Here is a 56388-nt window from a genome sequence, read left to right as displayed (position 1 = left end):
CCGGTCAACCCATCCTGAAACTGTAAAAAAGGGTTCGGCCAAGCCGAACCCTTTATGCTTACTGCCCGCAGTTTTACTGCCGGCTGTCGTTAGCCTGCCGCAACAGCGTGCGGCTCTCCACCAGGAAGCGCTGGGCGTAATCGCCGAACCAATGCTCTACCTTGCGGAAGCTCTCGATAAACGCCTGTTTGTCGCCATGCTCCAAGAGCTTTATCGCCTCGCCGAAGCGCTGGTAGTAACGCTTAATCAGCGCCACATTTTCTTCCGACGACATAATGATATCGGCGTACAGCTGCGGATCCTGTGCGAACAGGCGGCCAACCATCGCCAGCTCCAACCGGTAGATTGGCGAAGAGAGTGCCAGCAGCTGCTCCAGTTGCACGTTCTCTTCCGCCAGGTGCAGCCCGTAGGCGAAGGTAGCGAAGTGCCGCAGCGCCTGAATAAACGCCATATTCTGATCGTGCTCGGCCGCGCTGATGCGATGCAGCCGCGCCCCCCACACCTGCAACTGTTCAAGCAGCCACTGATACGCCTCCGGCTGGCGGCCGTCGCAGTAGACCACCACCTGCTTGGCCACGCTGCCCACGTCCGGGCCGAACATCGGATGCAGACCGACCACCGGGCCGCTGTGCGCCGCCAACATCGCGTGCAAAGGCCGGTTCTTCACCGACGCCAGATCCACCAGAATACAATCGGCAGGCAGCGTCGGCAGGCGGCTTATCACCTGCTCGGTCACGTGGATCGGCACGCTGACGATCACCATGCCGGCATCCGCCAACAGCTGCTCCGCCTGCGGCCAATCTTCCTGATCCAACACCCTGACCTGATAACCCGACAACGTCAGCAAGCGATTGAACAGCCTGCCCATTTGACCGTTTCCGCCGATAATGACGATCGGCCGCAGCTGCGGGCACAGGGTTTTAAAGCCCTTATCGTTCTCGCTGACGTAAGACTCGCGCATCACGCGGCGCAACACATCTTCGATCAGATCCGGCGGCACGCCGAGATTTTCCGCCTCCCGGCGGCGCGAGGCCAGCATCGCGGCTTCGCGCTCCGGCACATAAACCGGCAAACCGTGGCGGCTTTTGACTTCGCCCACTTCCGCTACCAGATGCAGGCGTTTCGCCAGCAGATCCAGCAGCGCTTTATCCACCTCATCGATTTGATCGCGCAGCGCGGTCAGTTCTGCCACCATAACTTACTTTTCTCCCGTGCGGGCCGTCAGCGCAGCGCCGAGTTCCTGATGCATATGGCGCAACAGGGTTTCCGTACTCTCCCAGTTGATGCAGGCGTCGGTGACGGACACACCGTAACGCATGTCTGCACGCGGCTGTTCGGAAGACTGATTGCCCTCATGCAGATGGCTCTCCAGCATAATGCCGGTGATTGAGCGGTTACCCGCCTTGATCTGCTCCACCACGGACTCGGCAACCGCCGGCTGACGGCGATAGTCTTTATTCGAGTTGCCATGGCTGCAATCTATCATCAAGGACGGGTGGAGTCCCGCCTCAAGCATCTGTTTTTCACAGGCCGCAACGTGCTCAGCGCTGTAGTTCGGAGTTTTGCCGCCGCGCAGGATCACGTGCCCATCCGGGTTGCCCTGAGTCTGCAGCAGGCAAACCTGGCCTGCCTGGTTAATGCCGACGAAGCGATGCGGCATGGCAGCGGCGCGCATGGCGTTGATGGCGGTGCCCAGGCTGCCGTCGGTGCCGTTTTTGAACCCGACCGGCATCGACAGGCCGGATGCCATTTCTCGGTGGGTCTGAGATTCGGTGGTACGCGCGCCGATCGCCGACCAGCTGAACAAATCACCCAGGTACTGCGGGCTGTTCGGATCCAACGCTTCGGTAGCCAACGGCAAGCCCATGCCCACCAGATCCAGCAACAGGCGACGCGCGATATGCAAGCCTGCTTCAACGTCAAACGAACCGTCCATGTACGGATCGTTGATCAAACCTTTCCAGCCGACAGTGGTTCTGGGTTTTTCAAAGTAGACGCGCATAACGATATACAGCTGATCGCTCAAGTCAGCCGCCAGGGTTTTCAAACGACGGGCGTAGTCCAGCGCCGCATCCGGATCGTGGATCGAACAAGGCCCACACACCACCAACAGGCGATGATCGCGCCCCTGCAAAATGTTGGCGATGGTGTTACGCGCAGTGGCGATTTCATTTTCGTCGTCGGCACTGAGCGGGAACTGGTTCTTCAGCTCCTCCGGCGTGATGAGAACCTGTTCTGCACTGATGTGTACGTTATTGAGCGCGTCTTTTTGCATGATGCTATTCCTGTCGTTTGGCGTTATGCGTTGAAATGGAACATTGAGCGTTTCAGGGGTCTACCCTAACACGATATGTAAAGTTTTCAATCCATTTTCTGTAAATAAAAGATTACCGTCATTATCTTGCTTAAAACACCTTTGAATCAGGGTTGCAAAAATAGATTTAAACTAAACAAATACAATATATTAAACAATTAAACAATTAAACAGCCCATCATCACGCTGTAACCCCTCCTGCCTAACAAAGTCATTTATCGTAAACATATTTGTACATTATATTTTACAGCGAGGATGCACGCCCCATCTCGGCACCGGCGGCCGGGCGAAGCAGGATCAGCACGAAATGCCGTCGAAAGCGATGAATTTAAGTAGAAGAAAAGCGAATAAATGAGGGATAAAAATTAAAAACTTAAGCTAATGGCGGCTATTTTTGTCGCCGAAATGAACCGATATAATGTGACCGTCATCAACAATAATCACCCTTAACAACTGGATCCAAGATGCTCTCTTCCCGCGCTCGTCGCGCTTTTCCGCTGTATATTTGCTGCTTAACGACTTTCACCAGTGTTTCAGCCCTTGCCGACAATACGCTTTTCACCGCGATGGACGATCCGGCCACCGCCAAGAAACCGTTCGAAGGCAACGTGCAGGCGGGCTACAACGCCCAGTCCGGCAACTCGCAGAGTTCCACTCTGTTGGCCAACACCAACATGACCTGGTTCAACACCGACGCGGCGTACAGCCTGTGGGGGGCGGCCAACAACACCACCTCCTCCAACGTGCGCTCGTCCGAAAAGTATCAGGCCGGCGGCCGTACGCGCTATAACCTGACCGATCGCAACTACCTGTTCGGCCAGGCCAGCTGGCTGAGCGACCGTTTCAACGGTTACGACTCACGCTCCACGCTGACCAGCGGCTATGGCCGTCAAATCCTCAACGGGCCGCTCAGCGACCTGCGGGTGGAATTCGGTCCCGGCGTGCGCCATGACGAATACCATGGCGGCGGCCGCTCGACCAAAGGGCTGGCCTATGGCGCGGCCAACTATTCCTATCAGCTCACCGACAACACCAAGTTCATTCAGGGCGTCTCCGCACTGGCGAACGAAGAAACCACGCTGAACTCGGAAAGCGCGTTGAACGTGGCGATCAACGATCGCTTTTCACTGCGCGTAGCTTACACCGTGACCTACAACAGCAAGCCACCGGCCTCCGCGCCGAAGAATACCGACACGACAACCTCGGTCACGCTGGTCTACGGCCTGTAACCTGCCCGCCCATGATTTCTCGAAGCCCATCATCGATGGGCTTTTTTTTATGCCTGCGGCGTCAACGTTAACCAGACCATGCCAAGCGCTTTCAATGCATCCGGAGAACATTGAAAGTCGACGTTGCCGCCGCTGACCCGCACCTGGTTACCCGGTAAACGCGCTATATCGTAAACGTCCAGGTTACCGTCGATGTCCACCAGCCAGCGGCCATTGGCGATATGCGTAACGGCCAGATCCACCAGCCAGGATACGCGCCCGCCATCAACATAAGCCGGCTGAGCCACGCCGTCAGGAATCAAAGAACAGTCTGCTGACCACTGCCCCCCCTCTTTCAACTGCCCGGCGAGCAGGCGATATTTCGGTATCGTGCGAGCTTCGGATACCGGAACCGCCGATGCGGCATCACCCCACATCTCCCCCTGGCCCGTCGCCAGCCACAGCAGCGAGACGCCTGTATCCAGAGCACAGGTCACCACGATATCGCCGGGGAAGTAGTTGCGGCGGACCCAGGTGCTCATCGTGCCTGAAGAGATACCCAGCAGGTCGCCCAATTCTTTTTGCAGATTGAAACCGTAAGCATCCAAAATGCGGCGCAATACCCCTTTCCCGCCGGAAGCCAAAACGCGATCGTAAAGCGCTTTACCTTGCGCAGATGACGCAGGCTTGCGATTTACTTTTGAATTTGCAAGTTCACCAGTCATCAGCCAGGCCAGGTCTGCTCCCGTAGTTAACGCGCAGTTGATAATGACATATCCGGGAACACTACCCCGCTGTTGCCAACTACTGATGTTATTCGGCGCTATCCCAAGGATTTCACTCAATTCCTTCTGCGTGCCAACGCCATAAGATGAAAGAACTCTCTCAATTACCGCTCCCACGGAGGTGTTGTTGTTTGTTGCATCTTCACGCATATCATCACCGATTAAAAATGAAATTCGCATTTACAAGTCGCATTTTGCGATTTAAAGTACCGTCAATTCGCCGTCACTCGGCATGTCGATCGCTTTAGTTAAGATGATGCGACATGGGTGATGAAAATGCAAATACCACAAGGCGACAACAATCTTGCGTAATCACCTTGTTTACAGCGTGTTTACTCAAATTTTCGACCCTAAACGACGGATAACCAAACCTTGCTTTTGCGAGTATTCATCCATCATCAAATTCAGATAAGGAGGCTGTCATGCTGCTGGCCAGCGAGGAGCAACGGGCTATCGGCCTGCGGCGTATTGCTGAAATCCGCCGCACACTGTTTGCCCGGCAACCCAACCATGCCGAAGAGATTTACGACACGGCGCCGCTGCACCTGCGCCATACGTTTTGCTTCCTCGCCGGGCTGACTGAACGCTATGTGTGGTTAAAGTTTCACGAAATGGGTTATGCCGAACGGCGGAAAATCGTCGCGGCACTCAATGAACTCATCTCGCTCAGTCAATCGTTGCCGCGCTATATCAGCGAAACAGACTGTCTGTTAACCCCAAAAAAATAACCTTTCGAATCAAGCTGGCGTGCAACCCGCCGGGCACCGCTCGGCCCAAATTCACCCTATTAAATACTGGAAAATATTATGGCTGATACTATTGATATGGCGCAGGAGCGCCAGGCATTGATGCTCGAGAAACAAATTGCGTATGCCAGGCCGGTTGCCACAGCGCCCTCGGCGTTCTGCTGTGCCGATTGTGACGCGGCGATTCCTGTGGCGAGACGCATTGCGATTCCCGGCGTCAGCCGCTGCGTGACCTGCCAGCAGCTATCAGAAGCCAAGCAACGTCATGTCGCTCGCCGTTAAAAATAGGCCGGCGGAGCATCTGCCGGTCAACGCCTCTGCCATACAACACGCAGCGTACGGTGATTACGCCTATCCATGGAATGCCCCACGACGTGCGATAGGGCGCGAAGCGGCGCTGAATCGCGACCAACTGCGCCAATGGCAAGCGATACTGCAGTGCATTCATGACCTGCCTTATTATTTGCGCACGCCGTTCCTTGAGCGCCACCGCCAACTGCTCAGCCAGAAGGGAGCCCACGCCGCCTGGCATTATCTGGTGCGAGTTTTCCATCGGCGGATATGGCCACGCATTCAGCAGGTAAATAATAATTTCGGTTTGGATCAACGCAAATCACTGCACTTTGGCAGCGAAGCGGACAGCTATAGCGCACTGCCCGCGCTGGGCGATAAAGCGCTGGAGCAGTTGGCGCGGCGTATCGGGGGCCAACTTTCTGCGCTCTACCAGAGTGAATGTGACGCCTTGCTGGCGAAGCACGGCAATAATGCAGAGATCCTGCTACACGCGGATATACAGCGCCGCCTCTATCGCCAAATCGCCACGATGGCCCGCGCCTTCAATATCCAGCCCATGCACTGGCGCTGTTATCGTAAAGGCAAGTTGGACAGCGAGCGGGCAATTGCGGCGCTGTCGCGCCTGACCGACGATCGCTGGTGGCTGCGGCGTCTCAAAATGCAACGCATGCAGTGGCGCGAGGCGCTGCAAATCGCGATAGGCAACGTCCGCAACAACACGTCACCTTATGCCAGCAGACAGGCCCTTCACGATGTCAAGGCTCGGCGTCAATCGAACCTCGATTATCTTCACCGTTGCGAGCTGGAAAACGTCGCCACGGGCGAGCGCGCCGATCTTATGGATAAAGTGCTCGGCAGCATCGCCAATCCCGCCATTCGTCGTATGGAGTTGATGAATACCCTCGCCGGTATAGAAACCTACGCCACTCGCAACGGCCACTGCGGGTTGTTTATCACGTTGACGACGCCGGCACGCTTTCACCCTATCCAGCATGTCGGCACACGAGGCAAAATGCGCTTCAATACACGCTGGCAAGGACAAGCCCTAACACCGAAGGATGGCCAACGTTATCTGGTTGCCCAGTGGGGGAAAATGCGAACCGCCTTCAAGGATCGCCGTCTGCAGGTCTACGGTATGCGAGTGGTTGAGCCTCATCATGACGGCACGCCGCACTGGCATCTGATGATGTTCACTCCACAAATGCAACGTCAGGCAGTGCTTGACATCATGCAGCGTTATGCGCTGCAACAGGATGCAGCAGAACCTGGCGCCCAACAACATCGTTTCCAGAGCAAACACCTCAACCGGGGTGGCGCAACCGCCTATCTGGCCAAATATGTCGCAAAAAACCTCGATGGATATGCATTGGAGGAAGAGCTCGATCGCGAAACCGGCGCCCCGCTGAGCGATACCGCCCGCGCGGTCAGCGCCTGGGCCGCCACCTGGCGCATCCCCCAGTTTCATCCCTTCGGCCTGCCCGGTCTCGGGGTCTACCGCGAATGTCGACGTATTCGCGGCCAAAACCTGACGCCGCAGTTTGACGCCGGCACCGAAGCCGTGCGCGCCGCTGCCGACGCCGGCGACTTTGCCGGTTACATACAGGCGCAAGGCGGCGCCAATGTGCCACGCAGCCGCCAGTGGGTGCGTGTCGCGCGCGAAGCCTCAGAAACCCGGAACGCTTATGACGAGCCCGTCACAAAAGTTGTCGGCATTTATGCACCGCATTTGGGAATTGAGCGGGTATACCGAACGCGCACCGTGCAATGGCGGATCGTCGCTAAAACACTCGCCGCCGCGACGCCTTGGAGTTCTGGCAATAACTGTGGAACGCGCGCTCTTTACTTGCCGCCGGCACCCGCGCCGTCGGCTCGTTTGACGCCGCCACAGCGGCAGCATTGTCTGAATATTGCCCGCAAACTTCGAGGTATTGGCATAGAACCGCAACGCTGGCAGTTGGAGGTTCTCGCACGCGGCGGCAAAATTCATTTTGACGGCCTCCTTGTACAATTTCCGCTAATCAATGATTGGCCGTATTTTTACTGCACAAATGATAAGTCCAACCATTGACGCCTTTAGCGTTTTGCTTAATACTGTATAAATACACAGTATAATCAAGAGAGGGCAAAAACAGTGGAAATTATGGATAAACAACAAGTAACACTGTCCCGCATCCAATTCATCGCCGATGTTTCACAGGCTGCGCAATGCAGTGCCTCCGAGTTTCTGATCGCCATGTCGCTGATCTCCGATTTGGCCAGTCAGGTGCTGCCGAACAATGATTATCAAGAAATATTTTATCCCGCTGACGAACACCCCCCCTGCTAATCCCTCCAGCCAAACGTTTTTCATCCCCCCGCCGCCGGCGGGGTTTTTATTTCTGCCGGCGGCACTTTTGCGCCTCAGTTGTGCCATCTCATCCACAACCCCCTCGCGTTGCCCCTCCCTCCCACGCGCGCGAAACTGAAGATATCCGGGGCCACAGCCCTCTCTCCCAACGCTATCGCAGGATGGTAATGATGAAAATTTATGCACAACAAGGTGACACCATTGATGCGATTTGCTGGCGCTACTACGGCAGCACGCAACGCCAGGTGGAACAAGTCTATCTGGCTAACCGTGGCCTCGCCGATCTGGGGCCCCTGCTGCCGCACGGTCAACCGGTGGAATTGCCGGACCTGCCTGCGGCGGCCCAACGAGAAACCGTCAAATTGTGGGATTAAGCGATGGAGAAACTCACTTCAACCCTTGCCTATTTCGTCGCGGCTTGCCTGGCCTGGTTAGGGAGCCACTCTGCACAGGACATTGCCATCCTGGTCGGCGCCGCAGTCGGCGTCGGTACCTTTGCAGTGAATTGGTACTACCGGCGTAAAAGCTACCAGTTGCTGAAATCGCTAAAAAAAAACGGCCTGAAACGCGGAGTCTACGATGAGCTCACTCGCTAAACGCTGCAGCGTGGCGGCTATTTTAACCCTCGCTGCCCTGCTGCCTCAGTTCAATACGCTGAAAACCTCTGAGGAAGGTTTGCGCCTGATCGCCGATTTCGAAGGCTGCCGGCTTTCACCCTACCAATGCAGTGCCGGCGTCTGGACCAACGGCATCGGCCACACCGCCGGCGTGAAGCCGGGCGCCGTCATCAACGAACGCCAGGCGGCCGCCCATTTGATCGACGATGTACGCGCCGTAGAGCGCGGTCTCGCGCGCTGTATGGATGTCAAGATGCCGCAGCCGGTTTACGACGCCGTCAGCGCTTTCGCTTTCAACGTCGGCGTCAACGCCGCCTGCAATTCAACGCTGGCCACCTTTGTCAAACGTCGTCAGTGGCAGGCGGCTTGCGATCAACTGCCTCGTTGGATTTATGTCAACGGCGTCAAAAACAAAGGACTGGAGCGCCGCCGCACGGCCGAACGTGCGCTATGTCTGAGCGGCATCTCACGCTGATCGTTTTTCAACAAACGCCCACTCAAACCGCTCCCTTTTTCAGGAGATACATCATGTTAAAACCCGAACAGCTCCGTGCCGCACTGTTCAATGCCATTCCCGTGTTGCAGCAAAACCCCGAACGATTGCGCCTTGGCATTGCTAACGGCCGCGTGATCTCAACGCTCGCCCCCTCGCTGTCCTTCGAATATCGCTATCAGCTCAATCTGGCGCTGGATGGGCCGTCAGCTGACGACGACCGGGTCATGGTCGCCGTACTGGCCTGGCTGCGCAGCCACCAACCAGACCTTCTTGCCAATCCGGACAAGCGTAAAAATGATTTTTCGTTTCAGAGGGATATAGACACGCCGAACCAGTTGATATTGCAGCTGCAACTCACCGAACGCATCCGGGTGGAACTGCGCGATGGCGCATTGCATATCACCCCGCTGGCTGAACCTCCCGAACCGGAGAACGTCGTTCGCTTCACCCAGGTTTATTTGCACGGAGAGTTACTCAGCGAATTTGGTCAGCCGTAGCGCCCTACAGGCAGCTTCGGTTGTGCCGGCGGCAGCCAAACGCCGTCGCGTTGTCCCCCTTTTCATCCAGCGGCATTCTTGAGACATGAACACAGACAACTTCGATATTCAGCGCCTGGTGCGCAACCTGATACGGATCGGGACCGTCAGCGAGCTCGACCTGGAACGCGGGCGCTGCCGGGTCGCCACCGGCGGCAATCTTACCGACTGGCTCAACTGGCTGACCGGACGGGCCGGCGACGCACGCAGCTGGTGGGCGCCCAGCATTGGTGAACAGGTCTTGGTGCTGTCACTTGGCGGGGAACTTGAAACCGCTTTCGTGTTGCCCGGCGTATTTTCCGATGCTCACCCCGCACCGTCGGCCTCAGCACAGGCGGCGCATATCGCTTTTCCTGACGGTGCAGTGCTCGAATACGAGCCGGCTACCGGGGCGCTTAAGGCCGTCGGCATAAAAAGCGCCACCATTGAAGCCGCCGAGCGGATCACTCTGACGGCGCCAAACATCACCTGTATCGCCAGCGGAAAAATTACGCTGGACGCTCCCGAAGTGGAGTGTACCCAGCAACTCACTACCGGCACCATCGCCATCCATCAGGGCGGCTCGATGACCGGCGATCTCAATCACACCGGTGGCAGCATCAGCTCTAACGGCATTGTGGTGCATACCCACACCCACGGTGGAGTGCAAAACGGCGGAGGCCAAACGGACAAACCAGCATGAACAACGCGAAATTTCTTGGCATGAATCGCGGCAACGGCCGCGCAATCGCCGATCTCGAGCACATTCGTCAGTCGGTGAGCGACATCCTGATTACGCCTATCGGCTCACGCGTCATGCGCCGCAGCTACGGTTCGTTGCTGTCCGAGTTGCTGGATCAGCCGCAAAACGACGTTCTGCGATTGCAAATGATGGCGGCCTGCTACAGCGCACTGCTGCAGTGGGAACCACGCATTCGGTTGACGGGCATCAGTTGCAACACCACCTTTGACGGAAAAATGGTGGTCGACATTACCGGCAACCGCACAGATACGCCGGATGCCTTTTCTCTTTCTATTTCAGTGAGCTGACACCATGGCAACCATTGACCTGAGTTTATTACCCGCCCCGACGGTGGTGGATCCTCTCGATTACGAATCGCTGCTGGCCGATCGCAAGGCCACGCTGATTTCCCTTTACCCGGAAGAGCAGCGCGAAGCCATCGCCCGCACATTGGCGCTGGAATCGGAGCCGATCGTCAAACTGTTGCAAGAAAATGCTTACCGCGAACTGCTGTTACGCCAGCGCGTGAATGAAGCCGCAAAGGCCGTGATGCTGGGTTATGCCAGCGGCAGCGACCTCGACCAACTGGGCGCAAACTTCCAGGTGCGACGCCTGGTGGTGCAACAGCCGGATGACAGCGTCATCCCGCCCTTGCCGGCGGTCATGGAATCGGATAGCGATTTCCGCGTGCGCATCCAGCAGGCATTCGAAGGCTTAAGCGTGGCTGGATCCAGTGGCTCTTACGAGTATCACGGTCGTTCCGCCGATGGCCGGGTCGCCGACGTTTCCGCAATAAGTCCGAGTCCGGCCAACGTGCTGATTTCCGTACTGTCACGCGAAGGAGACGGTACCGCCAGCGCCGAACTGGTGGCGATCGTCGATAAAGCGTTGAACGATGAAGATGTGCGCCCGGTGGCCGATCGCGTCACCGTCCGCTCTGCCAACATCATCAGCTACAACATCGATGCCGTACTGTACCTCTACCCTGGCCCTGAAGCAGAACCGGTACGTCGCGCTGCCGAAGCCAAACTGAAAAATTACATCAGCGCCCAGCACCGTTTAGGCCGTGACATTCGCTTGTCGGCAATCTACGCCGCACTGCATGCCGAAGGGGTGCAACGCGTTGAATTGAAGACCCCGCAGGCCGACATCGTATTGGACAAAACCCAGGCGTCACATTGCGCTTCTTATCGTCTGACGGTGGGAGGCTCCGATGAGTAACCGTCTGCTGCCGGTCGGCTCTTCCCCGCTGGAGGTCGCGGCTGCGGCCGCCTGTGCCGAACTGGCCGCCATGCCGGTGCCGCTGCGCGATCTGTGGGATCCAGCCACCTGTCCGGTCAATCTGCTGCCGTACCTGGCCTGGGCCTTCTCGGTCGATCATTGGGATGAAACCTGGACGGAAGATGCCAAACGCAGCGTCGTAGCCGCCGCTTTCTTCATCCACCGTCACAAGGGCACCATCGGCGCTATTCGCCGCGTGGTGGAACCGTTGGGTTACCTGATCAAACTGCGCGAGTGGTGGGAAACCAACGGTGAGCCCGGCACCTTTACGCTGGATATCGGCGTGTTGGAGAACGGTATCACCGAAGAGATGTATCTGGAAATGGAGCGGATGATCGCCGATGCCAAGCCGGTCAGCCGCCATCTGACAGGCCTGGCGCTGAACCTCGAAGCCGCTGGCGCAATCGACGTCGCCGGCGGTCAATATGATGGAGAGCTTACTACCGTGTACCCCGACTATGCCAGTCTCGCCCTGCAAATGCTGGAGGGACATTACCAATTCTTGCAACGCAATACCGGCACCACGCTGGACTCGACTCAGCAACACTTCGTGTTCAACGACGAACATGTTTTGGCCGATTCCCGTCATGAACGCGAGCTGTCGCGCATGGCGGGGCTGCCGAACGACGCCACCACCGAAGGACAGGCTCTGCAGATCCTTGGCTATGCCCATGCGTATCTGGCGACCGGAGAACAAAAATATTTGGATCAGGCCATCGCCTGTTTTGACGCCTATGTGACCTACTTTTACGACGGTGCGCCGATCCCTGACAGCCCTCAACGCTGGATCGCCAACTGGATCGTCAACGCCAAAGAGCCAGTGCCCGCCAATTGGCCGGTCGATACGAGGGATCCGACGCATAGCGGTTTCAAAGGTATTCCGCTAACGTTCAACAAGGGCCGTACGCAGATCCCTCACGGCGCGCCCTACTGGGGTGAATATCTCGATATCGCTACTTTCGCCTTCGACGGCGCGCTGGCCTGGGATGCCGTCAACGCCCAGGTGCGCGCGCTCAATGCCGCCGGTGAAATCGACTGGAATAACGACGGTACACGCTATGACGTGGACTGGATCATCAATTGGCAGGGTTACCAGATCGGCGCCGACGGCGAGATCCTGGCCAAAGGGCTGCCCGCTGAACAAATCGGTACGGTGCAATTAAAAGACGCCACGCTCGGCGGCAATCACAAGCTGAATTTCGCCAATCGCCAACCGGTCGAACACGGCGGCGTGTTAATCGAACGCAATCAGGTACAGCATAACCGTCCGCTGCATGTGCCGGTCCCGCACAACGCCATGGGCAACGCGGCCGATGCCGAGCTGTGGTTTGCCGACGCCTGCTATCTGCTACACAGCATCACCGGCGAGCAGCGCTATTTCAACGCCTGGAAAAGCGTTGAATTCACCGCGATGGAATATACCGATATTGATGCGCAGGATAAGTTCTTTCGCCAGAGCCGCAGCGCCAATACGCCGTTTACCGACGGCATCTCCTACGATTGGTCATACCCTTCCGGTGCGCCGGTAAGCTACGGCCGCAGCGCCGAAGGCATGATCACCATTCGCAAAGAGATAGCATCGCAACAATCGCTGGAACAACAGGCAATCTGGTTCCGCATTAATCGCCAGTCAAAAATCCGCACCTGCTTTGGCGGCGTCGACGATCAGAATCAGCCGATCTCCTGCAAAATACAGCTATCTATAGCACCGGAAAAAAACGCGGCGAGCACCACGGAATGGGGCATCGGTCTGCCGCAGTCGCTCCAACCTCAGGTAAAAACTTACGACATCGCGCTCAGCAGCCTGGCGGCGCTGACGAAAGAAGACGGCAGCGACTATCTGCTGGCCGATCTGCGCGCAGTGACCGACTACGGCGGTTGCGCGATCGCCAGCCAATTTGAGGAACAGGTTTACGACAGCCGCAGCGCGACAGTGATCCAAGCCCGTTTCCCCAATGACGACGCAGGTATGGTGATCGGCGCCTGGTTGACCGCAGAGGAAAGTTTCCCCGTTACGCAGTTGGTCTATCGCGCGGACGCCGACTTCAACCTGCGGCTCGAAGATGATGACAAATGGCGCTGGTATTGGATGCTGCCCGCCACCGGCGGCAAATGGCAAATCGCAAATTTCGCCCCGCAAGCGGCTACGCTGAGCGGCTATCAGCCGGACCATCAGGATGTCGAGCCCAAACCGGCTGCACCTCGCTTCAGCCGCGTCAAGCAAGTAACCATTCTGCAAGACGGAAATGTACCGGACGCCACGTTCAGCTACTACGTACTGAACGACATTCCACCAACGCTCAACGCCGATGACGGCTACACGATCCGCTATCGCATCACGTTCCAGGCGGCACACCCCTACACCGCGCTGTTGGGAGACTGCACCCTCCTGAATCACCGCCGCGACGGCCTGTTCTGTACGCCGGGCGTCATGCCGTTCTCCAACATTTATCAGGCGGACAGCCAACAGTTCGATGGTTGGCACGGCATGCCTTATCCGGGCTACCAGTACCCGTTCATTTTCGTGCACGCCGCCGCCGATCCCGACGGGGTGATGCTCAACAACATGGTCGAGTTTCTGTGGCAGTCGCAGCAGTGGTATCAGCAGCAATTCGGCGTGCTGGGCCCCAGCGCATCGGCCTATATCTGGAACCGTTGGGACAATCTGAGTTACGGTCCGGCGGATACCTGGACCATGTATCACTGGGGTGACGGCACGGCCTGGTCCGGCTATCAGCCACGCGCCTTCTTCGGTGCCGCGCGCGCCTGGCTCGAGTTACAGCAGGCGAGCAAAACGCCACCGCTCAAGCTGGTGGAATATGTCGAAAACTGGCTGCGCTGGCTGATTGATTTTACCAATGACGCCGGCGGTGTCACGCCGACCGATTTCCCGATGGCCGGCCTGCCGCAGCCCGATGCACAGGATTTTACCGGCCACATGTGCGGCCTGTGGCTGGCTGGCGCGGTGCTGGCAAGAATGGCCGGCAGTGAAATTGAGGGCCTCGAACACTTTATCGAACAATGCGTTACGGAATTACAAAGACATTACCTCTCCACCGGTGACGTGATGGACGGCGGCTGGTCGCCCGCGCCGCGTCTCGGCACCGATAACGGCATGTTCTTCGGCTTTTGGTCAGGCGAGATCCTGCGCGGATTGAGTCTGTATGTGATGTATAAAAACGGCCTTACCTACCCGGCCGGCAAACAGAAGAGAACCACACCATGACAGCAAAATACCGCGCCCTGCTCACCGAACAGGGCAAAGCGCTGCTGGCTAACGCTGCAGCAACCGGCCAAAAGCTGGAAATTACGCATATGGCGGTCGGCGACGGCGGCGGTTCGCCAACGCAGCCCGATGAAAGCCAGACCAAGCTGGTGAACGAAAAACGGCGCGCCGAGCTGAATTCACTGCAGATAGATACCGGCAACAGCAACCAAGTGATCGCTGAACAAGTGATCCCGGAGGACGTTGGCGGTTGGTGGATCCGCGAGCTGGGGCTGTATGACAAAAACGGCGTGCTGGTGGCGATCGCCAATACGCCCGACACCTACAAGCCGCAGTTGACCGAAGGTGCCGGCCGCACCCAGGTCGTGCGCATGGTGCTTCTGGTAAAAGGCGACGCCAATGCGGCGATCGTCGCAGACAAGACCGCCTTACTGGTCTCGCGCGATACGCTGAGTGCAGCCATTGCCGAACATGCCCGCTCGCGCAATCATCCTGACGCCACCTTGCTGGCAAAGGGTTTCACTCAATTGAGCAACGACAGCAATAGCGGTAGCGAAACGCTGGCCGCTACCCCGAAAGCCGTCAAAGCGGTTAACGATGCCTCGCTGAAAATCGCGGCGAACCTGAAAGACCTGCCAAACAAGTCCGTCGCGCGCGGCAACCTGGAGCTGGGTACTGCCGCCACACGCAACGTCGGCGCGCAAAAAACCAACCTGATGGAGGTGGGCGCGTTCGGTTTGGGGGGGGGCCCGATACATCGCGAAGACGCTCTGAGCAACCGTGGCGAAATCTATCGGGTTACGGGTGCATCGAAAAATGCGCCGGGCGGCGGTGTTTATGGCGTCTTGAACCTGCCGTGTGACGGCGGCCCTTCCAGCGGCTATCTGGCGATCCAGCCTAATGGATCATCTTACATCGGCACGTCCACGACCCCTGACAAACCGCTGAACTGGTACCGAATTTACACTACCGGCTTTAAACCGACGGCCACAGACGTCGACGCCTACAGCAAGGCGGAAGCCGACGGGAAGTTCGTCAAACAGAGCGGCGATACCATTACCGGCGCTTTAACGGTCAATGGAGCGATTGAGAGTAAATCCGGCCTCACTACACCCTCTTTAGCCGTAAATGGCAGCGTAACCATCGCCGGAGCGTTGACCACAAAAGCCGGTGTCGAGCTGTTCGGTACCACCCCCTATCTGGATTTTCATTACGGCAATAGCAACGGTGACTTCGATGTCAGACTCATCAATGACAACAAAGGCACCTTAGCCTTTCACGGCAATGAATATTACGTCAATGGCAAGCTGAGCGCGACGGGTGATGCCTGGATAGGCGGAAAGGCCAATATCAACGGTATGGCCGCTTTTTATAGTTCTGATTTTATTACTAAACAAGGAAATCTTACTCATCCCGACGGCAATCGCCAAACAAACGGTATGCGTCTACAGGGGCAAGGTAATCTGCTCGTCGATCTTTACCACTATGAGAAGGTCGGGAGCCACCATGAGTTCGGTATCCATGTTGCCAACGGCGGGGCCGATGGCTGGTTCAGCTTCCGTAATAACGGTGAACTCCGCGCGAACGGCACCTTATTTGCTGCAGGTGCCGCTTATCAAACAGACGGCAATATTAACGGCGGCATTTGGGGAGGCTATTTAAGCAACTATCTCAATCACAACTTTGTGCGGGATGTTCGCCTGGGTAATGTGGAAAGTATCGCTACCTGGCGAGGCCCCGGCTATTCGGATAGCGCGGGTTATGTCCTGACCGGCGCAGCAAACAACAACGTGGATGAATACATCGACGTAATTTTCCGTCGTCCGCTGCAAAAACACATTGGTGGCAATTGGGTTACCGTCTGGAGCGTATAATGATGAATAACATGAAAAACTTTACCCTCGCCGCGCCGGAAACGGTAGAACAGAAACAGCTGGCCGCCTCGCACGGTGTTTTGTTTTTAAAATCCGATGCCGGGGAAGACTGGTATGAATGTCAAAAAAGCTTCCGTCCTGAGACGGTAAAACTGATGTATGACAAGGACGGGATCATTCGTTCAATCACCGCGAAACCGAATGCCGAAGGCCATTATGACGTTTCCGGATTTTTCCCAGAAAATATGAGTGTGGCGGAGGTCGAAAACTTGCCGGAAGGCGCTGATATCAACGGCCGCTGGATTTTTGATGGAGAAAACATCATACCAAGATCGTATTCAACTCAGGAGCTACGGCAACAGGCCGCCAATAAAAAACAAGAGTTGATTAAGCAAAGTTCGCTGCAGATAGAAACGCTTAACGACGCTACTGACCTGGGAATGGCGAGCGAAGAGGAACTGCGGCTGCTGACCCGCTGGAAAACCTACCGCGTATTGCTTAATCGGGTCGATCCCGAAGCGGCCCCGGATATCGACTGGCCGCAACCACCGCAATAACGTCGTTCAACGCCCCGCCCGGGGCGTTTTTTTTCTTTATTTTTCCTGCTGTTGTACCAGTTATCCCACACCCCGAATGAGATGCGGCACCACCTCCCAACAGGCATGCTGTCATCACCAACCACAAACGGAGTAATGCTATGGGTGACTATCACCACGGCGTGCGTGTCCTCGAAATCAACGAAGGCACCCGCGTAATTTCCACCGTCTCGACGGCCATTGTCGGCATGGTTTGTACCGCAGAAGATGCCGATGCAACCCTGTTTCCTCTCAACACCCCGGTGCTGATTACCGATGTCCTGGCCGCCAGCGGCAAAGCAGGTAAAAAAGGGACGCTGGCGCGTTCGCTGCTGGCGATCGCCGAGCAGACTAAGCCGGTAACCGTCGTGGTACGCGTGGCGGAAGGGAAAGACGAGGCCGAAACCACGTCCAATATCATCGGTGGCGCCGATGAAAACGGTAAGTACACCGGCATGAAAGCGCTGCTGGCCGCTCAGGCCGAGCTGGGCGTGAAACCACGCATTCTGGGCGTACCGGGCCATGATAATCAGGAAGTGGCGACCGCGTTGGCCGGCATCTGCCAGCAGCTGCGCGCTTTCGGCTATATCAGCGCTTACGGCTGTAAAACCGTGTCCGACGCCATCAAATATCGCGCCAACTTCAGCCAGCGCGAACTGATGCTGATTTGGCCGGACTTCATCAACTGGAATACCACCACCAACAGCAGCGACATCGCCTTCGCCACCGCTCGTGCACTGGGGCTGCGTGCCAAGATCGACCAGGAGACCGGCTGGCATAAAACCTTATCCAACGTCGGCATCAACGGTGTGAGCGGTATCTCGGCCAGCGTATTTTGGGATCTGCAAACCGCAGGCACCGACGCCGATCTGCTGAATGAAGGTTGCGTCACCACCCTGATCCGCAAAGATGGCTTCAAGTTCTGGGGATCTCGCACCTGCTCCGACGAGCCGCTGTTCCAGTTTGAAAACTATACCCGCACCGCGCAGGTATTGGCCGACACCTTGGCCGAAGCTCATCTGTGGGCGGTTGACCGTCCGCTTACCCCGACGCTGATCCGCGACATGATCGACGGCATCAAGGCCAAGTTCCGCGAACTGAAATCCGCCGGTCTGATCATCGACGGTGACTGCTGGTATGACGAAAGCGCCAACGACAAAGAGACCCTGAAGGCCGGCAAGCTGTTTATCGATTACGACTACACCCCGGTACCGCCTCTGGAGGATCTGACTCTGCGTCAGCGCATTACCGATCGCTACCTGGCGAACTTCGCCGCATCCGTGAACAGCTAAGGAGACTGAAGCATGGCACTGCCAAAAAAACTGAAATACCTGAACCTGTTTAACGACGGCTTCAACTACATGGGCGTGGTTTCCTCAATGACGCTGCCGAAACTGACACGCAAGCTGGAAAAATTCCGCGGCGGCGGCATGAGCGGCGCAGCCTCGGTGGACTTCGGCCTGGACGACGATGCGCTGGTGGTGGAATGGACCATGGGCGGCATTGACGAACTGGTGCTCAAGCAATGGGGCCGCGTCGATGCGGTACCGCTGCGCTTTACCGGCTCTTTCCAACGCGACGATACCGGCGACGTCTCTGCGCTCGAAGTGGTGATGCGCGGCCGTCATAAAGAGATCGACAGCGGCGACTTCAAGCAGGGTGAAGATACCGAAACCAAAGTTTCCACCGACTGCACTTACTTCAAGTTGAGCATCGACGGCAAAGAGCTGATCGAGATCGATACCGTCAACATGATCGAAAAAGTCGACGGCGTAGATCTGCTGGCAGCGCACCGCCGCGCCATCGGCCTGTAATTTTTCACCTCAAACGGCCAGCCCCGCGCTGGCCCCCTTTTTCCGACTGAAAACTGGATACCCCATGGAACTGAATGCATCCCAGGAAAACACCGTCGTCCTGAATACTCCGATTAAACGTGGCGATAGCGAAATCACTCGCGTGCAAGTGACCAAGCCGAATGCCGGCAGCCTGCGCGGCATCGGTCTGGCCGCGCTGGCCAACGCCGATGTCGATGCGTTGATCACTATTCTGCCTCGGGTCACCTACCCGAACCTGACCAAGGAAGAGTGTGCCCGTTTGGAACTGCCTGACCTGATTGCGCTGGCCGGCCAGGTGATCGGTTTTTTGTCGCCGACATCGGCCGAGTAACGGTCGATCCTACTCTGACAGTAGATGACCTGATGGCGGATATCGCGGTGATTTTCCACTGGCCGCCGTCAGAAATGAACGGCATGACGCTGGCGGAGCTGATCGGCTGGCGCCACAGAGCGCTGCAACGTAGTGGAGTAAAAACAGATGAGTAACAGCAGACAGGAGCTGGAGTCACAAAACGAGATTGTCATCGGGCTTCAAGCGATAGCCAAGCAGAGCAAAGAACTGATGAGGCAGTTGCGCAGGCCCACCGGGGATAAAAACCTGTACAACAGTCTGGGACAGGATATCCAACGAGCAGAGAAAAAAGTCAAACATCTGCGCCGGCAGGAAAATGACATCGACGCTTTCCAAAAGACGAACCAGTCGCTGGCTGAGACCAATAAGTTGCTGGCAGCGTCGCGCAAAAAATCCGCCGCGCTGGCAATGCTGACGAAAGATCGCGAGCCAAGCCAGCGTTCCCGATTTATGAACAAAGAGATTGCGCAGGTCGCGGAGACGATAAATGCCCTGGAAAAGAAACGTGATCTCCTCGCCGCAATCGATAAAAGCCAGCGCCATCATCTTACCCAGCAAGGGATTAATCTACAATCGCTCGGCAATGAGCGCAAAAATCTGCGTGACGGCAGAATTAATGCCGGCGCCGCTATCGTTACCCTAAAAGAACAACGGCAATCGATAGCGCAGGAGCGCTATCGATCCGCACAGGCAGGCAATCAAGCGCGCCTCGACAAGCTGGAAAAATTACGCAACACCAGCAGCGCAGGCTTTTCTGTCGCCAAAAGTGCCGCCATAGGGGGAGCTAACCTGCTGGCGCCGGGAATCGAATTTGAAAAACAGCTTTCTCAACTGCGGGCACAGCTGAATCTGGGCAAGTCCGATCCGCAGCTCACGGCTCTCGAGCAGCAGGCTCGCGGTATGAGCCAATCCGGTTATACCCCGGATCAAGCCCTACAAGCGCAAACAGCGCTGGCAAAACAAGGGTTGAATGCCAAGGAAATTTTAACGGCTTCGCCCGCCGCACTGACACTCTCCGCCGTGACAGGCAGCAGCGTCAACGAAACCGTCGCAACGATGACGGAAATGCAGCGCAGCTTCAATCTGGGCCCCGATCAATTCGATCGTATTGCCGATGTATTGGCGCTGGCCAGCAATCAATATGGCATGGATGTTCGGGCCGTTGGTGCAGCCATGAAAAGTAAAGCCACAACAGGTGCCGATATCTTCAGTGCGGCGCAACAGATTGCGCCTTTGGGCAGAGAAAAACTCCAGGCCAACCAGGTTGCCGGCTCAGCGCAGCACTTGGTCACCGTCAAAGGCGACAATATAGAGGGTGATATCCAAAAGCTTTTTGCCTCATGGGATAGCCTGAGAATCAACTTGTTTACCGGCCAAAACGCAGCCCTGCGGGAACTGACCCAAACGGCGACAGAGTGGCTGGTAAAACTGAATACCTGGATAACCAATAATCCGGCGTTAGCCGGCACCTTGCTGCAGGTCGCCGGTGGGCTCACGTTATTGCTCGGCGGCCTCAGCGGCGTCAGCCTGGTCGCCACCCAGGTACTCTCAGGGTTCTCTATTATCAGCGGCGCGATCCTAAAGGCCGGGCAAGCCATGATGTGGCTGGGGCGTATAGCGATGGCCAACCCGCTGCTGGCCATTGTCGGCCTGGTTGCGCTTGCCGCTTTCACCCTGATTGAAAACTGGGACAAGGTCGGCCCCTTCTTTAGCCACCTTTGGGAGCAGATATCGGCAGGGTGTGAGGCGCTGAAGAATTACATTTCAGACACCATTGATGGCTGGATAAAACAACTGACTTCATTGACCGAATATCTTCCCGACTGGATGCAATTTGGCGATAAGAGCGGCACCTCTGGCAATGCCGAAAACGGCAGCGCCTGGTTTGCCGGCAAGTTCGATCGCGGGGGAGACATTCCTGCCGGACAATTCGGCATTGTAGGCGAAAACGGTCCTGAGTTGGTCAGCGGCCCCGTTCAAGTGACCGGCCGCCGCCATACGGCCGCCATGTCGGCGGCTTTACTGTCGCTCAGCGCGCCTGTAATGCCGGCCTCACCGGTAGCAGGTTCGCCGGTAACCCAAATCCAGGTTCCGTCGGTCACTATCAACATCACTGCCGGCGCCGGTCAGAATGAACAAGACATCGGCCGCGAAGTCGCGCGGCAATTTGAATTGCTTGCTCATCGCCAAGCGGCAAACGCCCGCAGTCGGATGAGTTAATCTCGCGAATAGGAGAAATATGATGATGCTGACCCTCGGCATGTTCGTTTTTATGTTGAAAACCGTGCCTTATCAAAGCATGCAACGCAGCGCCAATTACCGCTGGCCGACCCTGCCGCGCATCGGCCAGCGCCCTGCCGCGCAGTTTCTGGGAGTAGACAATGAGAAAATAACGCTGACGGGAGTCTTGGTACCGGAAGTAACCGGAGGGACATTATCATTGATGGCGCTTCAACTCATGGCTGCCCAAGGCAGAGCCTGGCCGCTGATCGAGGGCAATGGAACTATTCATGGGATGTATGTCATTGAAAGCATAGTCGACACGAAAACCCAGCTTTTCTCGAACGGCAGCGCGCGACAGATAGAGTTTACGATCAATCTGATGCGCGTTGATGAATCGCTGATCGCCATGTTCGGCGATCTGCGCCAACAAGCCTCTGACCTTGCCGATAAAGCAGGTCAGGCTGCGGCGCGGCTCGGGGAGATGCTACCGTGATCACGCAAACCCCCGTCCCTATTGGCGCGCTCATTGCGCCAGACTATGCCCTGTTTTTACAGCAAGCGGACATCACGGAGGCTTTCCGCCACCGTCTGCTCTCATTGACGTTAACCGATAATCGCGGTTTTACCGCGGATCGATTGGATCTTGAGCTCGACGATGCGGATGGGCAAATCGCCATGCCCAAACGCGGCCAAACGCTCACCGTGAAGCTCGGCTGGAAAGGACAAGCCTTGATCGACAAAGGCAAGTTTATCGTTGATGAAATCGAACATCGTGGCGCACCGGATAAACTCGTCATTCGAGCCCGCAGCGTCGACTTTCGAAACTCGATGAACGTGGCGCGAGATCATTCCTATCACGATCGCACCCTTGGTGACATCGTCAACGAAGTGGCCAACCGTAACCGGATGGGGCATACGCTGGCGGCAGGACTGGCAGAGATCAAAATCACGCACATCGATCAGTCTCAGGAAACGGATGTCGCCTTTCTTACCCGGCTGGCGACCATGAATGGTGCCGTCGCCGCCATTAAAAATGAACGCCTGCTGTTTCTGGTCCCAGGTTCCGGTCTAAGCATCTCGGGCAAACCTCTGCCGTCACTGACTTTGGAACGCAGCGATGGCGACCAGCACTACTTCAATGTGGCCGATCGAAACGCTTACACCGGCGTTATTGCCAAATGGCAAGATATTCAGCATGCCAGGCAACAACAGATGACAGTACAACGTGAGGAAGGGAATACCACAGATGAAAATGCGGCTTCAAGCTATCTGGCAGGTGAAAGCAATAACGTTTTTACCCTGCCGACGCTCTACGCGAACAAAGAAAGCGCAATGCGTGCGGCAAAAGCGAGGTGGGCAAACATTCAACAAGGGAATGTGCAATTTTCCATAAACCTCGCCGTCGGCCGGCCTGATCTCAGTCCAGAAACGCCGATCCACCTAAGTGGATTCAAAGAGGTTATCGACAGACAACCTTGGATCATTAGTCAAGTCGTTCACACGCTTAATGATCGAGGTTTCTCCACCAGCCTCGCATTAGATGTACTGACTCAACGCATGGAGTTTGCAATCACGGAGGGGTGATAATTCATTTGCATCTTAATCTTGCTTTTGCGAGTTAATGAGCTATTATAAGTCATATAACCTGATGTAGCAGAACGAGGGATTCAACTATGATGCACTGTCCATTATGCGGTCACGTGGCCCACACTCGCTCCAGCCGCTATCTGAGCGAGTCGACCAAAGAGCGTTACCATCAATGCCGCAACATCAATTGCAGCTGCACGTTCGCCACGCACGAGTCCGTCGCGCGGGTGATCGTCAAACCTGGCGATGACATTATCCCGGCGCAGCCTCACCCGCCGGAGAGTCAGCAGAAACAAAGCGCCGCGGCGCTGTAATGCAAAAAGCCTGCTTATGCAGGCTTTATTATGTTGGTGGTGCGCAGACGAAATCTCGCAAATGCAACCTGTCGAGGTTTTAAGATAAAAAAAGGGGTTGGCATAAGCCAACCCCTGATAACTATTAACTTTTGGATGCAGCGTTAGTTAACGCGGTTCAGACGCTCTTTGATACGAGCAGCCTTACCAGTACGTTCACGCAGGTAGTACAGTTTAGCTTTACGAACGGCACCACGACGTTTAACAGTAATGCTGTCGATTACTGGGGAGTGAGTCTGGAATACGCGCTCAACACCTTCGCCGTTGGAAATCTTACGAACAGTGAATGCAGAGTGCAGACCGCGGTTACGGATAGCGATAACCACGCCCTCGAATGCCTGCAGACGTTTTTTGCTACCTTCAACGACCCATACCTTCACTTCCACGGAATCACCCGGACGGAATGCAGGTACGTCTTGTTTCATCTGCTCTTGTTCAAGTTGCTTAATAATGTTGCTCATAATATGTCTCTTACCCTAGGTAAACTGATATATCGGTCCCGTCTGATGTCAGACGTTTCCTTCATAGTCCTGTTGCCTGGTCTGATGTTCCCGTTGGAACTCAGCCAGCAACACCGCTTGCTCGTCAGTCAGAGCTAGGCTTTCTAGAAGTTCAGGTCTTCTAAGCCAGGTTCGGCCCAGCGACTGCTTTAAGCGCCAGCGACGTATCTCGGCATGGTTGCCCGACAGCAGAACCGGCGGTACTTCCATTCCTTCCAACACCTCGGGGCGGGTATAGTGCGGGCAGTCCAGCAATCCGTCGGCGAAGGAGTCTTCCTCCGCTGAGGCCTGATGGCCCAGCACACCCGGTATGAAACGGGCGACTGAATCAATCAGGGTCATCGCCGGCAGTTCCCCGCCGCTGAGAACGTAATCGCCGATTGACCATTCTTCGTCAATTTCGGTTTGGATTACGCGCTCGTCTATCCCTTCGTAACGGCCGCACACCAGAATCATCTTCTGATTGGCCGCCAGTTCGCACACGCCGGTTTGATCCAGCTTGCGCCCCTGAGGTGACAGATAAATCACCTTTGCTCCCTCGCCTGCCGCTGCTTTCGCCGCATGAATGGCTTCCCGTAAAGGTTGCACCATCATCAGCATTCCCGGGCCGCCGCCGTAAGGGCGATCGTCCACGGTACGATGCCGGTCGTAGGTGAAGTCGCGAGGACTCCAACACTGCACGCTCAGCAGGCCATTTTTTACTGCCCGGCCAGTCACCCCGTAATCGGTGATAGCGCGGAACATCTCAGGAAACAGGCTTACAATACCGATGAACACAAGCCAATCCCCTTACCGTTATTCCACTTGCTTCGACCGTTTGATCCGGGGGTCAAAAACCAGGATCCCAATCTGCCTCAATCACGCGGGCAGTGAGATCGACTTTCTTGATAACCTGCCCATGAAGAAACGGAATCAACCGCTCCTTCATGCCGAACGCATCTTTCAGGTTCGCTTTCACAACCATCACATCGTTCGAGCCGGTTTCCATCATATCGATGACTTTACCCAGCTCGTAGCCGGCGGTGGTGACTACCTGGCAGCCCATCAGGTCTTTCCAGTAGTAATCGTCACCCTCCAGCGGAGGAAGTTGCTCAGAATCCACCATAATCTCGCGATTAGTCAGCAGATTCGCCGCGTCCCGATCGTCAATGCCTTTGACTTTGATGATCAGATCCTGACTGTGGCGCTTCCAGTCTTCCAACTCGATATGCTGCCACTGACCCGCCTGCTGGATAAACCACGGCTGATAGTCAAAAATGCTTTCGGCGTTCTCGGTGGATGAAAACACTCTGAGCCAACCACGAATGCCGTAAGCGGACCCCATTTTACCGAGTACAATCGGCTGCTTAGGCGCTACCGGTTTGAGTTGCTTGCTCATTGCCACCACCGCGACAGATTAAGCTGCTTTCTTAGCGTCTTTGATCAGCGCGTGAACGCGATCAGAAACGGTTGCACCCAGACCAACCCAGTGCTCGATGCGGTCCAGGTCCAGACGCAGTGCTTCAGCCTGACCGGAAGCGATCGGGTTGAAGAAGCCTACGCGCTCGATGAAACGACCATCACGAGCGTTGCGGCTGTCGGTCACTACTACTTGATAGAACGGACGCTTTTTAGCGCCGCCACGTGCCAAACGAATTGTTACCATAACATCCTCTTTAGTTAATAAAACAGCCGGGCCCCATTGAGGGACGGGGCCCGGTTGCAATATAAAAAGCCCGAAAATTTTACTCATTTTGGCGCAAAAAGCAATCTAAAGCGTCGATCGCAGGGGACAACTTTTGCAGCCTGTCAAATTTCGGGCGGTTTTCACCGCGAACGGCGAATGCTGAAAGCGCCCGCACTCGGCGTGCGGAGGCCCGTCAGCGGCCAGGGAAGCCCGGCGGCATCATACCTTTCATGCCGCGCATCATCTTCGCCATACCGCCTTTCTTCATCTTCTTCATCATACGCTGCATTTCGTCGAACTGCTTCAGCAAGCGGTTGACGTCCTGCACCTGCATGCCGGCCCCCATCGCGATGCGGCGCTTGCGCGAGCCCTTGATGATTTCCGGTTTGGCACGCTCTTTCAGCGTCATCGAGTTGATGATCGCCTCCATGCGCACCAACACTTTGTCGTCCATCTGCGACTTGACGTTATCCGGCAGTTGGCCCGCGCCCGGCAGCTTGCTCAGCATATTGGCCATGCCGCCCATGTTGCGCATCTGCTTGAGCTGCTCCAGGAAGTCGGTCAGATCGAAACCGTCGCCCTTCTTCAGCTTGTTGGCCAGTTTCTCCGCCTGCTCGCGGTCGACCTTGCTTTCGATATCTTCGATCAGCGACAGCACGTCGCCCATGCCCAGGATGCGTGACGCCACGCGATCCGGATAGAACGGCTCCAGCGCTTCGGTCTTCTCGCCGACGCCGAGGAACTTGATCGGCTTGCCGGTGATGTGGCGGATGGACAACGCCGCACCGCCGCGCGCATCGCCGTCGACCTTGGTCAGCACCACGCCGGTCAGCGGCAGCGCTTCGTTAAACGCCTTGGCGGTATTGGCGGCGTCCTGGCCGGTCATGGCGTCGACCACGAACAGGGTTTCCACCGGCTTGATGGCCGCGTGCACCTGTTTGATCTCGTCCATCATCGCTTCGTCAACGTGCAGACGGCCGGCGGTATCGACGATCAGTACGTCATAGAACTTCAGCTTGGCCTGCTGCAACGCGCGGTTGACGATGTCGATCGGTTTTTCTTTGACGTCGGACGGGAAGAAATCGATGCCGACACCTTCCGCCAGCGTTTCCAGCTGTTTGATCGCCGCCGGGCGATAAACGTCCGCGGAAACCACCAACACTTTCTTCTTCTGTTTTTCTTTCAGGAACTTGCCGAGCTTACCGACGCTGGTGGTTTTACCGGCGCCCTGCAGGCCCGCCATCAGCACCACGGCCGGCGGCTGAGCCGCCAGATTCAGCTCGGTGTTGACTTCGCCCATCGCGGCGATCAGCTCGCCCTTGACGATCTTGACGAATTCCTGCCCCGGCGTCAGGCTCTTGTTGACTTCATGGCCAACCGCGCTCTCTTTGACGCGGTTGATGAAGTCGCGCACCACCGGCAGCGCAACGTCCGCTTCCAGCAATGCCATACGCACTTCACGCAGGGTTTCCTTGATATTTTCTTCGGTCAGCCGCCCGCGGCCGCTGATATTGCGCAACGTGCGCGACAATCGATCGGTTAAATTTTCAAACATCGTCTCATGCTCAACGTGTAATGACAGGCCGCTCCGGCGACACAATTGCGCCGATGATAACACGAAGCGAGCAGGATCTCTGCCTCAGCGTTGGAGATAGGTTGGAGTGAAACGCGCGCAACGTTATACTGACACTCCAATTAACCACGCCGAAGCAAAATTAAACGCTATGCCAGTTTTCTCCATTGTGGCTTTGATGGCCTACCTGCTCAGCCTTGGACTGATCATTCCCAGTTTGTTGCGGAAGAACAGCGCATACCGTCGGCTTGCCCTCGTCTCGGCGGTGGTGGCGCTGATTTGCCACGCCATCGCGCTGCAGCAGCGCATCTTTGACGTCAGCGCCGGGCAGAATCTCAGCCTGCTGAACATTGGTTCCATCGTCAGCCTGATCATCTGCTCGGTGATGACCTTCGTCGCTTCGCGCGATCGCGGCTGGTTCCTGCTGCCAATCGTCTACAGCTTCGCGATGATCAACCTGGCCTTCGCCAGCTTTATGCCCGGCGAGTTCATCACTCACCTGGAGGCCAGCCCGGAACTGATGGTGCATATCGGCCTGGCGCTGTTCTCTTACGCCACCCTGATCATCGCCGCGCTCTATGCCTTGCAGCTCGCCTGGCTCGACTACCTGTTGAAAAACAAGAAGCTGACCTTCAGCGCCGACATGCCGCCGCTGATGAGCATTGAGCGCAAGATGTTCCATATCACCCAGATCGGCGTGGTGCTGCTGACGCTCACTCTGTGCACCGGCCTGCTGTACATGGATAATCTGTTCAGCAAAGAGAACGTGCATAAAGCCGTGCTGTCGATCATGGCCTGGTTCGTGTATATCGTGCTGTTGTGGGGCCACTACCATGAGGGCTGGCGCGGCCGCCGCGTCGTCTGGTTCAGCTTCGCCGGCGCCTTCCTGCTGACGCTTGCCTACTTCGGCAGCCGTCTGATTCAGCAGGTGATGGTGCGCTAGGCCAGCCTGGCTCAATTCTCCCTCTCTATAAGGAATACTGCATTGGAGCATGTGTCGACGGGGACCCTCATCATTATCCTGGTGATCATGATCGTGGTCTCCGCTTACTTCTCCGCCTCCGAAACCGGCATGATGACGCTCAACCGTTATCGCCTGCGTCACCTGTCCAAACAGGGCAACCGCTCGGCGCGTCGGGTCGAGAAGCTGCTGCAAAAACCGGATCGGCTGATCGGCCTGGTGCTGATCGGCAACAACCTGGTCAACATCCTCGCTTCGGCGCTGGCGACCATCGTCGGCATGCGGCTGTATGGCGATCTCGGCGTGGCGATTGCGACCGGCATACTGACTTTCGCCGTGCTGCTGTTCGCCGAAGTGCTGCCGAAGACCTTCGCCGCACTCTATCCGGAACGCATCGCCTTCCCCAGCAGCGTCCTGCTGGCCCCGTTGCAAAAGGTGATGTTCCCGCTGGTCTGGCTGCTCAACGGCATCACCAGCCTGACCTTGCGCCTGTTCGGCATTCGCACCAACGTGCGCATCAGCGACGCCGTCAGCAAGGATGAGCTGCGCACCATCGTGCGCGAATCCCAGTCGCAGATCTCCCGCCGCAATCAGGACATGCTGATTTCGGTGCTGGATCTGGAAAAGGTGACGGTCAACGACATCATGGTGCCGCGCACCGAGATCGTCGGCATCGACGTCAACGACGACTGGAAGTCGATCATGCGCCAGCTGACCCACTCGCCGCACGGCCGCATCGTGCTGTATCGCAGCTCGCTGGACGATGCGATCGGCATGCTGCGCGTGCGCGAAGCCTACCGCCTGATGACCGAGAAAAAAGAGTTCAACAAAGAGAACCTGCTGCGCGCCGCCGATGAGATCTATTTCGTTCCGGAAGGCACGCCGCTCAACGTGCAGCTGGTGAAATTCCAGCGCAACAAAGAGAAGGTCGGCATCGTGGTCGACGAGTACGGCGACATTCAGGGCCTGGTCACGGTGGAAGACATCCTCGAGGAGATCGTGGGCGATTTCACCACCTCGATGTCACCCACGCTGGCGGAAGAAGTCACGCCGCAGAGCGACGGTTCGGTCTTGATCGACGGCACCGCCAACGTGCGCGAGCTGAACAAGGCCTTCAACTGGACCTTGCCGGCCAACGAGGCTCGCACCGTCAACGGCATGCTGCTGGAAGAGCTGGAAGAGATCCCCGAAATCGGCACCCGGGTGCGCATCGGTCATTACGATATCGACATCCTCGACGTGCAGGGCAACATGATTAAACAGGTGCGGGTCACGCCGATCACCTCGCTGCAGTCCAGCGTCGGCCATCATTAGTCCTCGGCCAGAACGTAAAAAAGACGCGAAATCGCGTCTTTTTTTATTTTGCGGGCCACGCACGACTAGATATGCAGTTCCTGCAGCTTCTCTTTCGGCAGCGCCAGCTCGTCGTTGTGGTTCACCACCACGCCGTGATCCAGAATGTGCTTGGCGATTTCCTGCGCTTCTTCCAGCGAGTGCATATGGTAGGTGCCGCACTGGTACTCGTTAAGCTCAGGGATCTTGCGCTGGTCGGTCACTTTCAGCACGTCGGCCATCGCCGCTTTCCAGGCATCGGCAACGCGCTGCTCTTCCGGCACGCCGATCAGGCTCATGTAGAAACCGGTGCGACAGCCCATCGGGGAGATGTCGATAATTTCCACGCCCTGGCCGTTCAGGTGGTCACGCATAAAGCCGGCGAACAGGTGCTCCAGCGTGTGAATGCCGCGCTCGGGCATCACTTCCAGGTTCGGGCGGCAAAAGCGCAGATCAAACACCGTGATGGTATCGCCATGAGGCGTTTTCATGGTTTTTGCAACGCGGACAGCCGGAGCTGCCATACGGGTATGATCGACGGTAAAGCTATCCAGCAATGGCATTTCGCTACCTCCTCGTAAAAGAGCATTTATTTCGAAACTTTTTTTCCTAACCGGGAAACCTTTTCCAACCCTGCGAGTCTGAGTATGTGAAAGACGCGCATTTGTTATCATCATCCCTGTCATCAGAGATGCATATTTGGCCACATTGATGTGGCCTTTTTCTTTTTCAGCTTCCGCCGTTTTGCTTCAGGAACGCTTCAAAGCTTAGCGTATCATTGGCTTCTATGTCGCGTTGACGCTGCCACGAGGCTTCCCGCTCTTTATCCAGCTCGGCTTCGTTCAGGATTTCCAACGGTTCTTCCAGCAATGTCTGGCGATACTGCTCCGCCAGCTGCAAACCGACGCGCCCGGTGCCTTCCGCCTTCATGGCCTTGAGAATGCGCGCGGAGAAGGTCAACTCGGGATCGTCAAACGCGGCGACCAGCTCATCGCACACCTGCTGGTATTGACGATCGCCGGCTTCGCCGTCCAGCACTTCCGCCACCCGACGCAGATCGGCGAACAGCGCCTTGCCGACTTTCTCCAGCGGCTCATGGCTGGCGCCACAGCCGATACCGATGGTCTGGCCCGGCTTGCGCCCTTCGAGGATCACCCGGTTCCAGTTCTTGCGCGTGCACAGCAGCTCATCGCTGCTCATCTCCGGCGCATCCGCCAGCGCGCACCACACCAGGAACAGATCCAGGAAACGCGCCTGCACCGCATCCACGCCGATCGGCGAGAATGGGTTGATGTCCAGCGAACGCACTTCAATGTATTCGATACCGCCGCGCAGCAGCGCGTCCGACGGCGTCTCGCCGCTTTGGGTCACGCGCTTTGGCCGGATCGGCGCATACAGCTCGTTCTCGATTTGCAGAACGTTGCTGTTCAGCTGCAGGTAGCGATCGCCCTCTTTCACGCCCAGCTTGGCGAACTCTTCGGAAGGCGTGGCGATCGCCCGCTTCAAACCGGCCACATAGCTGTGCAGATCGTTGAAGGTGATGCCCAGATTACTCTGCGATTTATTGGTATAACCCAAGTCGCTCAGGCGCAGCGAAGTGGCGTACGGCAGGTAGCACATCCCCTGCTCGGTGCGCTCGAACGGCAGATTGGTCTCGCGCCCTTTGAGGAACGAAGAACAAATGGCCGGCGATGCGCCGAACAGATACGGGATCACCCAGCCGAAACGGTAATAGTTGCGGATCAGGCGGAAATAACCGGCCGAGATCTGCTCTTTACCGCTTTCTGCGTCCTGCACGCCGGCCCAGGCCTGCCAAAATTCCAGCGGCAGCGAGAAGTTGTAGTGCACGCCGGAAATGGTCTGCATCAGCGCGCCATAGCGATTCTTCAGCCCTTCACGGTACAGCGTCTTCATGCGGCCGATGTTCGACGAACCGAACTGCGCCAGCTCGATGTCCTGCTCGGCTTCGATAAAGCACGGCATGCTGAGCGGCCACATGCGCTCATCGCCAATGTTGCGCGCCACGTAGCGATGAATATCGCGCAGGAACGTCAGCAAGTGATCGATATTGTCATCAACCGGCGTAATGAACTCTAACAGCGCCTCGGCGAAATCCGTGGTGATCCAGTGGTGCGTCAATGCCGCCCCCAGCTTTTCCGGATGCCCGGTGGTCGCCAAGGTGCCGTTCGGCGTGACTCGCAGCGTTTCACGCTCGATGCCGCGACGAATGCCTTTTAATGCCTGGGGATGGGCTTCCAACCAAGAAAGCGCCTGTGATACGTCCGGGATCAAATTGACCTCCCGCTTCTAAAAACAATAACTCGTAAGCATACTGAATCCGCACCCGAGAGAATATTGAGTTATATTCACTTGGTTACTGCCACCAGGCGATGCCCTGTACCGTTATCATAGCCAAAACGATGTAACGCAGCGCCTTTCCGATACACAGAAACAGCGCGACAGAGCCCCAGGGCATGCGCAGCCAACCTGCCAACACGCACAACAAATCGCCCACCACCGGCACCCAGCTGAGCAACAGCGCAGCCGGGCCAAAGCGTTGCAGCCACCCGAGCGCCGTTGCCAGCCCCCGCTGTGGTTTCAACGCCGGTAACAGGCGCCCGATAATGACATTGGTCAACCCGCCAAGAGTGTTGCCCAGGGTCGCGGCCAGCACCAGCAACTCCGGCGAGACGCGACTCTGGGTCAGCAAGGCGACCAGAACGATTTCTGAATTTCCCGGCAGCAGCGTCGCACTGAGGAAGCTGCTGCCAAATAACGATATTACGGCTAGCGTACTACTCACAGCGTACGAACGTCTACCACAGCCATGCCGGCATTTTTCGCCGCCTGAATGCCAAACTCGGCGTCTTCAAACACCACGCATTTTTCCGGCGGCACGCCGATCAGTTCGGCACAGCGCAGGAAGGTATCCGGCTCCGGTTTATGGCGCTGCACGTCGTCCGCACCGACGATCGCGTCGAAGCAGTTGAACAGGCCGAGATGACGCAGCAGCATTTCCGCCATGCGGTGCTCGCTGCCGGTGCCGACCGCCATCGGACGGCGGCCGTGATAGGACTTCACCACCTCGATCAATGGCAATGGACGCACGCTATCCAGCAGCATCGCTTCCACCGCGCGCGTTTTCTCCGCCGCCAGGTGATGGGGATCGAGATCGGCCTGATGGCTGGCGATAATCGCCTGAGCGATGCGCCAGGTCGGTGAACCGCTCAGCGCCACCATGGCCGCTTCATCAAACGTCATGCCATAACGGGACAGCACTTCGCGCCACGCTTTACGGTGCGTTGGCTCAGTGTCCAGAATCGTGCCGTCCATGTCGAAAATAAGACCCTGATAGCGGTCGTACATCGTTACTCCATGATCGTTGAGGAAAGAAAACTACTTTAGCGTAAAGCCGTTGGGTTGTCGCTGACTGCGTCATAGCGGAATGTGCTGTGATCGATCGGATGCAAAGAAGGAAAGGGGTGAAGAGAGAATGGCTAAATGCTGAAAAGCGAAAAACCCGCCAAAGCGGGTTTCTCTTAGATGGTGCATCCGGGAGGATGATTCGGCGCCAACGCCTCACCCTGCGGGCCGTTGCTAAAGCAACGTTATCCTCCCCAAGGACACTTTCTTTTTACCACCCGCATGACGATTTCTCTTCGCGATACGGGAGGTTAAACATGGTGCATCCGGGAGGATTCGAACCTCCGACCGCTCGGTTCGTAGCCGAGTACTCTATCCAGCTGAGCTACGGATGCATGACTGTTTTTGCCGCTTGCCTGTTTCACGAATAACAGAAAAGCAAAAACCCGCTAAGGCGGGCTTCTCTTAGATGGTGCATCCGGGAGGATTCGAACCTCCGACCGCTCGGTTCGTAGCCGAGTACTCTATCCAGCTGAGCTACGGATGCATTACTATTTTTACCGCGTGCCGGCTTTGCTAATAAAGCCAGACTTGAAGAATGGTGCATCCGGGAGGATGATTCGGCGCTAGCGCCTCACCCTGCGGGCCGTTGCTTAAGCAACGTTATCCTCCCTGGTAACACTTTCTTTTCTTCCACCCGCTTGGAGATTGCTCTTCGCGACGAGTGAGATTAAGAATGGTGCATCCGGGAGGATTCGAACCTCCGACCGCTCGGTTCGTAGCCGAGTACTCTATCCAGCTGAGCTACGGATGCACAGGAATTCTTTTTTGATACCGTATGGTACGTTGTTACTACCCCACCATACTGCAAAATATGGTGCATCCGGGAGGATTCGAACCTCCGACCGCTCGGTTCGTAGCCGAGTACTCTATCCAGCTGAGCTACGGATGCAAATGGCGGTGAGGCGGGGATTCGAACCCCGGATGCAGCTTTTGACCGCATACTCCCTTAGCAGGGGAGCGCCTTCAGCCTCTCGGCCACCTCACCATACGCTTCTTTCGAATTGTGCCTAACTTGCTTTGGAGAAGCTCATCGGCACTGCGTGGCGCACATATTACTTTCTCCGACTTTTAAGTCAAACAATTTTTCCCAACTCATGCGCGTTTGCACAATTCGCACCCAACATGGGCGATTTCACGGCAAAAAGGGCGTTTTATCAACAGGCAACCGCAACGTCTGCAGCAATAAAGCAGGAAACTAACCGGGAAAATAATCACGAAAAAGAGAGGGGAGAACGAAAGAAGTGGGTAAAACGATGCAGTAGCGTCTCGTCTGGCAACGAGACGCTGCTTCGGAATCAGTAAGTCGTCTGCTGAGACTTCTCTGCCTGAATGCGCTGATAGATTTCTTCACGGTGAACTGAAACCTCTTTGGGGGCGTTCACACCAATACGCACCTGGTTGCCTTTTACCCCTAGCACAGTGACCGTAACCTCATCGCCAATCATGAGGGTTTCACCAACTCGACGAGTCAGAATTAACATTCTTTGCTCCTTGAAAGATTAAAAGAGTCGGGTCTCTCAGTTTCCCCGTCATTATCCATCATATGTGGTGAAAACGTAAGCCGCGCAATCCACAATAAGTGTAAGCAGACTTGGTCCCACCTCAGATAATGGTAAGTTTAGCCGACCAGAAAAACTTTGTTCCCGCAATTGTAACTAAATTGTGTTAGCACAGTATGAAAACGCCATAATCAACAAAGTATTATGGCGTTTGTCCGTGCTATTTATTTATGTTCACAGCTTTGAGGCCACCCAGGCTTCTACGCTGTTTAACGCCGCTGGCAGGGCGTTGATATCCGTCCCCCCCGCCATCGCCATATCAGGGCGACCACCGCCCTTGCCGCCGACCTGCTGCGCCACGTTGCCGATCAACTCGCCGGCTTTCACGCGGTCAGTCAGATCCTTGGTCACGCCTGCGACCAGGCTGACTTTGTCATCAGCCGTCGTCGCCAACACGATAATGGCCGAACCCAATTGATTTTTCAGGTCATCCACCATGGTGCGCAGCATTTTGGCTTCGACATTGTCCAACTGGCTGACCAACAGCTTCACGCCGTTAACCACTTTCGCCTGGCTGGACAGCGACGCGCTTTCCTGCGCCGCCTGCTGATCTTTCAGTTGCTGCAGTTCTTTTTCCAGCACGCGCGTGCGATCGAGCACCGAGCGCACTTTATCGGTCAGGTTGTTGCTGTCGCCCTTCACCAATTGAGCAACGTCTTGCAACAAATCGCTTTGCTGATGCAGCGTAGCGATAGCGCCAGCGCCGGTCACCGCTTCAATACGGCGGATGCCCGCCGCGGTGCCCGATTCGCTCAGAATGCGGAACAGGCCGATATCGCCGGTGCGGCTGGCGTGGGTGCCGCCGCACAGCTCGGTGGAGAAGTCGCCCATGGTCAGCACGCGCACGTTGTCGTCGTACTTCTCACCGAACAGCGCCATTGCGCCCTTCTCTTTCGCGTCTTCCAACGCCATCAGCTCGGTCTGCACCGGCAGGTTACGACGCACCTGCTGGTTAACCAGATCTTCCACCGCACGAATTTGTTCCGGCTTCATCGCTTCAAAATGCGAGAAGTCGAAGCGCAGGTATTTGTCGTTAACCAGAGAGCCTTTCTGCGCAACGTGCTCGCCCAACGTTTGGCGCAGCGCGGCGTGTAGCAGGTGGGTCGCGGAGTGGTTCAGACGGATGCTGTTGCGGCGCTCAGTGTCGATCTGCGCGTCCACGCGATCGTTCAGCTTCAGCGAACCTTGCGCCAGCTTGCCTTGATGGCCGATAGCCTGACCGTATTTCTGGGTGTCGTTGACCACAAACTCGGCGCCGGCGGCTTTCAGCACGCCTTTATCGCCGACCTGGCCGCCGGATTCACCGTAGAACGGCGTCTCGTCCAGCACCACCACCGCCTCTTCGCCGGCGTTGATCTGCTCGACCGGCTGGCCGTCACGGAACAGCGCGATCACCGTCGCCTGCTGCTCGTCATGATCATAGCCGCTGAACTGGCTGCTGCCGTCCACACGGATCAGGCTGTTGTAGTCGGCGCCGAAACCGCTGGATTCGCGCGCGCGGCGGCGCTGCGCTTCCATCGCTTCTTCAAAGCCCGCTTCGTCGACTTTCAGACCGCGCTCGCGGCAGACGTCTGCGGTCAGATCCACCGGGAAGCCGTAGGTGTCGTACAGACGAAAAGCGGTCTCGCCGTCCAGGGTATCGCCCTGCAGCTTGGCCAGCTCTTCGTCCAACAGCGCCAGGCCACGCTCCAGCGTGCGGGCAAACTGTTCTTCTTCGGTTTTCAGCACCTGCTCCACCAGCGATTGCTGGCGTTTCAGCTCGTCGGCCGCCGGGCCCATCACTTCGATCAGCGGCGCCACCAGCTTGTAGAAGAAGGTGTCTTTCGCGCCCAGCATGTTGCCATGACGGATCGCGCGACGAATGATGCGGCGCAGCACGTAGCCGCGGTTTTCGTTAGACGGGATCACACCGTCCGACACCAGGAAGGCGCAGGAACGAATGTGGTCGGCGATAACGCGCAGGGATTTGTTATCCAGATCGGTCGCGCCGGTCACTTTCGCCACGGCGGCGATCAGGGTGCGGAACAGATCGATCTCATAGTTGGAGTTCACATGCTGCAACACCGCCGCGATACGCTCCAGACCCATACCGGTATCCACCGAAGGCTTCGGCAGCGGCAGCATGGTGCCGTCGGACTGACGGTTGAACTGCATGAAAACGATGTTCCAGATCTCGATGTAGCGGTCGCCGTCTTCTTCCGGGCTGCCCGGAGGGCCGCCCCAGATGTGATCGCCGTGATCGTAGAAAATCTCGGTGCACGGGCCGCATGGGCCGGTATCACCCATCTGCCAGAAGTTATCTGAAGCGAAAGGCGCGCCCTTGTTATCGCCGATGCGGATAATGCGCTCGGCCGGTACGCCGATTTGCTTCTGCCAGATGTCGAATGCTTCGTCATCGGTTTCATACACGGTGACCCACAGTCTCTCTTTCGGCAGGTTGAACCAGTTTTCACCGGTCAGCAGTTCCCACGCGTAGCTGATAGCATCGTGCTTGAAGTAATCGCCGAAGCTGAAGTTGCCCAGCATTTCAAAGAAGGTGTGGTGACGAGCGGTATAACCGACGTTTTCCAGGTCGTTATGCTTGCCGCCTGCGCGCACGCAGCGCTGCGAGGTGGTGGCGCGGGAATAGGCGCGTTTGTCGAGCCCCAGGAAAACATCCTTAAATTGGTTCATGCCGGCATTGGTAAACAGCAATGTCGGATCATTGTTAGGCACCAGGGAGCTGCTTGCTACAACCTGATGACCCTTACTATGAAAGAAATCGAGAAACGCTTGACGGATCTCAGCGGTGCTCTTGCTCATAATTTTCCTGGAAAGGCTAGAATAACGACACGTGAGCCGGTGGCGCGTCATCCCGACGATGACAACCAGCTCACGAACAAAAAGTGGGGATAAGATAAATTTTCTTCAGAGGGAAGTAAAACCCCGTGTGCGCTCATTGCGCAAAATCACGGTAAATTGACTGAATTTCTTCTTGGAAGAAGCCGCGATAGAGCAGATAACGCTGCACTTTGGCTTTCTCTTTCCAGTCGGTTGGCAACGCATCGCCAAATTTTCGCTGCGCCACCTGTTTCGCCTGTTCGCACCAGTCGATATCGCATTCCGCCAACGCGTCCTGCACCAGCGCTTTATCCACGCCTTTTTGCATCAGTTCGCTGCGGATGCGCTGCGCGCCATAACCTTTGCGGCTGCGGCTGCCGATGTAGCTGTGGGCGAAACGCTTATCGTCCAGCCAGTTGTGCTGGTAACAGTAGACGATAACCTGCTCGATCAGCGCGGGATCTACCGGCTCTTCGGCTACCGTCGGCGCATGCGGCCCCTTGCCGCCAAACCGGGCTTTCGCCACAAACGGCTGCGCCGCAAGTTTGCGGCGCAGTTCAGCTTCACTATGATCGCGTTGCGACAGCAGGCGCATGGCGCGGCTTAGCAAGTCATTCATCATTCAAGCCTGAATTCAGGGGATGTGCGCCACATAAACGGCGGCGCACATCTTCAGCGATTAAAACTGCTCGCTGGTTTCCGCTTCGTCATCTTCGAAGTCGTCACCGGAGGCAGCCACCAGCTCACCGCCGCTGTGCAGCAGCAGGTCGCGCAGTTTCTTATCCAGCTCGGCGGCGATAGCCGGGTTTTCTTTCAGGAAGTTACAGGCGTTCGCCTTGCCCTGACCGATCTTCTCGCCGTTATAGCTGTACCAGGCGCCGGCTTTTTCGATCATCTTGTGCTTCACGCCCAGATCGACCAGCTCGCCACGGCTGTTGATGCCTTCGCCGTACATGATTTGGAACTCAGCCTGTTTGAACGGCGCAGCGATTTTGTTCTTCACCACTTTCACGCGGGTTTCGCTGCCCACCACTTCGTCGCCCTCTTTGATGGCACCGATACGACGGATATCCAGACGCACCGAAGCATAGAACTTCAGAGCGTTACCACCGGTAGTGGTTTCCGGGTTGCCGAACATCACACCAATTTTCATACGGATCTGGTTGATGAAGATCAGCAGGGTATTGGCATTTTTCAGGTTGCCGGCCAGCTTACGCATCGCCTGGCTCATCATGCGCGCCGCCAACCCCATGTGCGAATCGCCGATTTCACCTTCGATTTCCGCCTTCGGCGTCAACGCCGCCACGGAATCGACGATGATGACGTCAACCGCGCCGGAGCGGGTCAGCGCATCACAGATTTCCAGAGCCTGCTCGCCGGTGTCCGGCTGGGAGCACAGCAGGTTGTCGATATCGACGCCCAGCTTCTTCGCATAGATAGGATCCAGCGCGTGCTCGGCATCGATGAACGCACAGGTTTTGCCTTCGCGCTGCGCGGCGGCGATCACCTGCAGCGTCAGGGTGGTTTTACCGGACGATTCCGGACCGTAGATTTCGACGATGCGGCCCATCGGCAGGCCGCCAGCGCCCAGAGCGATATCGAGTGACAGTGAGCCGGTGGAGATGGTTTCCACGTCCATGGAGCGGTCTTCACCCAGGCGCATGATGGAGCCTTTGCCGAACTGTTTCTCAATCTGGCCCAGTGCCGCAGCTAACGCCTTTTGCTTGTTCTCATCAATAGCCATTTTTGCTCCTTCGTTTCGCAATGCCGGTGTTACCCCACACTGCCACTGAATGTATGTTGTGCAGGAAATGTCACTAATTATACTGTATGGTCATACAGTATCAAGCCTAATTTACAAAAATTCGTCGATGGCGGTTTGCAGCGCGAAAATCGTCGCCTGCAGCCGTACCGCATCGCGGTCGCCCTCGAATTGCATCTTGCGCGACAGCCCCCGGCCATCGCTGCTGGCGAAGCCGAACCACACGGTGCCGACCGGCTTTTCCGCGCTGCCGCCGTCCGGGCCGGCGATGCCGCTCACCGACAGCGCCAGATCGGCCTGCGCCGCCCGCAGCGCCCCTATGGCCATCTCGCGCACCACCTCTTCGCTGACCGCGCCATGCGCCGCCAACGTCGCTTCACTCACTCCCAGCAGGTCATGCTTCGCCGCATTGCTGTAGGTCACGAATCCGCGATCAAAATAGGCGGAGCTGCCCGCGACATCGGTAATGGCCTTGGCGATGCCGCCGCCGGTGCAGGATTCCGCGCAGGTGATCCAGCGGCCCTGCGCCTTCAGTTTTTCCCCTGCCAGCACGCTGAGCCGGCGCAGTTGGTTTTGACTCATAACCCCTCCCTCGCGAATTCAGGTATATGCGCCCGATAGTAGCATTTATCAAGGCGGCGCGGCGGCTGGCGTGCAGAAATGCGCAGCGCCTCGCAGGAGGTGCGGTTTTAAGCGCCCGGCCAAGCTGCTAGTATCAAAAGAAGCGCCCCATCGAGCGGCGGCGCACCAGCACAAGGAACATCACGGAGGCGGCACGCTGCGGCGGCGGTCTCAGGGCGCACCAGAAGAGATTAGGATGATAGAGTGAAAAAAACGTTGGGCGTATTTTTGCCGTTGTACACCACCACCCTGCTGCTGCTGTTGGGCTCAGGCCTGCTCACTACCTACGTCTCGCTGCGGCTGACCTCCATTCACGTCAGCAGCGCGCTGATCGGCGCCATCATCGCCGCCAACTACATCGGGCTGGTGATCGGCGGCAAGGTCGGCCACTTTCTCATCGCCCGCGTCGGGCATATCCGCGCCTACGTGGCCTGCGCCGGCATCATCACCGCCGCGGTGCTGGGCCACGGCCTGACGGAGTTCATTCCCGCCTGGGTCGCGCTGCGCCTGGTGATCGGCCTATGCATGATGTGTCAGTACATGGTGCTGGAGAGCTGGTTGAACGACCAGGCGGAATCCAACCAGCGCGGCATGGTGTTCGGCTTCTATATGGCGGCGACCTATCTCGGCATGTCGCTGGGCCAGATCGTGCTGATGCTGCAAAGCAATCTGGGCATCGCCACGCTGCTGGTGATCGCGCTGTGCTTCGCGCTCTGTCTGGTGCCGATCGCTCTGACTACCCGCACCAATGCGCGCCACATGTCGCCGGCGCCGATGGAACTGCGTTATTTTGTCGGCGCCATTCCCAAGGTGCTGGCCACCACGCTGGTGATCGGCATGGTCGTGGGCTCGTTTTACGGGCTGGCGCCGGTCTACGCCAGCCTGCAGTCCTTAACCACTCAGCAAACCGGCCTGTTCATGGCGCTCTCCATCTTCGCCGGGCTGGTGGCGCAATTCCCGCTCAGTTGGCTGTCGGATCGCTATAACCGCCCCTTGCTGATGCGCCTCAACGCCATTCTGCTGATCGTGGCGGCGCTGCCGCTGGCGCTGCTGCCGCACATCGATTTTCCGCTGCTGCTGGCGGTAGGATTCGTCGTCAGCATGCTGCAGTTTACGCTCTACCCGCTCGCGGTGGCGCTGGCCAACGATCTGATCGAGCCGGAGCGCCGCGTCTCGCTGGCCGCCTGTCTGCTGATGGCGTTCGGCGTCGGTGCCAGCATCGGGCCGTTGGCGGTCGGCGCGCTGATCGAGCCGCTTGGCGGCAATATTCTGTACGCCTTCTTTGCCCTGTGCGGCGTGCTGCTGGCAGCCCTGAGCCGGACGGCCAAAGCAGAGGAACCGCAGCTGGCGCAGGACGCGCCGGTGCCGCATATTGCGCTGCCGGACAGCCTCGCCAGCTCGCCGCTGTCACCGGCGCTCAATCCAACCTTCGATGAACAGATCATTCACGACACCATGCCGCCGCCGGAAGCGGCGCCCGATGTCGAGGAGCCGCAGCCCGAAGAACAGGAAGCGGAACCCTCAGCTCAGGGGGCGGATCCGGAAGAAGACACCGGTCTGAAAAAGGCGCACGCCATGCTGTAAATGGCTGCGTTACAGATCCCGGAAAGAGCCCAGCAGAAAACCGCGTTCGGCGATCGCCGCTTTCAGCGTCGGCGCGGTCAACACATCCAGCTCGGCGAGGCGCGGATGGCAGTATTGGCTCTGCAGGATCGTCGCGTCGAGGAAGGCCGGGTGGCACATCATTTCCAATGACTCGGCGCCCTGCTCGTCGGCGCGCGCCAACCGCTGCAAGAACAAGGCTTCGGAAATCATTTCACCGTAGAATCCCGCGTCAAACGCGTCGGTGCTGCAGGGAGTCTGCAACGCAATGTCGCGCCGTTTCGCCTCTTCGCGATCGATGCGCAGCGGCAGATCATGCGCCAGCGCGAACGCCTCCACCAGCGGGTAAATCTGCGGCTGCATATGCACATGGTGGTGGCTGTCAATGTGCGTCGGCGGCCTGCCGAACAGCGTCACGAACCGCGCGAACTGGCGCTGCAGCTCTTCCTGAATCTCGTCCAGCGGCAGCTCGCCGGCCTCGGCGCGGCGCCACAGCCATTTGCCCAGTTCGCCGCGCTCGTTGACCAGCGAAGGCATGGCGCCCAGCGGCCTGCCATGGGTCAAAACGAAGTGCAGCCCGATCGGCAATCCGGGATATTGCCGGCTGAGCGCTGCAGCATGCTCCGCGCCGCCGCCGTTCACCATTGCCGTGGTGGAGGAAACGACGCCATGCTGATACGCCTCGATAACGCCATAGTTCTGTCCTTTGCTCAGACCGAAATCGTCGGCATTCACGATCAGTAGTTTTTCCATAGTGGCTCCCGCGGGATGAATTTTTGGCAAGGGAGGGCCGACCGACCGGTGCGGCATTCCCCTTCGCTAAGATAAAAATCAAATGATTAACCGACCGGCGCCCTGAAGCTCATCGGCATATCGACGTTGATACTGATCGGGAGCGGCCCTAAAGAGGGCCGTAACACTTTTTTCGGTAGTTGCCCGGGGTCACGTCGGTGAGCCGCTTGAAGTTTTTAATGAACAGGCTGACATCGCCATAGCCGGAATCAAAGGCGATGTCGGAGACCGAATAGTTGGTGACCTCCAGCTGCGTCTTGGCGAAGTTGATGCGGATCTCATTGATCACCTGCATCGGCGTCTTCTGGTAGTAGCGCCGCATCGCCCGGGTCAGGTACTCCTGAGTTTTCCCCGACAGCGCCACCATGTTCGCCAACGCCCGCTCGCCGAACATCGCCTTGTCATGCATGCCGGCGAGGGTGTTCTTCAGCCACTGCGGGATATCATCGCCGCCGTCGGTGTCTTCTTTATAGTGACGAATACGGCTGATCACGTAGAAGGTCAGCGTTTCGAGAAATTCGGCGAAATCGTCCTCGCGAAACTGCGGCGAACTCACCACCGATTCGATATAGGCCAAAAACTCGCTTCTCAGGCTGTAGGCCTGCGAGGCGACAAAGCAGCGCGGCAGTTGCTGCAAATAGTGCTCTTCAAAGAACGCTTTGCTGACCGCCACGTTGAAGATTTTCGTCGCGCCGAACTCGTAAAAGCTCTGGTGGTAGGAGCCGATAGGGATAAAGACGAAATCCCCGCGTTCCAGCAGCACCCGCTTGCCGTTGATCTCCTGATAGCATTTGCCGCTCAGCACGATGGTGAATTCGTAATAGTCGTGCTGATGCAGCCCGGTGGCGCTTTCCACCTTGTTATAGATAAACAGGTGAAAGTCTTTGCAGTTAAAGAAATCCTGCTCGCGAATCAGCTTCACGTCGTTCGCACTCAGCGAAATTCGGTTATCGGACACGGCCCCGGCCTCCCGTTAGTCAAATCCGTTGCGTCTGGCCGCCTCGGCAAACCAGTAGCCGCTTTTTTTGATGGTGCGCCGCTGCTCCGCCCGATCCAGCCGCACCAGCCCATAACGATTCTTGTAGGCGTTCAGCCAGGACCAGCAGTCGATAAAGGTCCACAGATGATAGCCCTTGCACTGCGAGCCTTCCGCCAGCGCGCGGTGCAGCCACTTCAGGTGATCGCGAATAAACTCGATGCGGTAATCGTCCTCCACCCGCCCATCGGCGCCGATAAACGCCTCTTCGCCCTCAACGCCCATGCCGTTTTCGGAAATATAACAAGGCAGATTGCCGTAGTTCTCTTTTAGATCCATCAGAATGTCGTACAACCCCTTCTCATAGATCTCCCAGCCGCGATGCGGATTGATTTTGCGGCCCGGCATTGCATAGTAACTGAACAAGTCCTCCGGCAGCGCGATCGGCTCCCCGGCGCGGCGCCCCGCTTTCGCCTGCACCCTGCGCGGCTGGTAGTAGTTGACGCCGAGGATATCCACCACGCCGCCTTCGAGCAGTTGCGCGTCCTGCGGTTCGCAGTAAGGCATCAGCCCATGCTGCGCCAACAGATGCAGCAACGCCGCCGGATAACGCCCTTTGGCGACCGGGTCGAGAAAGCTGCGATTGAGCAGCAGATCGGCATCGTGTGCGGCCTGCAGATCCTCCGGCGCGTCGGAGCGCGGATAGGTTGGGCTCAGGTTCAAAATGATGCCGATGCTCCCCGGCAGCCCCCGCGCTCTGAAACGCTGCACCGCCATGGCGTGCGCCAGCACGCTGTGATACGCCACGGTGACCGCCCGTTTGAAGTCCACCACGCAAGGGTAGTGCAAGTCATTCAGGTAACCGGCCTCTACCGGCACGATCGGCTCGTTGAAGGTGAACCAGTGGGTAACCCGATCGCCAAACAGGCCGAAGCAGATGTCGGAGTAACGCGCATAGGCGTCGATCACCGCCCGGCTTTCCCAGCCGCCGCGCTGCTGCATGCACAGCGGCATATCGAAGTGGTAGAGATTGATAAACGGGGTGATGCCCTGCGCCAACAGCTCATCGATCATCGCGTTGTAGAATGCCGCCGCCTGCGGGTTCACCTCGCCGTCGCCGTCCGGGATCAGCCGTGACCACGAGATCGAGGTTCTGAAGGTATTGTGGCCCAGCGTTTTGAGCAGCCCGATATCGGTGCGGAAATGGTCATAAAAGGTCGAGGCCTCGGCCGGCCCCACCCGATCGTGAAAGCGCTCGGGCGCGATCTCGTACCAATAGTCAAAGATGTTGCGGCTCTTGCCATCGCGCGCGGCCGCCCCTTCAGACTGCGGCGCGGAGGTGGCGCTGCCCCACCAAAACCCGTCGGCAAATTGATATTCCATATTTGCGTCCCTCGCGGGGCGACCGCGCCGCCCCGTTCCACAGTTAGAATTTCAGCGCCTTGGCGATGTCTTCTTCGCTTTCCGTCGCCGCATCGATCTGGCTTTGCGCCTTGTTGGAAATCGCCACGAACGGCAGATAAATCACGGTGGCGACCGCCAGGTTGAACAAGCTCAGCAACAGGGCCATGATGCTGCCGTTGGTGTTGAAGAACGCTCCCAGGCCGACCGGCATGGTCCAGGGCGCGATATTAGTGATCGGCGGGATCAGCCCGGAGTAGTAAGCCAGCGAGGTGATGAGGGTCAGCACCGGCTGCACCAGGATGAACGGAATAAACATCACCGGGTTCATGATCACCGGCAAACCGAACAGGATAGGTTCGTTGATCTGGAAAATGCCGGATGGCGTCGCCAGTTTGGCGACCTGGCGATAATCTTCGCGGCGCGAGGCGATGAAGATGGCGATGATCAGGCCCAGCGTCGAACCGGTGCCGCCGAGGTAAATATAAGAGTCGACGAACGGTTTCGCCCACATGTGGAACTCTTTGCCGGCGGCCACCGCCGCCTCGACCGAACCGTATTTGTTGTACAGCTCCACGTTTTCCAGCGCGAAAGGCGTCATGATGCCGCTGTCCAGCGCCGCTAGCGCCATTGAACCGTGTACCCCAAAGAACCACAGCAGCGAAGAGAAAAGCACGTATACCCAGCCCACCACGCTGCCCATCTTGGCCAGCGGCGCCGAAATGCCGTCCATGATGATCTGGTGGAAGTTAGTGCCCCAGTGCGCCAGCGCGAACGCCACCAGCCCCATGATGGAGAGGATGATGAAGCCGGGGATCAGCGCCGAGAAGGAGCGCGACACCGAAGCCGGCACGCTGTCCGGCAGGCTGATCACCCAGTTGCGCCGCACGATGAAGGCAAACATCTCAGCCACCGCCAGCCCGATCACCATACCGGAAATGATGTTGGCGCCGCCCAGCCAATTGGCGCCCACCGCATAGGCCTCGCCGACGTTGAACGGCGTGACGGTCATGAAGGCCGCCACCGCCAGCAACGCCGAGGCCAGGGGATCGACCTTGCGCTCTTCGGCCAGCGCCATGCTGATAAAGAACGGCGTCATCAGGGACATGATCCCCAACGTACCGTTGTAAACGCTGCCGCCAATACTCTTCAGGCTATTGAGCGTCTCGATGGTGGAGGCGTCCAATCGCACGCCCAGCGAATAGAAGAACGATCCCTCGCCAAAGCTCAGGAACACGTTGTTGATCAACACGAACATCGCCCCGGTCAAGGTCAGCGGCATCAGGCGGATAAAGCCGTTTTTGATGGCGTTGACGTGGGGCTGCTTACCGATTTTTACGGCGAAAGGCAGGATAACCTTCTCGAGCGAGGCAATGAGGGTATTCACGGCGGCCTCCTGTTATTGGTTGGCTTTCTTGATGGCGGCCACCGCGGCCTTCAGCACGCCCAGCCCATCGACCTTGCCGTACAGCAGCGGATCGATGACTTCAACAGGTTTATTGGGCAACTGTTTCTGCACTTCCGGCAGGGTGTAGGCGATCTGCGGCCCCAGCAGGATCAGATCCGCTTCAACCCCCTTCTCCGCGGCCAGCGCTTCCGGATAGGCGGCGATGATCACCGGTACTTCATATTTTTCGGCCTGTGCCTTCATTTTTGATACCAACAGGGAAGTGGACATACCGGCAGAACAAAACAGATAGATTTTTTTCTTTTCCATACCAAGCACCTCAGATAATCAAAAAAACCCGGTGTTATTTGTATGCCAGATGCAATCACGATTGCTTCACGCACATTCCTTATGAAAATTTCCGTCACGTTGCCCTGGTTACAGACAGTATACGGAGCATGAAAAAAGGATCGGTAAGCCAGAAGGAGACAGAACCGTCTCTCATTGACCTGATGGATTGACCCTCTTCACATTTCGCACAAAAAAATAGTGTGACCGGGCTCTCAAATAACCGATAAAAACTCAGAATATTCGTAATAAATAATCAAATAACAATTATAAACAGCAAGTTATAAACTCGCTGAGAATTTAAGGGTTTATTTGCGTCTGAACAAACGGCGAGGGAATAAAAATAGTTCAAGCTTGATTCGCCTGCTGCCATCCGAACGCGATGGCAGGTGAAGAGGATTACGTGGGCAGACGCAGCAACTCAATCACCGTGGCCAGCGCCACGGAATGGTTTCTGCGGTTGGGGTAATAGAGGTAAAAACCGGGAAACGGCGCGCACCAATCGGCCAGCACCCGCCGCAGCCGCCCGCTCGCCAGATATTCTTCCACCTCCTGCTCGATGGCAAAAGCGATGCCGACGTTCGCCAGCGCCGCCTGCACCATCATCCTGCCGTCATCGAGTATCAACGGGCTGTTGACCGCCACGGAAAACCGCTGCTCCCCCTGCTGAAAGGCCCATTTGTAGCGCTCGCCTGAAGAAGCTTTGCGCCAACCGATGCAGCGATGCTGCAGTAAATCCTGCGGGTGCGTCGGTTCACCGTGCCGTTGAAAGTAATCCGGCGTGGCGACGATGGCAAAACGCAGATCCGGCGTCAGGCGCACCGCGCGCATATCGTTGTGCAGATCCTCGCCGAGCCGGATGCCAGCGTCAAAGCCTTGCTCGACGATGTTGGCGAACCCCTCGTCCGCCACCACTTCCAGCGTAATGCCGGGGTATTCGCTGGCCAGCCGTCCCAGATGCGGCACGATGGCGAGATCGATCGCCGAACGCGGCGCGTTGATACGCACCAGGCCGCGTGGCCCTTCGCGAAACGCATTCAGGCTCTCCAGCGCGGCGTCGATGTCGGTAAAAGCCGGCACCAGCTGCGCCAGCAGATGCTCTCCGGCCTCCGTCGGCGAGACGTTACGGGTGGTGCGGTTCAGCAGGCGAATGCCCACCTGCGCTTCAAGTTCGCGCAGGGTGTGGGTCAGCGTCGGCGGCGTCACGCCCAATCGGGCGGCGGCGCGGCGGAAGCTGCGTTCACTGGCGATAGCCACGAAGGCCGCCAGGCCGGACAGTTCGGGTTTCTTCATGCTATTGATATAAATTATCTAATAGTGAGATGAATTTTTAGCGGATAGTTATCCGTCATCTAACAACATAGCATTGCGATCGAACCCATTACCAGGTATCGATGCGATGATTAATGCTACAGCTCCAACCCATGAAACGCCGCGCCGTCTGGCGGGCAAAGTCGTACTGGTGAGCGGCGGCGGCACCGGCATCGGCCGCTCCGCCGCGCTGGCCTATGCCCGCGAAGGCGCCAACGTGGCGCTGGCCGGCCGGCGCGCGGCGGAGATCGAAGCCACGGCGCGCGATATCGCGCTGGCTGGCGGCGATGCCCTGCCCATCGTGACCGACGTCTCCCAAGAAGACGATATCCGCCGGCTACTCGCCGCGGTGACCGCCCACTACGGCCGGCTCGACGTCGCTTTCAACAACGCCGGCATCATCGGCAACTTCGCCCCCATCACCGAACAGAGCAGCGAGGATTTTGACCGGGTGATTGCCATTAACCTCAGAGGCGTCTGGCTGGCGATGAAATACGAGATTGAAACCTTCCTGGCTCAGCGGTCGGGCGGCGTGATCATCAACACCTCCTCCTGGCTGACCCACGGCGCGCTGGCCGGCTCATCCAGCTACTCCGCCAGCAAAGGGGCGCTCGATGCGATGATCCGCGCGGTGGCGCTCGAATACAGCGGCCAGGGCATCCGCGTCAACAACATCAACCCCGGCATCATCGACACGCCGATGGCGCGCGGCAGCGTAGCCGACAGCGCGGCGTTCGCGCCCTTTATCGCCCATACGCCCGCCGGCCGCCTGGGCGAATCGGAAGACATCGGCGATGTGGCGCTGTGGTTGGCGACGGACGAGGCCCGCTTCATCACCGGCCAAAGCCTGCTGGTGGACGGCGGTTACACCATCGCCGGCATGCGCTGAGGAGACGATGCCATGAACTACGTTCGGCTTGGCGACAGCGGCCTGAAAGTGTCTCGTCTCTGCCTGGGCTGCATGACCTATGGCGATCCGGCCTGGCGCCCCTGGGTGCTGAAGGAAGATGAAGCGCGCCCCTTTATCCGCGAAGCGCTGGAAGCGGGCATCAATTTTTTCGATACCGCCAACATTTACTCCGGCGGAGAAAGCGAGCGCATTCTCGGCCGCGCCCTGAAGGCGTTCGCCCGCCGCGAAGACGTGGTGATCGCCACCAAGGCCTACTTTCCGATGGACGCGCAGCCGAACAGCCGAGGGCTGTCGCGCAAGCACCTGCTGCACAGCGTCGACGCCTCTTTGCAGCGGTTGGGGACGGATTACCTCGATCTGTTTGTGCTGCACCGCTTCGACACCGAAACGCCGATCGAAGAAACCGCCGACACCCTCGACGGCCTGGTACGGGCGGGCAAGATTCGCTATCTCGGCGCCTCCTCGCTGCACGCCTGGCGCCTGATGAAAATGCTGGCCTTTCAGCGTCAGCACCGCCTGGCGCCGTTTATTTCGCTGCAAAGCCAATACAACCTGGTGACGCGTGAAGATGAAGAGGAGCTGATCCCGCTGTGTCTGGAGGAGGGGCTCAGCCTGACGCCCTGGTCGCCGCTGGCCCGCGGCGTGCTGGCCGGTTCCGGCAACGCCGGCACGCTGCGCGCCGCCACCGACGAACAGGCGCCCCGTTGGTACGGCGGCAGAAACGAAGTGGAACGCACCGTCGCAGCGGTAGCGGAGGTGGCGGCCGCGCGCGGCGTTCCACCGGCGCAGATCGCGCTGGCCTGGCTGCTGGCCAAACCCGGCGTGGCGTCGCCGCTGGTGGGCATGTCCAAGCCGCACCATCTGCAGGATGCGCTGGCGGCGCTCAATCTCAGCTTATCGCCGCAAGACGTGGCCGCGCTGGAGGCGCCGATGGCGCACGCTGCCCGCCCCGATCGCTGGTAGCCCCTTTTCCGTCATTCCAGGAGAGAAGACATGTCATATGCGCTTACCGCGCGAGCAGCGTTGTTCACCCTCGCCGCCGCACTCCCCCTGACCACTCCGGCGCAGGCCGCCGCCAATACTCACTGCGCCGAAAGCAGCATGACGCTGCCGCCCGGCGCGCTTTATCCCAACGGCATCGCCCGCGCGGCGGACGGCACGCTGTATGTCGGCCTGATCACCAGCGGCAACGTGCTGCGCAAGCGGCCGGGTAAAGCGTGGGAAACCTTTTTCCCTGGCGCTGACACGGTGTTCGCCTCAAACGCGCTGCGGCTGGACGAACGGCGCGGGTTGCTGTGGGGCAATTCGCCGGACTTCCTTTCCGGCGGCAAATCGCGCGCCAACCGCATCTATGCGCTGAACGTCGCCGATGGCACGCTCAACCGCAGCCTGGCGCTGCCGACGGGGGAAATGGGCAACGATATCGTGCTCGGCGCAGACGGTACGGTGTACGTGACAGAAACCCGAGGCGGCGGCATCCTGCGCCTGCGGCCGGGCGAAGCGGCATTCAGTACGCTGTTTCAGGATGCGCGGTTGGCGGCTCCGAGCGGGCTGGGCGCCGCCGGGATCGTGCTGCTCGACGATCGGCTGATGGCTGTCGCCAATTTCGGCACCGGTAAGCTTTACACTCTCAGCTATCACGATCCAAAGCCGCAGCTGACGGAAATGCAGCTGCCGCGCCTGATTGAAAACCCGGACGGAATGGGATTGGCGCCGGACGGCGCATTGATCGTGCTGGAGAACGGGATCCAGAGCGGCCAAGGGCGGATCCTGCGGATCGCGTTGCCAAAAGCGACCGGCATGCATCGGATTGAGGTTTTGCGCGAAGGCATGGAGTCGCCGGTCAACCTGACTATCACCCCACAAGGCTGCGCCTTCGTCAGCGAGTCGCGCATCCGCCACCGCCTGCTGCCCGGCCATGAAACCGAAGTGCCCGACAGCTTCCGCATCTATCAACTGCCCTTGCCTCTCACCGCCGCGCAATAACCTCTACGCCGCCTCAGCGGGCGGCCACTCGCGTTGTATCGTTAACATCCAATAAATTGAAACTATTTACTTCGATGCCATTAATCATACTTATGATTAATCCTAACTTAACAACCTGATTTTAATTAAATTGTTCCGCCGCGTATCGCTGATTATACTTGCCTTATCTCCCGCCTCATTTACCGAGCGTAAGCATGAGCCGATACCATGTTTCCAGCAGCGAAGGCCAATATGAGAAAGAATCCGGCGAGCAAGTTCTAGCCAACAAGCTGGGTATTGCCGATAGCAATGAACTCGACGATGCCGAATTGGTATTGCTGGAACAGCTCTACCATTCCGTTTTCGAACAACATTTTCCGTTAGGGAAAATCACCGTCGAGATGATCAAGGGCTGGCATCGCCGCTGGTTAGGCAATATCTATGCATGGGCTGGATAAGCAAGAACTGTCAATATCAGCAAAGGGGGCTTTATGTTTGCCCCTTCGACGCGATTGCCCAAACTACTGGACGATTTCGAGGTGGAATACCTGGCTCGTTACACACCTTGCTCAGCCATGAGCGAAGAACAGCTGATAGAAGCGATTGCAATAATCCATGTTGAACTGATACTCATACATCCCTTCAGAGAAGGGAATGGCCGTTTGTCACGGCTGTTGGCCGATGTGATGGCGGTTCAGGGCGGGCATAAACCGTTGGATTATCAAAGCTGGGAACAAAACAGAGCCCAATATATCTCAGCGATTCACTCAGGTATGAACATGAACTACGAACCGATGAAACACTGGGTCAGTCAAGCACTAAGAAGGTATTAGGCAAGGCGTAAATGAGCAAATTTTTTACGCGCTTCTTCTAAAGAAGCTTCAACTCTGGCTGAGGGTTGACCTGTTTCAACCGCCGTTGATGTCGCCACGGAACGCGCAATGTCCGTACGGGACGGCTTAGCATAACCCACCTGCACTTTTTTGCTGTTACTCATGACAACCTCTGTTCGCAAATTTGCTGAAGACATTATATCAAGGAATGTACAGGACTTCATTCCCTTGCCTCTCACTCCCGAGCAATAGCTTCACCACCACTCCGGGCGGCCACTTGCGTTGTTGCCCGCAGGCGAACAACAATCTCACCGCGTTACAAACCAGCCTTGCGCAGCGCTTCCCATTTTTACCTGTGACAGCCGATTGCCCGCTGGGCTAGTATAAGCGTCTGTGCAAACCTCAGGTTTGAGTGCGCCGTTTGGCGTTTTGATGATTTGATTTGCGCCGCCCGCCAAACGCTGAGTGGGGCGACGCCTGCTGAAACAATGTGATAGCGAATGACGACAATGAAAATCACAGTTCCCTTTACATTCAATGGATTGGAAAAATAATCGCATGAATAGCACCGATAAACTCGATTCGCACACGCCGATGATGCAGCAGTACCTGCGCCTCAAGGCCCAGCATCCTGAAATCCTGCTGTTCTACCGCATGGGCGACTTCTACGAGCTGTTTTACGACGACGCCAAGCGCGCTTCCCTACTGCTGGATATCTCGCTGACCAAACGCGGCGCCTCGGCGGGCGAGCCGATCCCGATGGCCGGCGTGCCGCACCACGCGGTGGAGAACTACCTGGCCAAGCTGGTTCAACTCGGCGAATCCGTCGCCATCTGTGAACAGATCGGCGATCCGGCCACCAGTAAAGGGCCGGTCGAGCGCAAAGTGGTACGCATCGTCACCCCCGGCACCATCACCGACGAAGCGCTGCTGCAAGAGCGCCAGGACAACCTGCTGGCGGCGATCTGGCAGGATGCGCGCGGCTTCGGTTACGCCACGCTGGACGTGAGCTCCGGCCGCTTCCGCGTCGCCGAGCCGCAGGATCTAGAGACCATGGCCGCCGAGCTGCAGCGCACCAATCCGGCCGAGCTGCTCTACCCGGAAACCTTCGAACAAATGGCGCTGATCGAGCAGCGCCACGGCCTGCGCCGCCGTCCGCTGTGGGAATTCGAACTGGAGACCGCACGCCAACAACTCAACCTGCAGTTCGGCACCCGCGATTTGACCGGCTTCGGCGTCGAGCAGGCGCATCAGGCGCTGCGCGCCGCCGGCTGTCTGTTGCAGTACGTGAAAGATACCCAGCGCACTTCGCTGCCGCACATTCGCGGCATCACCATGGAGCGTCAGCAGGACGGCATCATCATGGACGCCGCCACCCGCCGCAACCTGGAGCTGACGCAGAGCCTGTCCGGCGGCAGCGACAACACGCTGGCGGCGATCCTCGATCGCACAGTCACGCCGATGGGCAGCCGCATGCTGAAACGCTGGCTGCACATGCCGACCCGAGACATCAAGGTGCTGACCGCCCGCCAGCAGGCGATCGGCGCATTGCAGGAACGGTTCGCCGATCTGCAGCCTTCGCTGCGCCAGGTGGGCGATCAGGAGCGAATTTTGGCGCGCCTGGCGCTGCGCACCGCGCGGCCACGCGATCTGGCCCGCATGCGTCATGCTTTCCAGCAACTGCCGGACATCCGCGCGGTGCTGCAAGATGTGGATACGCCGCATGTGCAGCAACTGCTATCTCAGGTAGGCCAGTTCGACGAGCTGCGCGAACTGCTGGAACGCGCGATCGTTGAATCGCCGCCGGTGCTGGTGCGCGACGGCGGCGTGATCGCCCCCGGTTACAACAGCGAGCTGGACGAGTGGCGCGCGCTGGCCGACGGCGCCAGCGACTACCTCGATCGGCTGGAGATCCGCGAGCGTGAAAAGCTGGGGCTGGATACGCTCAAAGTCGGCTTCAACGGCGTACACGGCTACTACATTCAGGTGAGCCGCGGCCAGAGCCACCTGGTGCCGATCCACTATGTACGTCGCCAGACGCTGAAAAACGCCGAGCGCTACATCATCCCGGAATTGAAAGAGTACGAAGACAAGGTACTCACCTCCAAGGGCAAAGCGCTGGCGATCGAGAAAAACCTGTACGACGAGCTGTTCGATCTGCTGCTGCCGCACCTGGCGGAACTGCAGCAAAGCGCCGCCGCGCTGGCCGAGCTGGACGTGCTGGCCAACCTGGCCGAGCGCGCCGACACCCTGAACTACGCCTGCCCGGTCATGAGCGACCAGCCGGGGATCCGCATTACCGAAGGCCGCCACCCGGTGGTGGAACAGGTGCTGAGCGAACCGTTTATCTCCAACCCGCTCTCCCTGTCGCCACAGCGCCGCATGCTGATCATCACCGGCCCGAACATGGGCGGTAAAAGTACCTATATGCGGCAAACGGCGCTGATTGTGCTGATGGCGCACATCGGCAGCTACGTTCCGGCTGCCAAAGCCACCATCGGCCCGGTGGATCGCATCTTCACCCGCGTCGGCGCGGCGGACGATCTGGCTTCCGGCCGTTCCACCTTCATGGTGGAGATGACCGAAACCGCCAATATTCTTCACAACGCCACCGAGCACAGCCTGGTGTTGATGGATGAAATCGGCCGTGGCACCTCCACCTACGACGGCCTGTCGCTGGCCTGGGCCTGCGCCGAGAACCTGGCCAACCGCATCAAAGCGATGACGCTGTTCGCCACCCACTACTTCGAGCTGACGACGCTGCCGGAAAAAATGGAAGGCGTGGTCAATGTGCATCTGGACGCGCTTGAGCACGGCGACACCATCGCTTTTATGCACAGCGTGCAGGACGGTGCCGCCAGCAAAAGCTATGGCCTGGCGGTCGCCGCGCTGGCCGGCGTGCCGCGCGACGTCATCAAGCGCGCCCGTCAAAAGCTGCGCGAGCTGGAATCCATCTCCAGCCACACCGCGTCGGGCAGCGTCGATGCCACCCAGATGACGCTGTTGCAGGAAGAGACTTCGCCGGCAGTAGAAGCCCTGGAGGCGCTGGATCCGGATTCCCTGTCGCCGCGCCAGGCGCTGGAATGGATCTACCGGCTGAAAAATATGGTGTAGTCAGACGCCAAACGCGGGCATAAAAAAACGGTGAGCATCATGCTCACCGTTTTTATTTGATGCGATTCAACAACCGGCGTTATTCGCGGAACAGCGCCTCAATGCTCAGGCCCTGCATCTGCAGAATCTCACGCAGGCGACGCAGACCTTCAACCTGAATCTGACGGACGCGTTCACGCGTCAGGCCAATCTCCCGGCCCACGTCTTCCAGCGTCGCCGCTTCATAGCCCAGCAGGCCGAAACGACGCGCCAACACTTCACGCTGTTTGGCGTTCAGTTCGAACAGCCATTTGACGATGCTTTGCTTCATATCGTCGTCTTGCGTAGTGTCTTCAGGCCCGTTGTCCTTCTCGTCGGCCAGAATGTCCAGCAGCGCTTTCTCCGAATCCCCGCCCAGCGGCGTATCCACCGAGGTGATGCGCTCATTCAGGCGCAGCATGCGGCTGACGTCATCCACCGGCTTGTCGAGTTGCTCGGCAATCTCTTCAGCGCTCGGTTCATGATCCAGTTTATGGGAAAGCTCGCGCGCGGTGCGCAGATAAACATTCAGTTCTTTGACGATATGGATAGGCAAACGAATGGTGCGGGTTTGGTTCATGATCGCCCGTTCAATCGTCTGACGGATCCACCAAGTTGCGTAAGTGGAGAAACGGAAACCGCGTTCCGGGTCGAATTTTTCCACCGCGCGGATCAGACCGAGGTTACCCTCTTCGATCAGATCCAGCAGCGCCAGACCGCGGTTGCTGTAGCGGCGGGCGATTTTCACCACCAGCCGCAGGTTGCTTTCAATCATGCGACGGCGGGACGGCACGTCACCGCGCAGAGCACGCCGCGCAAAATAGACCTCTTCCTCTGCGGTCAACAGAGGTGAATAACCGATCTCACCCAGATAGAGCTGCGTCGCATCCAATACGCGTTGCGTAACGCCTTGAGACAACAGCTCTTCTTCCGCTAAATCGTTCTCGCTGGCCTCTTCTTCTACCAGCGCTTTTTCATCAAACGACTCAGCCTCAGCTCCATTCTCGTCGAAATCCGCATCATCATGTAACTCGTTAACTTTCAGCGTATTTTGGCTCATATGCTGCTCCTACCCGTGATACCGCGAGCAGAATCTCAGCGTATTCTGCCCAATCTATCGCTGCGGAAGATAACGCAGCGGGTTTACGGATTTCCCCTTGTAACGAATTTCAAAATGCAAACGTACTGAACTGGTACCGGAGCTACCCATGGTGGCTATTTTTTGACCCGCCTTCACTTCTTGTTGTTCCCGGACCAGCATTGTGTCGTTATGAGCGTAGGCGCTCAGGTAATCATCATTATGTTTGATGATGATTAGATTACCGTAACCCCGTAAAGCGTTGCCTGCATACACTACGCGACCATCGGCGGTAGCGAAGATAGGCTGCCCACGGGAACCGGCGATATCGACGCCCTTATTCCCACCTTCTGATGAGGAAAAGTTATCAATAATCTTGCCGTCAGTCGGCCATCTCCAGGTACTGACCGGAGCGCTGTTGCTGACGGTGCTGCTCACTGGTGGAGCGGCTTCCGGTGCGGTAACAGGCGCAGTCGCGGTCCCAACCGCTGCGGCGCCCGCTGCAGGTAACATCTTACCTACATTCTGTTTACCCGAGTTTTCAGAATACGCGTTAGTTGATTGAGAATCAACCGTTGCCGTCTGGATCTGGGTGCTGGAAGGTGGCTTCGGAACACCGCCTTTGGTCGCGTCAGTCGTCGCCAGCATACCGCCGCCACCATTGGCAGAACCATTACCAAGTTGAATGGTTTGGCCAACATTCAGGCTGTAAGGCTCGGGAATATTGTTGCGCTGCGCCAGGTCGCGGAAATCGTTGCCGGTGATCCAGGCGATGTAAAACAGCGTATCACCGCGCTTGACCGTATAGGTGTCGCCGCCGCTGTAGCTCCCTTTAGGGATAGCGTTATAACTGCGGTTATAGACAATGCGGCCCTCTGGGCTGGCCTGCTGCGCTCCGCCATTATTATTGCCGGATGGAACGGCGCCGCCGCCGCCCACGCTGCTGATAGGGGCTGACGTCGAGGCCGTGTTTGTACAACCCGCCAACCACAAACTTACCATCGTACACACCGCAACCCGGCGTAACGTAATCATTGGGCTTCCCGTGCTCATGCTTCCCCCA

General features: G+C 57.6%; 57 protein-coding genes, 5 tRNA genes and 2 pseudogenes (1 of these 64 cut by a window edge). 33 read left to right on the top strand and 31 right to left on the bottom strand.

Annotated features, from left to right (window positions below; genetic code table 11):
- On the top strand, positions 1-18 hold the 3' end of the coding sequence (pheA, locus tag ACP3TA_RS09830; protein ID WP_033641936.1) for a bifunctional chorismate mutase/prephenate dehydratase. It extends 1140 nt beyond the left edge of the window; only the last 18 of its 1158 coding nucleotides appear in the window; its start codon lies off the left edge, out of view; it ends in the stop codon at positions 16-18.
- Between the two features lie 55 nt (positions 19-73).
- Here pheA and tyrA read toward each other — a convergent pair whose 3' ends face one another.
- Both tyrA and ACP3TA_RS09820 read right to left on the bottom strand, forming a co-directional pair.
- Entirely contained in the window at positions 74-1195 is a 1122-nt protein-coding gene (gene tyrA / locus ACP3TA_RS09825) for a bifunctional chorismate mutase/prephenate dehydrogenase (protein ID WP_033641935.1), read from the bottom strand.
- A gap of 3 nt (positions 1196-1198) precedes the next feature.
- Positions 1199-2275, bottom strand: a complete 1077-nt coding sequence (locus ACP3TA_RS09820; RefSeq protein ID WP_016929016.1) for a 3-deoxy-7-phosphoheptulonate synthase — start codon at positions 2273-2275, stop codon at positions 1199-1201.
- A 503-nt stretch (positions 2276-2778) separates the two neighbouring features.
- On the opposite strand from ACP3TA_RS09820, the gene ACP3TA_RS09815 reads away from it, so the two are divergent.
- Complete coding sequence (locus ACP3TA_RS09815) at positions 2779-3543, top strand: DUF481 domain-containing protein (RefSeq protein ID WP_033641933.1); 765 nt, start codon at positions 2779-2781, stop codon at positions 3541-3543.
- A gap of 47 nt (positions 3544-3590) precedes the next feature.
- Here the strand turns inward: ACP3TA_RS09815 and ACP3TA_RS09810 are convergent, their stop codons facing one another.
- Positions 3591-4487, bottom strand: a complete 897-nt coding sequence (locus ACP3TA_RS09810) for a helix-turn-helix domain-containing protein (RefSeq protein ID WP_096241907.1) — start codon at positions 4485-4487, stop codon at positions 3591-3593.
- A gap of 242 nt (positions 4488-4729) precedes the next feature.
- Here ACP3TA_RS09810 and ACP3TA_RS09805 point away from each other — a divergent pair, with 242 nt between their 5' ends.
- From ACP3TA_RS09805 to ACP3TA_RS09700, 22 genes and pseudogenes are all read left to right on the top strand, one after another.
- Positions 4730-5035: a hypothetical protein gene (locus tag ACP3TA_RS09805; protein ID WP_060659931.1), complete on the top strand. Its 306-nt coding sequence runs from the start codon at positions 4730-4732 to the stop codon at positions 5033-5035.
- Positions 5036-5113: 78 nt separating this feature from the next.
- On the top strand, positions 5114-5335 hold the full coding sequence (locus ACP3TA_RS09800) for a TraR/DksA C4-type zinc finger protein (RefSeq protein WP_033641931.1): 222 nt from the start codon (positions 5114-5116) through the stop codon (positions 5333-5335).
- Positions 5319-7415: a replication endonuclease gene (locus ACP3TA_RS09795; RefSeq protein WP_196018603.1), complete on the top strand. Its 2097-nt coding sequence runs from the start codon at positions 5319-5321 to the stop codon at positions 7413-7415. Before ACP3TA_RS09800 ends, ACP3TA_RS09795 begins: the two co-directional genes overlap by 17 nt.
- Before the next feature lie 63 nt (positions 7416-7478).
- Positions 7479-7673, top strand: a complete 195-nt coding sequence (locus ACP3TA_RS09790; RefSeq protein WP_033641930.1) for a hypothetical protein — start codon at positions 7479-7481, stop codon at positions 7671-7673.
- A 191-nt stretch (positions 7674-7864) separates the two neighbouring features.
- Positions 7865-8068 carry a tail protein X gene (locus tag ACP3TA_RS09785; RefSeq protein ID WP_033641929.1) on the top strand — a complete coding sequence of 68 codons (204 nt, stop codon included), beginning with the start codon at positions 7865-7867 and terminating at the stop codon, positions 8066-8068.
- A 3-nt stretch (positions 8069-8071) separates the two neighbouring features.
- Positions 8072-8290: an HP1 family phage holin gene (locus ACP3TA_RS09780; protein WP_033641928.1), complete on the top strand. Its 219-nt coding sequence runs from the start codon at positions 8072-8074 to the stop codon at positions 8288-8290.
- On the top strand, positions 8274-8786 hold the full coding sequence (locus ACP3TA_RS09775) for a lysozyme (protein WP_046688264.1): 513 nt from the start codon (positions 8274-8276) through the stop codon (positions 8784-8786). Before ACP3TA_RS09780 ends, ACP3TA_RS09775 begins: the two co-directional genes overlap by 17 nt.
- Positions 8787-8839: 53 nt before the next feature.
- Positions 8840-9304 (top strand): phage tail protein, encoded by a 465-nt coding sequence (locus tag ACP3TA_RS09770; RefSeq protein WP_046688263.1) that lies wholly within the window; start codon positions 8840-8842, stop codon positions 9302-9304.
- Positions 9305-9389: 85 nt separating this feature from the next.
- Positions 9390-10025, top strand: coding sequence for a phage baseplate assembly protein V (locus tag ACP3TA_RS09765; RefSeq protein ID WP_033641925.1), 636 nt, complete (start codon positions 9390-9392; stop codon positions 10023-10025).
- A complete protein-coding gene (locus ACP3TA_RS09760) occupies positions 10022-10372 on the top strand; it encodes a GPW/gp25 family protein (protein ID WP_033641924.1) in 351 nt (116 codons plus the stop codon). The genes ACP3TA_RS09765 and ACP3TA_RS09760 overlap by 4 nt, the downstream gene beginning before the upstream one ends.
- A 4-nt stretch (positions 10373-10376) precedes the next feature.
- Positions 10377-11285, top strand: a complete 909-nt coding sequence (locus ACP3TA_RS09755) for a baseplate assembly protein (protein WP_033641923.1) — start codon at positions 10377-10379, stop codon at positions 11283-11285.
- Positions 11278-11799, top strand: a pseudogene (locus ACP3TA_RS09750) (phage tail protein I); the annotation flags it as partial. The gene ACP3TA_RS09755 and the pseudogene ACP3TA_RS09750, both read left to right, overlap by 8 nt.
- Before the next feature lie 2768 nt (positions 11800-14567).
- Positions 14568-16445: a phage tail protein gene (locus ACP3TA_RS09745; protein ID WP_033641921.1), complete on the top strand. Its 1878-nt coding sequence runs from the start codon at positions 14568-14570 to the stop codon at positions 16443-16445.
- Entirely contained in the window at positions 16445-17002 is a 558-nt protein-coding gene (locus ACP3TA_RS09740; RefSeq protein WP_050594401.1) for a tail fiber assembly protein, read from the top strand. Before ACP3TA_RS09745 ends, ACP3TA_RS09740 begins: the two co-directional genes overlap by 1 nt.
- A 140-nt stretch (positions 17003-17142) precedes the next feature.
- Positions 17143-18312: a phage tail sheath protein gene (locus ACP3TA_RS09735; RefSeq protein WP_060659933.1), complete on the top strand. Its 1170-nt coding sequence runs from the start codon at positions 17143-17145 to the stop codon at positions 18310-18312.
- Between the two features lie 12 nt (positions 18313-18324).
- Complete coding sequence (locus ACP3TA_RS09730; RefSeq protein WP_033641919.1) at positions 18325-18834, top strand: phage major tail tube protein; 510 nt, start codon at positions 18325-18327, stop codon at positions 18832-18834.
- Between the two features lie 64 nt (positions 18835-18898).
- On the top strand, positions 18899-19186 hold the full coding sequence (locus tag ACP3TA_RS09725; protein ID WP_033641917.1) for a phage tail assembly protein: 288 nt from the start codon (positions 18899-18901) through the stop codon (positions 19184-19186).
- 32 nt (positions 19187-19218) lie between these two features.
- Positions 19219-19341, top strand: coding sequence for a GpE family phage tail protein (locus ACP3TA_RS09720; protein WP_033641916.1), 123 nt, complete (start codon positions 19219-19221; stop codon positions 19339-19341).
- On the top strand, positions 19334-21427 hold the full coding sequence (locus ACP3TA_RS09715) for a phage tail tape measure protein (RefSeq protein WP_206196073.1): 2094 nt from the start codon (positions 19334-19336) through the stop codon (positions 21425-21427). The genes ACP3TA_RS09720 and ACP3TA_RS09715 overlap by 8 nt, the downstream gene beginning before the upstream one ends.
- Positions 21428-21449: 22 nt before the next feature.
- A complete protein-coding gene (locus ACP3TA_RS09710) occupies positions 21450-21923 on the top strand; it encodes a phage tail protein (RefSeq protein WP_033641914.1) in 474 nt (157 codons plus the stop codon).
- The gene (locus tag ACP3TA_RS09705) at positions 21920-23014 is read left to right on the top strand and encodes a phage late control D family protein (RefSeq protein WP_069101122.1); all 1095 of its coding nucleotides are present in this window, start codon (positions 21920-21922) and stop codon (positions 23012-23014) included. Before ACP3TA_RS09710 ends, ACP3TA_RS09705 begins: the two co-directional genes overlap by 4 nt.
- An 89-nt stretch (positions 23015-23103) precedes the next feature.
- Positions 23104-23331, top strand: a complete 228-nt coding sequence (locus ACP3TA_RS09700; protein WP_033641912.1) for an ogr/Delta-like zinc finger family protein — start codon at positions 23104-23106, stop codon at positions 23329-23331.
- A 143-nt stretch (positions 23332-23474) separates the two neighbouring features.
- Here ACP3TA_RS09700 and rplS read toward each other — a convergent pair whose 3' ends face one another.
- From rplS to ffh, 5 genes are all read right to left on the bottom strand, one after another.
- Entirely contained in the window at positions 23475-23831 is a 357-nt protein-coding gene (gene rplS, locus ACP3TA_RS09695) for a 50S ribosomal protein L19 (protein ID WP_015376707.1), read from the bottom strand.
- A gap of 48 nt (positions 23832-23879) precedes the next feature.
- Complete coding sequence (gene trmD, locus ACP3TA_RS09690) at positions 23880-24647, bottom strand: tRNA (guanosine(37)-N1)-methyltransferase TrmD (RefSeq protein ID WP_033641911.1); 768 nt, start codon at positions 24645-24647, stop codon at positions 23880-23882.
- A gap of 52 nt (positions 24648-24699) precedes the next feature.
- On the bottom strand, positions 24700-25248 hold the full coding sequence (gene rimM, locus ACP3TA_RS09685; RefSeq protein ID WP_019455135.1) for a ribosome maturation factor RimM: 549 nt from the start codon (positions 25246-25248) through the stop codon (positions 24700-24702).
- A gap of 18 nt (positions 25249-25266) precedes the next feature.
- On the bottom strand, positions 25267-25515 hold the full coding sequence (gene rpsP, locus ACP3TA_RS09680) for a 30S ribosomal protein S16 (protein WP_004932501.1): 249 nt from the start codon (positions 25513-25515) through the stop codon (positions 25267-25269).
- 214 nt (positions 25516-25729) lie between these two features.
- The gene (ffh, locus tag ACP3TA_RS09675) at positions 25730-27091 is read right to left on the bottom strand and encodes a signal recognition particle protein (protein WP_004932504.1); all 1362 of its coding nucleotides are present in this window, start codon (positions 27089-27091) and stop codon (positions 25730-25732) included.
- A gap of 169 nt (positions 27092-27260) precedes the next feature.
- On the opposite strand from ffh, the gene ACP3TA_RS09670 reads away from it, so the two are divergent.
- Positions 27261-28052, top strand: coding sequence for a cytochrome C assembly family protein (locus ACP3TA_RS09670; RefSeq protein ID WP_004932506.1), 792 nt, complete (start codon positions 27261-27263; stop codon positions 28050-28052).
- A gap of 42 nt (positions 28053-28094) precedes the next feature.
- Positions 28095-29384, top strand: a complete 1290-nt coding sequence (locus ACP3TA_RS09665) for an HlyC/CorC family transporter (protein WP_016929024.1) — start codon at positions 28095-28097, stop codon at positions 29382-29384.
- Positions 29385-29449: 65 nt separating this feature from the next.
- On the opposite strand, the gene luxS is transcribed toward ACP3TA_RS09665, so the two are convergent.
- From luxS to alaS, 11 genes are all read right to left on the bottom strand, one after another.
- A complete protein-coding gene (gene luxS, locus ACP3TA_RS09660) occupies positions 29450-29965 on the bottom strand; it encodes an S-ribosylhomocysteine lyase (RefSeq protein ID WP_033641910.1) in 516 nt (171 codons plus the stop codon).
- A gap of 166 nt (positions 29966-30131) precedes the next feature.
- Positions 30132-31694 carry a glutamate--cysteine ligase gene (gene gshA / locus ACP3TA_RS09655; protein ID WP_033641909.1) on the bottom strand — a complete coding sequence of 521 codons (1563 nt, stop codon included), beginning with the start codon at positions 31692-31694 and terminating at the stop codon, positions 30132-30134.
- A gap of 82 nt (positions 31695-31776) precedes the next feature.
- The gene (locus ACP3TA_RS09650; RefSeq protein ID WP_004932520.1) at positions 31777-32205 is read right to left on the bottom strand and encodes a YqaA family protein; all 429 of its coding nucleotides are present in this window, start codon (positions 32203-32205) and stop codon (positions 31777-31779) included.
- Entirely contained in the window at positions 32202-32768 is a 567-nt protein-coding gene (yqaB, locus tag ACP3TA_RS09645) for a fructose-1-phosphate/6-phosphogluconate phosphatase (RefSeq protein ID WP_033641908.1), read from the bottom strand. Before yqaB ends, ACP3TA_RS09650 begins: the two co-directional genes overlap by 4 nt.
- A gap of 315 nt (positions 32769-33083) precedes the next feature.
- Positions 33084-33160 (bottom strand) — tRNA-Arg (locus tag ACP3TA_RS09640).
- A gap of 75 nt (positions 33161-33235) precedes the next feature.
- Positions 33236-33312, bottom strand: a tRNA-Arg gene (locus ACP3TA_RS09635).
- A gap of 190 nt (positions 33313-33502) precedes the next feature.
- A tRNA-Arg gene (locus ACP3TA_RS09630) sits at positions 33503-33579 on the bottom strand.
- Between the two features lie 61 nt (positions 33580-33640).
- Positions 33641-33717 (bottom strand) — tRNA-Arg (locus ACP3TA_RS09625).
- Positions 33718-33720: 3 nt separating this feature from the next.
- Positions 33721-33813 (bottom strand) — tRNA-Ser (locus ACP3TA_RS09620).
- A 310-nt stretch (positions 33814-34123) separates the two neighbouring features.
- A complete protein-coding gene (csrA, locus tag ACP3TA_RS09615; protein ID WP_004091602.1) occupies positions 34124-34309 on the bottom strand; it encodes a carbon storage regulator CsrA in 186 nt (61 codons plus the stop codon).
- A 252-nt stretch (positions 34310-34561) separates the two neighbouring features.
- Positions 34562-37189 (bottom strand): alanine--tRNA ligase, encoded by a 2628-nt coding sequence (gene alaS, locus ACP3TA_RS09610; protein WP_033641907.1) that lies wholly within the window; start codon positions 37187-37189, stop codon positions 34562-34564.
- Between alaS and ACP3TA_RS09605 the strand changes: the two genes are divergently transcribed.
- Positions 37139-37282 carry a hypothetical protein gene (locus ACP3TA_RS09605; protein ID WP_162180460.1) on the top strand — a complete coding sequence of 48 codons (144 nt, stop codon included), beginning with the start codon at positions 37139-37141 and terminating at the stop codon, positions 37280-37282. The two genes, alaS and ACP3TA_RS09605, sit on opposite strands and share 51 nt — an antisense overlap.
- A 40-nt stretch (positions 37283-37322) precedes the next feature.
- Here the strand turns inward: ACP3TA_RS09605 and recX are convergent, their stop codons facing one another.
- From recX to pncC, 3 genes are all read right to left on the bottom strand, one after another.
- Positions 37323-37826, bottom strand: coding sequence for a recombination regulator RecX (gene recX / locus ACP3TA_RS09600; RefSeq protein WP_047025225.1), 504 nt, complete (start codon positions 37824-37826; stop codon positions 37323-37325).
- A 60-nt stretch (positions 37827-37886) separates the two neighbouring features.
- On the bottom strand, positions 37887-38951 hold the full coding sequence (gene recA / locus ACP3TA_RS09595) for a recombinase RecA (protein WP_004932541.1): 1065 nt from the start codon (positions 38949-38951) through the stop codon (positions 37887-37889).
- A 111-nt stretch (positions 38952-39062) separates the two neighbouring features.
- The gene (gene pncC / locus ACP3TA_RS09590; RefSeq protein ID WP_033641905.1) at positions 39063-39551 is read right to left on the bottom strand and encodes a nicotinamide-nucleotide amidase; all 489 of its coding nucleotides are present in this window, start codon (positions 39549-39551) and stop codon (positions 39063-39065) included.
- Between the two features lie 243 nt (positions 39552-39794).
- Between pncC and ACP3TA_RS09585 the strand changes: the two genes are divergently transcribed.
- Entirely contained in the window at positions 39795-41174 is a 1380-nt protein-coding gene (locus tag ACP3TA_RS09585; RefSeq protein ID WP_033641904.1) for an MFS transporter, read from the top strand.
- A 9-nt stretch (positions 41175-41183) separates the two neighbouring features.
- Here the strand turns inward: ACP3TA_RS09585 and chbG are convergent, their stop codons facing one another.
- From chbG to ACP3TA_RS09555, 6 genes are all read right to left on the bottom strand, one after another.
- Complete coding sequence (chbG, locus tag ACP3TA_RS09580; protein WP_033641902.1) at positions 41184-41945, bottom strand: chitin disaccharide deacetylase; 762 nt, start codon at positions 41943-41945, stop codon at positions 41184-41186.
- 148 nt (positions 41946-42093) lie between these two features.
- Positions 42094-42942 (bottom strand): transcriptional regulator ChbR, encoded by an 849-nt coding sequence (gene chbR, locus ACP3TA_RS09575; RefSeq protein WP_004932550.1) that lies wholly within the window; start codon positions 42940-42942, stop codon positions 42094-42096.
- Between the two features lie 15 nt (positions 42943-42957).
- Positions 42958-44343, bottom strand: coding sequence for a glycoside hydrolase family 1 protein (locus tag ACP3TA_RS09570; protein ID WP_103101729.1), 1386 nt, complete (start codon positions 44341-44343; stop codon positions 42958-42960).
- A gap of 43 nt (positions 44344-44386) precedes the next feature.
- Positions 44387-45748, bottom strand: a complete 1362-nt coding sequence (chbC, locus tag ACP3TA_RS09565; protein WP_033641899.1) for a PTS N,N'-diacetylchitobiose transporter subunit IIC — start codon at positions 45746-45748, stop codon at positions 44387-44389.
- A 12-nt stretch (positions 45749-45760) separates the two neighbouring features.
- Positions 45761-46078 (bottom strand): PTS sugar transporter subunit IIB, encoded by a 318-nt coding sequence (locus tag ACP3TA_RS09560; RefSeq protein ID WP_004932561.1) that lies wholly within the window; start codon positions 46076-46078, stop codon positions 45761-45763.
- 417 nt (positions 46079-46495) lie between these two features.
- Complete coding sequence (locus ACP3TA_RS09555) at positions 46496-47389, bottom strand: LysR family transcriptional regulator (protein WP_042783708.1); 894 nt, start codon at positions 47387-47389, stop codon at positions 46496-46498.
- A gap of 106 nt (positions 47390-47495) precedes the next feature.
- Between ACP3TA_RS09555 and ACP3TA_RS09550 the strand changes: the two genes are divergently transcribed.
- From ACP3TA_RS09550 to ACP3TA_RS09535, 4 genes and pseudogenes are all read left to right on the top strand, one after another.
- Entirely contained in the window at positions 47496-48296 is an 801-nt protein-coding gene (locus ACP3TA_RS09550) for an SDR family NAD(P)-dependent oxidoreductase (RefSeq protein WP_162882343.1), read from the top strand.
- Positions 48297-48308: 12 nt separating this feature from the next.
- Complete coding sequence (locus tag ACP3TA_RS09545; protein ID WP_033651640.1) at positions 48309-49280, top strand: aldo/keto reductase; 972 nt, start codon at positions 48309-48311, stop codon at positions 49278-49280.
- Positions 49281-49310: 30 nt separating this feature from the next.
- Positions 49311-50303, top strand: coding sequence for a hypothetical protein (locus ACP3TA_RS09540; protein ID WP_230079616.1), 993 nt, complete (start codon positions 49311-49313; stop codon positions 50301-50303).
- 194 nt (positions 50304-50497) lie between these two features.
- A pseudogene (locus ACP3TA_RS09535) lies at positions 50498-51115 on the top strand (Fic/DOC family protein).
- Here ACP3TA_RS09535 and ACP3TA_RS09530 read toward each other — a convergent pair.
- On the bottom strand, positions 51112-51279 hold the full coding sequence (locus ACP3TA_RS09530) for a hypothetical protein (RefSeq protein ID WP_162882342.1): 168 nt from the start codon (positions 51277-51279) through the stop codon (positions 51112-51114). The pseudogene ACP3TA_RS09535 and the gene ACP3TA_RS09530 sit on opposite strands and share 4 nt — an antisense overlap.
- 394 nt (positions 51280-51673) lie before the next feature.
- Here ACP3TA_RS09530 and mutS point away from each other — a divergent pair, with 394 nt between their 5' ends.
- Entirely contained in the window at positions 51674-54229 is a 2556-nt protein-coding gene (gene mutS, locus ACP3TA_RS09525) for a DNA mismatch repair protein MutS (protein WP_060660851.1), read from the top strand.
- 79 nt (positions 54230-54308) lie between these two features.
- Here mutS and rpoS read toward each other — a convergent pair whose 3' ends face one another.
- Together rpoS and nlpD are read right to left on the bottom strand one after the other, a co-directional pair.
- Positions 54309-55307 carry an RNA polymerase sigma factor RpoS gene (gene rpoS, locus ACP3TA_RS09520; protein ID WP_019455119.1) on the bottom strand — a complete coding sequence of 333 codons (999 nt, stop codon included), beginning with the start codon at positions 55305-55307 and terminating at the stop codon, positions 54309-54311.
- Between the two features lie 54 nt (positions 55308-55361).
- Positions 55362-56360 (bottom strand): murein hydrolase activator NlpD, encoded by a 999-nt coding sequence (gene nlpD / locus ACP3TA_RS09515; protein ID WP_033641891.1) that lies wholly within the window; start codon positions 56358-56360, stop codon positions 55362-55364.
- Positions 56361-56388 lie beyond the last annotated feature (28 nt).

This window comes from Serratia sp. 2C06 (assembly GCF_050037615.1).
GTDB lineage: Bacteria > Pseudomonadota > Gammaproteobacteria > Enterobacterales > Enterobacteriaceae > Serratia > Serratia ureilytica.
Note: the sequence above shows the minus strand (reverse complement) of the source record. Positions and strands in the feature narration are given on the sequence as shown.

Excerpts from the sequence above, each read along its gene's own strand:
- tyrA (WP_033641935.1), bottom strand. The coding sequence starts at position 1,195 with ATGGTGGCAGAACTGACCGCGCTGCGCGATCAAATCGATGAGGTGGAT.
- ACP3TA_RS09820 (WP_016929016.1), bottom strand. The coding sequence starts at position 2,275 with ATGCAAAAAGACGCGCTCAATAACGTACACATCAGTGCAGAACAGGTT.
- ACP3TA_RS09815 (WP_033641933.1), top strand. The coding sequence starts at position 2,779 with ATGCTCTCTTCCCGCGCTCGTCGCGCTTTTCCGCTGTATATTTGCTGC.
- ACP3TA_RS09810 (WP_096241907.1), bottom strand. The coding sequence starts at position 4,487 with ATGCGAATTTCATTTTTAATCGGTGATGATATGCGTGAAGATGCAACA.
- ACP3TA_RS09805 (WP_060659931.1), top strand. The coding sequence starts at position 4,730 with ATGCTGCTGGCCAGCGAGGAGCAACGGGCTATCGGCCTGCGGCGTATT.
- ACP3TA_RS09800 (WP_033641931.1), top strand. The coding sequence starts at position 5,114 with ATGGCTGATACTATTGATATGGCGCAGGAGCGCCAGGCATTGATGCTC.
- ACP3TA_RS09795 (WP_196018603.1), top strand. The coding sequence starts at position 5,319 with ATGTCGCTCGCCGTTAAAAATAGGCCGGCGGAGCATCTGCCGGTCAAC.
- ACP3TA_RS09785 (WP_033641929.1), top strand. The coding sequence starts at position 7,865 with ATGAAAATTTATGCACAACAAGGTGACACCATTGATGCGATTTGCTGG.
- ACP3TA_RS09780 (WP_033641928.1), top strand. The coding sequence starts at position 8,072 with ATGGAGAAACTCACTTCAACCCTTGCCTATTTCGTCGCGGCTTGCCTG.
- ACP3TA_RS09775 (WP_046688264.1), top strand. The coding sequence starts at position 8,274 with ATGAGCTCACTCGCTAAACGCTGCAGCGTGGCGGCTATTTTAACCCTC.
- ACP3TA_RS09770 (WP_046688263.1), top strand. The coding sequence starts at position 8,840 with ATGTTAAAACCCGAACAGCTCCGTGCCGCACTGTTCAATGCCATTCCC.
- ACP3TA_RS09765 (WP_033641925.1), top strand. The coding sequence starts at position 9,390 with ATGAACACAGACAACTTCGATATTCAGCGCCTGGTGCGCAACCTGATA.
- ACP3TA_RS09760 (WP_033641924.1), top strand. The coding sequence starts at position 10,022 with ATGAACAACGCGAAATTTCTTGGCATGAATCGCGGCAACGGCCGCGCA.
- ACP3TA_RS09755 (WP_033641923.1), top strand. The coding sequence starts at position 10,377 with ATGGCAACCATTGACCTGAGTTTATTACCCGCCCCGACGGTGGTGGAT.
- ACP3TA_RS09745 (WP_033641921.1), top strand. The coding sequence starts at position 14,568 with ATGACAGCAAAATACCGCGCCCTGCTCACCGAACAGGGCAAAGCGCTG.
- ACP3TA_RS09740 (WP_050594401.1), top strand. The coding sequence starts at position 16,445 with ATGATGAATAACATGAAAAACTTTACCCTCGCCGCGCCGGAAACGGTA.
- ACP3TA_RS09735 (WP_060659933.1), top strand. The coding sequence starts at position 17,143 with ATGGGTGACTATCACCACGGCGTGCGTGTCCTCGAAATCAACGAAGGC.
- ACP3TA_RS09730 (WP_033641919.1), top strand. The coding sequence starts at position 18,325 with ATGGCACTGCCAAAAAAACTGAAATACCTGAACCTGTTTAACGACGGC.
- ACP3TA_RS09725 (WP_033641917.1), top strand. The coding sequence starts at position 18,899 with ATGGAACTGAATGCATCCCAGGAAAACACCGTCGTCCTGAATACTCCG.
- ACP3TA_RS09720 (WP_033641916.1), top strand. The coding sequence starts at position 19,219 with ATGGCGGATATCGCGGTGATTTTCCACTGGCCGCCGTCAGAAATGAAC.
- ACP3TA_RS09715 (WP_206196073.1), top strand. The coding sequence starts at position 19,334 with ATGAGTAACAGCAGACAGGAGCTGGAGTCACAAAACGAGATTGTCATC.
- ACP3TA_RS09710 (WP_033641914.1), top strand. The coding sequence starts at position 21,450 with ATGATGCTGACCCTCGGCATGTTCGTTTTTATGTTGAAAACCGTGCCT.
- ACP3TA_RS09700 (WP_033641912.1), top strand. The coding sequence starts at position 23,104 with ATGATGCACTGTCCATTATGCGGTCACGTGGCCCACACTCGCTCCAGC.
- rplS (WP_015376707.1), bottom strand. The coding sequence starts at position 23,831 with ATGAGCAACATTATTAAGCAACTTGAACAAGAGCAGATGAAACAAGAC.
- rimM (WP_019455135.1), bottom strand. The coding sequence starts at position 25,248 with ATGAGCAAGCAACTCAAACCGGTAGCGCCTAAGCAGCCGATTGTACTC.
- rpsP (WP_004932501.1), bottom strand. The coding sequence starts at position 25,515 with ATGGTAACAATTCGTTTGGCACGTGGCGGCGCTAAAAAGCGTCCGTTC.
- ffh (WP_004932504.1), bottom strand. The coding sequence starts at position 27,091 with ATGTTTGAAAATTTAACCGATCGATTGTCGCGCACGTTGCGCAATATC.
- ACP3TA_RS09670 (WP_004932506.1), top strand. The coding sequence starts at position 27,261 with ATGCCAGTTTTCTCCATTGTGGCTTTGATGGCCTACCTGCTCAGCCTT.
- luxS (WP_033641910.1), bottom strand. The coding sequence starts at position 29,965 with ATGCCATTGCTGGATAGCTTTACCGTCGATCATACCCGTATGGCAGCT.
- yqaB (WP_033641908.1), bottom strand. The coding sequence starts at position 32,768 with ATGTACGACCGCTATCAGGGTCTTATTTTCGACATGGACGGCACGATT.
- csrA (WP_004091602.1), bottom strand. The coding sequence starts at position 34,309 with ATGTTAATTCTGACTCGTCGAGTTGGTGAAACCCTCATGATTGGCGAT.
- ACP3TA_RS09605 (WP_162180460.1), top strand. The coding sequence starts at position 37,139 with ATGAAAGAAATCGAGAAACGCTTGACGGATCTCAGCGGTGCTCTTGCT.
- alaS (WP_033641907.1), bottom strand. The coding sequence starts at position 37,189 with ATGAGCAAGAGCACCGCTGAGATCCGTCAAGCGTTTCTCGATTTCTTT.
- recX (WP_047025225.1), bottom strand. The coding sequence starts at position 37,826 with ATGAATGACTTGCTAAGCCGCGCCATGCGCCTGCTGTCGCAACGCGAT.
- recA (WP_004932541.1), bottom strand. The coding sequence starts at position 38,951 with ATGGCTATTGATGAGAACAAGCAAAAGGCGTTAGCTGCGGCACTGGGC.
- pncC (WP_033641905.1), bottom strand. The coding sequence starts at position 39,551 with ATGAGTCAAAACCAACTGCGCCGGCTCAGCGTGCTGGCAGGGGAAAAA.
- chbG (WP_033641902.1), bottom strand. The coding sequence starts at position 41,945 with ATGGAAAAACTACTGATCGTGAATGCCGACGATTTCGGTCTGAGCAAA.
- ACP3TA_RS09570 (WP_103101729.1), bottom strand. The coding sequence starts at position 44,343 with ATGGAATATCAATTTGCCGACGGGTTTTGGTGGGGCAGCGCCACCTCC.
- ACP3TA_RS09560 (WP_004932561.1), bottom strand. The coding sequence starts at position 46,078 with ATGGAAAAGAAAAAAATCTATCTGTTTTGTTCTGCCGGTATGTCCACT.
- ACP3TA_RS09555 (WP_042783708.1), bottom strand. The coding sequence starts at position 47,389 with ATGAAGAAACCCGAACTGTCCGGCCTGGCGGCCTTCGTGGCTATCGCC.
- ACP3TA_RS09550 (WP_162882343.1), top strand. The coding sequence starts at position 47,496 with ATGATTAATGCTACAGCTCCAACCCATGAAACGCCGCGCCGTCTGGCG.
- ACP3TA_RS09545 (WP_033651640.1), top strand. The coding sequence starts at position 48,309 with ATGAACTACGTTCGGCTTGGCGACAGCGGCCTGAAAGTGTCTCGTCTC.
- ACP3TA_RS09540 (WP_230079616.1), top strand. The coding sequence starts at position 49,311 with ATGTCATATGCGCTTACCGCGCGAGCAGCGTTGTTCACCCTCGCCGCC.
- ACP3TA_RS09530 (WP_162882342.1), bottom strand. The coding sequence starts at position 51,279 with ATGAGTAACAGCAAAAAAGTGCAGGTGGGTTATGCTAAGCCGTCCCGT.
- mutS (WP_060660851.1), top strand. The coding sequence starts at position 51,674 with ATGAATAGCACCGATAAACTCGATTCGCACACGCCGATGATGCAGCAG.
- rpoS (WP_019455119.1), bottom strand. The coding sequence starts at position 55,307 with ATGAGCCAAAATACGCTGAAAGTTAACGAGTTACATGATGATGCGGAT.
- nlpD (WP_033641891.1), bottom strand. The coding sequence starts at position 56,360 with ATGATTACGTTACGCCGGGTTGCGGTGTGTACGATGGTAAGTTTGTGG.